This is a genomic window from Rhodospirillales bacterium (assembly GCA_016872535.1).
Lineage (GTDB): Bacteria > Pseudomonadota > Alphaproteobacteria > Rhodospirillales > 2-12-FULL-67-15 > 2-12-FULL-67-15.
Map to the genome: position 1 here is coordinate 1 of VGZQ01000017.1, position 44,194 is coordinate 44,194.

General features: G+C 67.8%; 45 protein-coding genes and 1 riboswitch. Of the genes, 22 read left to right on the forward strand and 23 right to left on the reverse strand.

Annotated elements, in window-relative coordinates:
* The coding region (locus FJ311_05045) for a cytochrome b/b6 (protein ID MBM3950801.1) at positions 1 to 914 on the reverse strand (914 nt) is incomplete at its 3' end.
* A 13-nt stretch (positions 915 to 927) separates the two neighbouring features.
* A complete protein-coding gene (gene petA / locus FJ311_05050) occupies positions 928 to 1,506 on the reverse strand; it encodes a ubiquinol-cytochrome c reductase iron-sulfur subunit (protein MBM3950802.1) in 579 nt (192 codons plus the stop codon).
* A gap of 185 nt (positions 1,507 to 1,691) precedes the next feature.
* On the opposite strand from petA, the gene FJ311_05055 reads away from it, so the two are divergent.
* From FJ311_05055 to FJ311_05065, 3 genes are read left to right on the forward strand one after another with little or no spacing between them, the layout of a single operon-like run.
* Positions 1,692 to 2,174, forward strand: coding sequence for a tRNA (cytidine(34)-2'-O)-methyltransferase (locus FJ311_05055; protein ID MBM3950803.1), 483 nt, complete (start codon positions 1,692 to 1,694; stop codon positions 2,172 to 2,174).
* Positions 2,171 to 3,040 (forward strand): oxygen-dependent coproporphyrinogen oxidase, encoded by an 870-nt coding sequence (hemF, locus tag FJ311_05060; GenBank protein ID MBM3950804.1) that lies wholly within the window; start codon positions 2,171 to 2,173, stop codon positions 3,038 to 3,040. Before FJ311_05055 ends, hemF begins: the two co-directional genes overlap by 4 nt.
* A 41-nt stretch (positions 3,041 to 3,081) precedes the next feature.
* The gene (locus FJ311_05065; GenBank protein ID MBM3950805.1) at positions 3,082 to 3,531 is read left to right on the forward strand and encodes an OsmC family protein; all 450 of its coding nucleotides are present in this window, start codon (positions 3,082 to 3,084) and stop codon (positions 3,529 to 3,531) included.
* A gap of 18 nt (positions 3,532 to 3,549) precedes the next feature.
* Here the strand turns inward: FJ311_05065 and FJ311_05070 are convergent, their stop codons facing one another.
* From FJ311_05070 to FJ311_05085, 4 genes are all read right to left on the reverse strand, one after another.
* Entirely contained in the window at positions 3,550 to 4,833 is a 1,284-nt protein-coding gene (locus FJ311_05070) for a CCA tRNA nucleotidyltransferase (GenBank protein MBM3950806.1), read from the reverse strand.
* 115 nt (positions 4,834 to 4,948) lie between these two features.
* Positions 4,949 to 5,242: a hypothetical protein gene (locus FJ311_05075; GenBank protein ID MBM3950807.1), complete on the reverse strand. Its 294-nt coding sequence runs from the start codon at positions 5,240 to 5,242 to the stop codon at positions 4,949 to 4,951.
* Positions 5,239 to 5,946 (reverse strand): CoA pyrophosphatase, encoded by a 708-nt coding sequence (locus FJ311_05080; GenBank protein ID MBM3950808.1) that lies wholly within the window; start codon positions 5,944 to 5,946, stop codon positions 5,239 to 5,241. Before FJ311_05080 ends, FJ311_05075 begins: the two co-directional genes overlap by 4 nt.
* Positions 5,927 to 6,517: a DUF1285 domain-containing protein gene (locus FJ311_05085; protein ID MBM3950809.1), complete on the reverse strand. Its 591-nt coding sequence runs from the start codon at positions 6,515 to 6,517 to the stop codon at positions 5,927 to 5,929. The genes FJ311_05080 and FJ311_05085 overlap by 20 nt, the downstream gene beginning before the upstream one ends.
* Here FJ311_05085 and FJ311_05090 point away from each other — a divergent pair.
* The 4 genes from FJ311_05090 to FJ311_05105 are packed head-to-tail and all read left to right on the forward strand — an operon-like array spanning position 6,507 to position 13,292.
* Positions 6,507 to 7,538 (forward strand): MoxR family ATPase, encoded by a 1,032-nt coding sequence (locus tag FJ311_05090; protein MBM3950810.1) that lies wholly within the window; start codon positions 6,507 to 6,509, stop codon positions 7,536 to 7,538. The two genes, FJ311_05085 and FJ311_05090, sit on opposite strands and share 11 nt — an antisense overlap.
* Before the next feature lie 8 nt (positions 7,539 to 7,546).
* Positions 7,547 to 8,428: a DUF58 domain-containing protein gene (locus tag FJ311_05095; GenBank protein MBM3950811.1), complete on the forward strand. Its 882-nt coding sequence runs from the start codon at positions 7,547 to 7,549 to the stop codon at positions 8,426 to 8,428.
* Positions 8,429 to 8,445: 17 nt separating this feature from the next.
* On the forward strand, positions 8,446 to 11,172 hold the full coding sequence (locus FJ311_05100) for a DUF4159 domain-containing protein (protein MBM3950812.1): 2,727 nt from the start codon (positions 8,446 to 8,448) through the stop codon (positions 11,170 to 11,172).
* Positions 11,169 to 13,292: a hypothetical protein gene (locus tag FJ311_05105; GenBank protein ID MBM3950813.1), complete on the forward strand. Its 2,124-nt coding sequence runs from the start codon at positions 11,169 to 11,171 to the stop codon at positions 13,290 to 13,292. Before FJ311_05100 ends, FJ311_05105 begins: the two co-directional genes overlap by 4 nt.
* A gap of 6 nt (positions 13,293 to 13,298) precedes the next feature.
* On the opposite strand, the gene FJ311_05110 is transcribed toward FJ311_05105, so the two are convergent.
* Positions 13,299 to 13,784 (reverse strand): cytochrome c, encoded by a 486-nt coding sequence (locus FJ311_05110; GenBank protein ID MBM3950814.1) that lies wholly within the window; start codon positions 13,782 to 13,784, stop codon positions 13,299 to 13,301.
* Here FJ311_05110 and FJ311_05115 point away from each other — a divergent pair.
* The 3 genes from FJ311_05115 to FJ311_05125 are packed head-to-tail and all read left to right on the forward strand — an operon-like array spanning position 13,715 to position 15,946.
* Positions 13,715 to 14,581 (forward strand): DUF1194 domain-containing protein, encoded by an 867-nt coding sequence (locus FJ311_05115; protein MBM3950815.1) that lies wholly within the window; start codon positions 13,715 to 13,717, stop codon positions 14,579 to 14,581. The two genes, FJ311_05110 and FJ311_05115, sit on opposite strands and share 70 nt — an antisense overlap.
* A gap of 4 nt (positions 14,582 to 14,585) precedes the next feature.
* On the forward strand, positions 14,586 to 15,326 hold the full coding sequence (locus FJ311_05120; protein MBM3950816.1) for a DUF1194 domain-containing protein: 741 nt from the start codon (positions 14,586 to 14,588) through the stop codon (positions 15,324 to 15,326).
* Entirely contained in the window at positions 15,323 to 15,946 is a 624-nt protein-coding gene (locus FJ311_05125) for a glutathione S-transferase family protein (GenBank protein ID MBM3950817.1), read from the forward strand. Before FJ311_05120 ends, FJ311_05125 begins: the two co-directional genes overlap by 4 nt.
* A gap of 6 nt (positions 15,947 to 15,952) precedes the next feature.
* On the opposite strand, the gene FJ311_05130 is transcribed toward FJ311_05125, so the two are convergent.
* Positions 15,953 to 16,147 carry a hypothetical protein gene (locus tag FJ311_05130; GenBank protein ID MBM3950818.1) on the reverse strand — a complete coding sequence of 65 codons (195 nt, stop codon included), beginning with the start codon at positions 16,145 to 16,147 and terminating at the stop codon, positions 15,953 to 15,955.
* Positions 16,148 to 16,396: 249 nt separating this feature from the next.
* On the opposite strand from FJ311_05130, the gene FJ311_05135 reads away from it, so the two are divergent.
* Positions 16,397 to 17,140, forward strand: a complete 744-nt coding sequence (locus FJ311_05135) for a Crp/Fnr family transcriptional regulator (protein MBM3950819.1) — start codon at positions 16,397 to 16,399, stop codon at positions 17,138 to 17,140.
* A 62-nt stretch (positions 17,141 to 17,202) separates the two neighbouring features.
* On the forward strand, positions 17,203 to 17,610 hold the full coding sequence (locus tag FJ311_05140) for a hypothetical protein (protein ID MBM3950820.1): 408 nt from the start codon (positions 17,203 to 17,205) through the stop codon (positions 17,608 to 17,610).
* A gap of 6 nt (positions 17,611 to 17,616) precedes the next feature.
* Here the strand turns inward: FJ311_05140 and gcvP are convergent, their stop codons facing one another.
* The 6 genes from gcvP to FJ311_05170 all read right to left on the reverse strand — a co-directional run bounded on the left by gcvP (position 17,617) and on the right by FJ311_05170 (position 25,053).
* A complete protein-coding gene (gene gcvP / locus FJ311_05145; protein MBM3950821.1) occupies positions 17,617 to 20,517 on the reverse strand; it encodes an aminomethyl-transferring glycine dehydrogenase in 2,901 nt (966 codons plus the stop codon).
* Between the two features lies 1 nt (position 20,518).
* Positions 20,519 to 20,893, reverse strand: coding sequence for a glycine cleavage system protein GcvH (gene gcvH, locus FJ311_05150; protein MBM3950822.1), 375 nt, complete (start codon positions 20,891 to 20,893; stop codon positions 20,519 to 20,521).
* On the reverse strand, positions 20,890 to 22,032 hold the full coding sequence (gene gcvT, locus FJ311_05155) for a glycine cleavage system aminomethyltransferase GcvT (protein MBM3950823.1): 1,143 nt from the start codon (positions 22,030 to 22,032) through the stop codon (positions 20,890 to 20,892). The genes gcvH and gcvT overlap by 4 nt, the downstream gene beginning before the upstream one ends.
* Before the next feature lie 199 nt (positions 22,033 to 22,231).
* A riboswitch (glycine riboswitch) is annotated at positions 22,232 to 22,339 on the reverse strand.
* Between the two features lie 68 nt (positions 22,340 to 22,407).
* Positions 22,408 to 22,983 carry a hypothetical protein gene (locus FJ311_05160; protein MBM3950824.1) on the reverse strand — a complete coding sequence of 192 codons (576 nt, stop codon included), beginning with the start codon at positions 22,981 to 22,983 and terminating at the stop codon, positions 22,408 to 22,410.
* A complete protein-coding gene (locus FJ311_05165) occupies positions 22,980 to 23,228 on the reverse strand; it encodes a CDGSH iron-sulfur domain-containing protein (protein MBM3950825.1) in 249 nt (82 codons plus the stop codon). The genes FJ311_05160 and FJ311_05165 overlap by 4 nt, the downstream gene beginning before the upstream one ends.
* 91 nt (positions 23,229 to 23,319) lie before the next feature.
* The gene (locus FJ311_05170) at positions 23,320 to 25,053 is read right to left on the reverse strand and encodes a hypothetical protein (protein ID MBM3950826.1); all 1,734 of its coding nucleotides are present in this window, start codon (positions 25,051 to 25,053) and stop codon (positions 23,320 to 23,322) included.
* A gap of 134 nt (positions 25,054 to 25,187) precedes the next feature.
* Here FJ311_05170 and FJ311_05175 point away from each other — a divergent pair, with 134 nt between their 5' ends.
* Positions 25,188 to 26,150 carry a homoserine kinase gene (locus tag FJ311_05175; protein ID MBM3950827.1) on the forward strand — a complete coding sequence of 321 codons (963 nt, stop codon included), beginning with the start codon at positions 25,188 to 25,190 and terminating at the stop codon, positions 26,148 to 26,150.
* Positions 26,147 to 26,638 carry a ribonuclease HI gene (rnhA, locus tag FJ311_05180; protein ID MBM3950828.1) on the forward strand — a complete coding sequence of 164 codons (492 nt, stop codon included), beginning with the start codon at positions 26,147 to 26,149 and terminating at the stop codon, positions 26,636 to 26,638. Before FJ311_05175 ends, rnhA begins: the two co-directional genes overlap by 4 nt.
* A gap of 9 nt (positions 26,639 to 26,647) precedes the next feature.
* On the opposite strand, the gene FJ311_05185 is transcribed toward rnhA, so the two are convergent.
* Positions 26,648 to 27,130, reverse strand: coding sequence for a peroxiredoxin (locus FJ311_05185; GenBank protein MBM3950829.1), 483 nt, complete (start codon positions 27,128 to 27,130; stop codon positions 26,648 to 26,650).
* Positions 27,131 to 27,186: 56 nt separating this feature from the next.
* Positions 27,187 to 29,346 carry a hypothetical protein gene (locus tag FJ311_05190; protein MBM3950830.1) on the reverse strand — a complete coding sequence of 720 codons (2,160 nt, stop codon included), beginning with the start codon at positions 29,344 to 29,346 and terminating at the stop codon, positions 27,187 to 27,189.
* 160 nt (positions 29,347 to 29,506) lie between these two features.
* Here FJ311_05190 and FJ311_05195 point away from each other — a divergent pair, with 160 nt between their 5' ends.
* A complete protein-coding gene (locus tag FJ311_05195; GenBank protein MBM3950831.1) occupies positions 29,507 to 30,091 on the forward strand; it encodes a YqgE/AlgH family protein in 585 nt (194 codons plus the stop codon).
* A 9-nt stretch (positions 30,092 to 30,100) separates the two neighbouring features.
* Here the strand turns inward: FJ311_05195 and FJ311_05200 are convergent, their stop codons facing one another.
* Genes FJ311_05200 through FJ311_05210 form a run of 3 tightly spaced genes read right to left on the reverse strand, consistent with a single transcriptional unit; the run spans position 30,101 to position 34,320 of the window.
* Complete coding sequence (locus FJ311_05200; protein ID MBM3950832.1) at positions 30,101 to 31,369, reverse strand: insulinase family protein; 1,269 nt, start codon at positions 31,367 to 31,369, stop codon at positions 30,101 to 30,103.
* A complete protein-coding gene (locus FJ311_05205; GenBank protein MBM3950833.1) occupies positions 31,366 to 32,787 on the reverse strand; it encodes a threonine synthase in 1,422 nt (473 codons plus the stop codon). Before FJ311_05205 ends, FJ311_05200 begins: the two co-directional genes overlap by 4 nt.
* 36 nt (positions 32,788 to 32,823) lie before the next feature.
* Entirely contained in the window at positions 32,824 to 34,320 is a 1,497-nt protein-coding gene (locus tag FJ311_05210) for a carboxypeptidase M32 (GenBank protein MBM3950834.1), read from the reverse strand.
* Between the two features lie 332 nt (positions 34,321 to 34,652).
* On the opposite strand from FJ311_05210, the gene FJ311_05215 reads away from it, so the two are divergent.
* Positions 34,653 to 35,798 (forward strand): porin, encoded by a 1,146-nt coding sequence (locus FJ311_05215; GenBank protein MBM3950835.1) that lies wholly within the window; start codon positions 34,653 to 34,655, stop codon positions 35,796 to 35,798.
* On the opposite strand, the gene FJ311_05220 is transcribed toward FJ311_05215, so the two are convergent.
* From FJ311_05220 to FJ311_05235, 4 genes are read right to left on the reverse strand one after another with little or no spacing between them, the layout of a single operon-like run.
* Positions 35,799 to 36,737: a protoheme IX farnesyltransferase gene (locus FJ311_05220; protein ID MBM3950836.1), complete on the reverse strand. Its 939-nt coding sequence runs from the start codon at positions 36,735 to 36,737 to the stop codon at positions 35,799 to 35,801.
* A 40-nt stretch (positions 36,738 to 36,777) separates the two neighbouring features.
* Entirely contained in the window at positions 36,778 to 38,145 is a 1,368-nt protein-coding gene (locus tag FJ311_05225; protein MBM3950837.1) for a hypothetical protein, read from the reverse strand.
* Entirely contained in the window at positions 38,108 to 38,548 is a 441-nt protein-coding gene (locus FJ311_05230) for a DUF420 domain-containing protein (protein ID MBM3950838.1), read from the reverse strand. Before FJ311_05230 ends, FJ311_05225 begins: the two co-directional genes overlap by 38 nt.
* Before the next feature lie 20 nt (positions 38,549 to 38,568).
* Positions 38,569 to 38,799: a hypothetical protein gene (locus FJ311_05235; GenBank protein ID MBM3950839.1), complete on the reverse strand. Its 231-nt coding sequence runs from the start codon at positions 38,797 to 38,799 to the stop codon at positions 38,569 to 38,571.
* 62 nt (positions 38,800 to 38,861) lie between these two features.
* On the opposite strand from FJ311_05235, the gene coxB reads away from it, so the two are divergent.
* From coxB to FJ311_05265, 6 genes are all read left to right on the forward strand, one after another.
* A complete protein-coding gene (coxB, locus tag FJ311_05240) occupies positions 38,862 to 39,686 on the forward strand; it encodes a cytochrome c oxidase subunit II (GenBank protein MBM3950840.1) in 825 nt (274 codons plus the stop codon).
* Positions 39,687 to 39,727: 41 nt separating this feature from the next.
* On the forward strand, positions 39,728 to 41,335 hold the full coding sequence (gene ctaD, locus FJ311_05245; protein MBM3950841.1) for a cytochrome c oxidase subunit I: 1,608 nt from the start codon (positions 39,728 to 39,730) through the stop codon (positions 41,333 to 41,335).
* A 25-nt stretch (positions 41,336 to 41,360) separates the two neighbouring features.
* Positions 41,361 to 41,909, forward strand: a complete 549-nt coding sequence (locus tag FJ311_05250; GenBank protein MBM3950842.1) for a cytochrome c oxidase assembly protein — start codon at positions 41,361 to 41,363, stop codon at positions 41,907 to 41,909.
* A gap of 30 nt (positions 41,910 to 41,939) precedes the next feature.
* Positions 41,940 to 42,761 carry a cytochrome c oxidase subunit 3 gene (locus tag FJ311_05255; protein MBM3950843.1) on the forward strand — a complete coding sequence of 274 codons (822 nt, stop codon included), beginning with the start codon at positions 41,940 to 41,942 and terminating at the stop codon, positions 42,759 to 42,761.
* Between the two features lie 13 nt (positions 42,762 to 42,774).
* Complete coding sequence (locus tag FJ311_05260; protein MBM3950844.1) at positions 42,775 to 43,551, forward strand: DUF2189 domain-containing protein; 777 nt, start codon at positions 42,775 to 42,777, stop codon at positions 43,549 to 43,551.
* Between the two features lie 66 nt (positions 43,552 to 43,617).
* A partial coding sequence (locus FJ311_05265; protein ID MBM3950845.1) for a class I poly(R)-hydroxyalkanoic acid synthase occupies positions 43,618 to 44,194 on the forward strand: 577 nt, incomplete at its 3' end.

Here is a 44,194-nt window from a genome sequence, read left to right on the forward strand (position 1 = left end):
TCGAAGGTGATCGCGCGCAGGATCGCGTAGAACGGCAGCAGGTACCATTCGGGCACGATGTGCGGCGGCGTCACCAGCGGGTTGGCGACGATGTAGTTGTCGGGTTCGCCGAAGAAGTTGGGCGCGAAGAAGACGAAGCCCATGTACCCGATCATGAACACGCCGACCCCGAAGAAGTCCTTGATCGTGTAGTAGGGGTGGAACGGGATGGTGTCGCCGGGGTGCTTGATGTCGACGCCGATCGGGTTGTTGGACTTGACCGTATGCAACGCCCACAGGTGCAGGACGACGAGCCCGAGAATCACCATCGGCAGCAGGTAGTGGAGCGAGAAGAAGCGGTTGAGCGTCGGATTGTCGACCGAGAACCCGCCCCACAGCCAGGCGACGATATTGTCGCCGACCAGCGGGATCGCCGAGAACAAGTTGGTGATGACGGTCGCGCCCCAGAAGCTCATCTGGCCCCAGACCAGCACGTAGCCCATGAACGCGGTCGCCATCATGACGAGGATGATGACCACGCCGATGATCCACAGCAGTTCGCGCGGCGCCTTGTAGGAGCCGTAATAGAGCCCGCGGAACAGGTGGATGTAGACGACGATGAAGAACGCGGAGCCGCCGTTCATGTGGACGTAGCGGATCAGCCAGCCGTAATTGACGTCGCGCATGATGCGCTCGATGCTGTCGAAGGCCATGCTGGTGTGCGGCGTGTAGTGCATGGCGAGCACGACGCCGGTCGCGATCATGATCACCAGCACGAACAGGGCGAGGGAGCCGTAGTTCCACCAGTAATTCAGGTTGCGCGGCGCCGGATAAGCGACCGCGCTTTCGTGCATCAGGGTGAACAGCGGCAGCCGTTCGTCGATCCAGCGGACGACCGGGTTCTTCCAGACCGGCGCGGTTCCTGTCGTCGTCATGGGGCGCTTCTCCTCAGCCGATCTTCACGGTGGTGTCGGTGACGAACGCGTAGGGCGGGATTCCCAGGTTCTTGGGCGCCGGGCCCTTGCGGATGCGTCCCGAGGTGTCGTAGTGCGAGCCGTGGCAGGGGCAGAACCAGCCGCCGAATTCGCCCTTGGGTTCGCCCGCCTTCTGGCCGAGCGGAATGCAGCCGAGATGGGTGCACACGCCGACCATGATCAGCCATTCCGGCTTTTTGGCGCGGGCGGCGTCCTTTTCCGGGTGGATCAGGCCGGCGGCGTCTTCCTCGCGCGCTTTCCGGATTTCCTCGTCGCGGCGGTGGCGGATGAACACGGGCTTGCCGCGCCACGTGACGGTGATCGCCTGGCCGACCTGGATCGGCGTAAGGTCGACCTCGGTCGAAGCCAACGCCAGCACGTCGGCGGCGGGGTTCATGCTGTCGATCAGCGGCCAGACCGCGAGAGCGGTGCCGACCGCGCCGACCGCGCCGGTGGCCACGATCAGGAAATCGCGGCGACTTTTGGCGTCATCCGCCTCGCTCGCGCCGTGCGGGCCGGGGGCGCCGGGAGCCGTCGTGGCGGTGCTGGACATGGAATTCCTCTTGGGGTTTTGTGGGCGGGTTTCGTGGGCGACGTCGCGGGCGCCCAATCTAAGGGGAGGCCCTCGACGAGGCAAGGGTTCGGGCGTTCCGCGCGACCCTTTCCAAGCGGCCGCAAACCCTTGGCGGCGGGCGAGTTTTTCCGCTCCGGCGGGCGCCGATGGAGACCGAAAGTGCGATGAGCGACGATTCGATTCGGGCGGACGGCGTGCGGCTCGCTCTCTATCAGCCGGACATCGCCGGCAACGCGGGCAACATGCTGCGCACCGCTGCCGGGCTCGGCGTGCCGGTCGATCTGATCGGCCCGCTCGGTTTCGTCCTCGACGACAAACGCCTCAGGCGCGCCGGCATGGATTACCTGCGTCACGCCGACGTCGCCCGCCATTCGTCGTGGCAGGCGTTTTGCGAACATCTCGGCCCGCGACGGCTTCTGCTGCTCACCACCCAGGGCGCGACCGCGTACACGGATTTCGCGTTCCGCCCCGGGGATACCCTCGTGGTCGGGCGGGAAAGCGAGGGCGCGCCGGAGGAGGTGCACGCCCGCGCCTTCGCCCGCCTCCGCATCCCGCTGAAATCCGGCATGCGCTCCTTGAACGTGGCCGCGGCGGCAGCCATGGTCCTGGGCGAGGCGCTGCGGCAGACACGGGGGTTTCCGCCATGAGCGGCGACGTCTACGGCACCAACGATCAGAAGGCCGCCGCGCGCGCGTGGTTCGAGGCCTTGCGCGATCGCCTGTGCGCGGAGTTGGAAAAGATCGAAGACGAAGTGCGCGGCCCGGCCAAGGACTTCGGCCCGCCCGGGCATTTCGTGCGCACCCCGTGGCTGCGCAAAGGCATCGAGGGGGACGGCGGAACGATGGCGGTGCTGCGCGGGCGCGTGTTCGAAAAGGCGGGCGTCAACGTCTCGACCGTCGCGGGCGAATTCTCGGAGGAATTCCGCGCCCGCATTCCCGGCGCGACCCAGGATCCCCGCTTCTGGGCGTCGGGGGTTTCGGTGGTGATCCATCCGCGCTCGCCCAAGGTGCCGATCGCGCACATGAACACGCGCTTTATCGTCACCACCAAGGGCTGGTTCGGCGGCGGCGCCGATCTGACGCCCGTGTTTCCGCTGGCCGGGGACACCGCCGATTTCCATGCCGCGCTCAAGGCCGCCTGCGACCGGTTCGATCCCGCGTGGTATGCGCGCTTCAAGAAATGGTGCGACGAATATTTCTATCTTCCCCACCGGGGCGAGGCGCGCGGGGTCGGCGGCATCTTCTACGACGAACTCGCGGGCGGCGACTTCGCGCGCGACTTCGCCTTCACGCAGGCCGTCGGCGAGGCGTTCCTCGACGTCTATCCCCGCCTCGCGCGCCGGCACCTGGACGAGTCGTGGACCGAAGCCGATCGTCAGGTGCAACTGATCAAGCGCGGGCGCTACGTCGAGTTCAACTTGCTCTACGACCGGGGCACGCTGTTCGGCCTCAAGACCGGCGGCAATACGGAAGCGATCCTGATGTCCTTGCCGCCGCTCACGGCGTGGCCGTGAGGGGCGGAAAACCATCCGACCGAACGAAGGAGGCTCGATCCATGAGCGAGGGCGCCGAAATTTCCGTCACCATCACCCAGCAACGCGATTACCGGTTTTTGATCGATTTCGGGGAGACGATCCCGCAACTGCTCGCCGACGAGCCCGCGCCCATCGGTTCGGGGCAGGGACCCTCGCCGGACCAACTGTTGCTCGCGGCCGTCGCTAATTGCATGTCGGCCAGCCTTTTTTTCGCCCTGAAAAAGTTCAAGCAGGATGCCGGCGGCATTCGCACCACGGCCAGCGCGCGCGTCGGACGCAACGCCGAAAACCGCCTGCGCATTCAAGAAATCGCGTTGACCATCCGCTTGGGCAAGCCCGGCGACACGATCGAGCGCCTGGACCGCATCCTCGCGCAGTTCGAGGACTTCTGCACCGTGTCGCAAAGCGTGCGCCGGGGAATCCCCCTCGCCGTCGCGGTGGAGGACGGACGAGGCGCGCGGCTGAAATAGGGATCGACGGGCGTGGCCCTAAAGCCGCTCCTTCAACTTCGCTAGGCATTCCTCGTGCCCGGCCCGGAAGTCGCCCTCGATCCACCAACGCTCCACGTCGGCCAGGGCTTCGCCGACCCGCTCGCCCGCCGGAATCCCGAGCGCGATCGCGTCACGGCCCTTCAACGGAAATTCGCGCGGCGTCCAGGCAACGGCGTCCTTGACCAGCGTCGTCCACGCGTCGTTGCGTCCCTTGGGCGGATGTGGCGTGTCGGCGAGTTCTTCGGCCCACGCCAGCAGCGCGCGATCGCGCGCGGCCGCGCCGCCGAGCCGGTGAAACGCCTGTCGCCGCGCGCGCGCGTCCATGGTCGGCGCGAGGGCGGCTTCGGGCGCGGCCAGCGCCGCCAACCGGTCGCGCTCGGCATTCGACAGGCGCAGCCGTTCGGCGATCGTCCGCGTGCCTTCACCGTCGACGCGCACCAGGGCGGCGAGCCGACGCAGCGCGTCGGGTTCGAGCCCCTCGATCTTGACCGCGGTGGTTTCGAGCCACGCCAACACGCGCAACCGGCTGACGTCGCCCGCTTCCGGCAGCACGCGCTCGAGCACCCCTTCGCCCCGCATCAGCGAAATCGTCGAGGCCGGATCGGGCGCGAGCAGGATGCGGAACAGTTCCGAGCGCACCCGCTCGCCCGAAAGCTGATCCACCAGCGGGGCCAGCGCGCGGCAGGCGTCGAGGGCTTCGGGATCCGGTGGCGGGCGGCCGAAGGTCGCTTGAAAACGGAAGAAGCGGAGCAGGCGCAGCGCGTCCTCGCGGATGCGTTCGGTCGCGCGGCCGACGAACCGGATACGTCCGGCAGCGAGATCGGCCATGCCGTCGAACGGGTCGTACACGTCGCCCGCGGGCGAGCACGAAAGCGCGTTGATGGTGAAGTCTCGCCGCGCCGCGTCCGCCACCCAGTCGTCGGTGAAGGCGACCTTGGCGCGCCGACCGTCGGTTTCGACGTCGATTCTAAGCGTCGTGATTTCGAAGTGGCGCGAACCGGTCACGGCGGTCACGGTGCCGTGGGCGATGCCGGTCGGGACGGCGCGAATGCCGGCGGCTTCCAGCAGGGCGATCACCTTCTCGGGTGGATCGTGGGTGGCGATGTCGATGTCCGTCACCGGACGGTGGGCGAGGGCGTCGCGCACGCACCCGCCGACGAAGCGCACCTCGGCTTGATCGCGCGTCAGCGCCGCGATCACGGCGCGGGTTTCGGGCAAATCCATCCACGGCTGGGGCGCGAGCTTGCCGACGGGTGCCAACGGTTCGGTTCGGTTCGGCATCGGCCGACTATAGCCGAGGCCGACGGCGAGAGGGTTACCGCTTCGCCGGCGCGCGGGCGAATCGTCATGCGAATGCATGCCTATCGGCGTGACGCGCGCTCATAAAAGCGCGCCCCTACCGGGGCGGGGCGCGCTCGAAATGGCCGGGGATGACCTTGCCGTCGGGACCGAGCGCGGGCGGGCGGTAAACCCCGCCCGGCTTCTCGCCGCCGGTAAGCGCGGTCAGGACCAGCGCGCCGACGAACAGCACCAGCCCCGCCGCCGCGAGCCAGTACCACGGACCTTGGCGCCAGTCGGGCGCGGCGGTGCCCTCTTTCGCCGCGCGCCGGGCGGCGAACCAGACCCAGCCAAAATAGACGAGGAACGGCGCGATCAGCGGCAGGATGTACTCGAACAGGATGCGGATCATGGCGCGGCCGGGTCGCGCGGGCGAATCCCCGCGCGCGATCTTTGATCCGCCCCTTCCGGGGCGGGGCGGCGCAGGAATTCGTAGAGGTTCATCAGCATCCCCGCCGTCGCGCCCCAGATGTAGCGCTCTTGCCAGCGCATGGCGTAGAAGCGGCGCACCGTGCCTTCGACGGTGCGGCTGTCGAGCAGATGGTTGGCGGGGTCGAGCAGGAAACCGAGCGGCACCTCGAACACGTCGGCGACTTCCTCGGCGTCGGGGGCGACCGCGAAGGGCGGCGTCACCACGCCCACCACCGGGGTCACGTCGAAGCCGGTGCGGGTGACATACCGGTCGAGCCGCCCGATCACGCGAATGTGACGGCGGGCGAGGCCGACTTCCTCCTCGGTTTCGCGCAACGCCGCGTCCTCGGGTCGGTCGTCGCCGGGTTCCATGTGGCCGCCGGGAAAGCTGATTTGTCCGGCGTGGTGGACAAGATGCGCGGTCCTAAGGGTGAACAGCACCGTCGGCTCCGGCTCGCGCGCGACGATCGGCACCAGCACGGCCGCCGGGCGCAGATTCGCTTTCACGGCCATGCCCGGATTGAGGCTGTGATCGCCCTTCAGCGCCATCGCCGGCGAATGCGCGTTCGGCGCGCCGCCGCCCAAGGTGGAAAAGCGGCGCAGCAACGAGTCCAGGGTCGTCAAATTATTGCGAGAGCTCGTCATCGCGGCCCTGTTCAAAATGATCCTGATTCTCGCGGAAATCGGACGGTTCCAGGGGGAAAAACATGCCCGCGCTCCAAGTTCCCATCGTCGCCCCTTTCGCGCCCGGCCCTTTAACGGCGAGGTCGGCCAATCCATAATACACCGGCCGCGCGAGCAAGGCGTCCAATCCCGGCCGAACGACGACATAAGGTTTGAGCCCGCCGTCTCGGGAAGCGCGCGCGATGCGCAAGGGATGATCGGGGCCTATGACGACCCATTCGTCCACGTTGGTCCTGAGCCTCAGGATTTGCTCCGTTCCGCCGCCCTCCTGCGCCAGTTCCACTCCCAGGAACGGCGCGTCGTCGACCCGGATGCGCGCTTTTTCCACAGGGGTCTTCAGCCAGAACGAGCCGTCGGCGTCGCGCGTCAGCACGGAGGCGAACAGTTTCACCAGTTCTTTGCGGCCGATGGGGCTGCCGTGGTAATACCATGTTCCGTCCGCGGCGATCCTGAGGTCGATGTCACCGCAGACCGCCGGCGACGGCGCGCCCCGATCAGTCAAGGGAAAGGCGTTCGTGCCCATGAATCCCATCTCCACCGTCCCATTAGATAAGGCGAAGGCCGCTTCGGGCAATTCCCTCGACGTGGCGGCCGAGGTCGAACGCGCCGGCCAAATGATCCGCGACGCGCGCGCCGCCGTCGGCCGGGTGATTTTCGGCCAGGATCGGGTGGTCGAACAGGTGCTGGTCACGCTGCTCGCCGGCGGGCACGCGCTCCTGATCGGCGTGCCGGGCCTCGGCAAGACCAAGCTGGTGGAAACCCTCGGGCTGATCCTCGGGCTCGACGCCAAGCGGGTCCAGTTCACCCCCGACCTGATGCCGGCCGATATCCTCGGCTCCGAGGTTTTGGAAGAATCCGAATCCGGCCGGCGCTCGTTCCGGTTCATTCCCGGTCCGGTGTTCGGCCAGCTGCTGATGGCCGACGAAATCAACCGCGCGAGCCCGCGCACCCAGTCGGCGCTGCTGCAGGCGATGCAGGAAGGCCGCGTATCGGTCGCCGGCCATTACCACGCGCTGCCGGTGCCGTTTCACGTGCTCGCCACCCAGAACCCGCTCGAACAGGAAGGCACCTATCCGCTGCCCGAGGCGCAACTCGACCGCTTCCTGCTTCAGGTCGACGTCGAATATCCCGACCGCGCCGCCGAACGCGACATCATGCTGGAAACGACCGGCGCCGAGAGCCGTCGCCCCGAACGCGCCATGTCCGCGGACGACCTGATCGCCGCGCAAAAGCTGGTGCGCCGGATTCCGGTGGGCGAAAGCGTGACCGAGGCGATCCTGACCCTGGTGCGCGCCGGGCGGCCCGATTCCTCCGACATTGCCGAAGTGCGCGAGTTCGTCGCCTGGGGCCCGGGCCCGCGCGCGAGCCAAGCCTTGATGTTGGGCGTGCGGGCGCGCGCCTTGATGGACGGGCGCTTCGCGCCGTCGGTCGACGACGTGCTCGCGCTCGCGCCGCCGATCCTGCGCCACCGGATGGCGCTGTCGTTCGCCGCCCGCGCCGAAGGCGTGACGATCGAGAAGATCATCGGGCGGCTGCTGCAGACCGTCGCCTGAGCAGTCCCATGAAGGCGACCGGCGCCGAACTTCATCATCGGGCCGAAACCCTGGCGGCGCCGCTGCCGCCCTTGATGGTCGCGGCCAAGCGCGTCGCCTCGACGGTTGCGCAAGGGGTGCACGGCCGCCGCCGGGTCGGCCAGGGCGAAACCTTCTGGCAGTTCCGCCGCTACCAGCAGGACGATTCGATCACGCGCATCGATTGGCGGCGGTCGGCGAAGTCGAGCCATCTCTACGTGCGCGAAACCGAGTGGGAGGCGGCGCAAAGCGTGTGGTTGTGGCGCGACGCTTCGGCGTCGATGGATTACGCGTCCATGCCCGCGTTCGGGTCCAAGCGGTTGCGCGCCGAATTGCTGCTGCTCGCGCTCGGCGTACTCCTGGTGCGCGGCGGCGAGCGGATCGCGGTGCTCGGCTCGAACCTGCGCCCATCCTCGGGCCGGATCGTGCTGACGCGCATCGCCCACATGCTGGAGGAGGGCGAGCCCGCGACGCCGAGCCTGCCCGTGCCGGAGGCGCTGCCGCGCCACGCCCGCGTCGTGTTGATCGGCGATTTCCTGTCGCCGCTGGCGGAGATCAAGGCCACGCTCGCCGCGTTCGACGCGCTCGGCGTGCGCGGTCACATGGTTCAGGTGCTCGATCCGGCCGAGGAAACGCTGCCGTTCGCCGGGCGGGTGCGTTTCGTCGGGCCGGAAGCGGAAGGGGTCGCGCTGATCGGCCGGGCCGAAACCGCGGCCGGCGACTATGCGCGCGCGATGGCGGCGCATCAGGCGGAAATCGGACGGTACACCCGCTCTGCGGGGTGGAGCTTCGTCCGCCACCGCACCGATCGCCCGCCGGAAACCGCCGTGCTCGCCCTTTATCTCGGGCTCGCCGAGCCCGCATTGGAATAACGAGCGTCGGCCCGGACATGTTCGCATTGGGCCCGCTCAGCTTTGCCGCGCCGTGGGCGCTGCTCGGCGCGCTCGCGCTACCGGCGCTCTGGTTCCTGCTCCGCCTGATTCCGCCGAGCCCGCGCGAGGTAGTGTTTCCGCCGGTCCGCATCCTGATGGCGCTCGCGCGGCGCGACGAAACCTCGGCCACCACGCCGCCGTGGCTGATCGCGCTCCGGTTTGCGCTCGCCGCCGCCGTCATTCTCGGGCTCGCGCACCCGATCCTCAATGCCGAGCCGGGGTTGAAGGGCACCGGGCCCTTGGCGCTGGTGATCGACGACGGCTGGGGCGCGGCCAAGGGCTGGAACGAACGTATCGCCGCCGCGCAACGGCTCGTCGACCGCGCCGGGCGCGAGGGGCGCGCGGTGATCGTGCTCGGTACCGCGGCGAAGCCCGAGCCGCCGGCGGTGACCCCGCTCGCCGCCGCCGCGGCGCGCAAGTTGGTCGAATCCCTGCGACCGAAACCGTGGCTCGCCGAGCGGCGCGCGGTCGGCGACGCGCTCGCCCAATGGGGCGAGGCCAACCGCTCGCCGCCGTTTCCGCTGGCGTGGCTGAGCGACGGGCTCGAAGCGGCCGAAGGCGAGGCGCGCGCCTTCGCCGAGCAGCTCGGCCGCTCCGGCCCGGTCCTGTTCGCCGAACCGCCGGGCGAGCGGCTGCCGCTGCTGCTGCGCCCGCCGAGGAGCGAAGGCGATGCCCTCGTCCTTTCCGCCGAACGGCCGAGCGCCGGCGCGCGCCGCGAAATTTCCGTGATCGCCCACGGCGACGACGGCCGTCCACTCGCGCGCGAACGGCTCGCGCTCCCCCAGGGCCGCACCAACGGCGAGGCGCGCATGGCGTTGCCCTCGGAATTGCGCAACCGGCTTGCCCGCCTCGAGATCGAAAACGAAACCGGGGCGGGCGCGGTCGCGCTCGCGGACGAACGCTGGCGCCGCCGCCCGGTCGGCCTCGCGTCCGTCGGCACCGGGCGGGAGGATCAGCCGTTGCTCGGCGATCTCTATTACCTGGAGCGGGCGCTGGAGCCGTGGGCGGAGGCCAGGCGCGGCGCTCTCGCCGACCTGCTCGCGCGGCCGCTCGCCGTGCTGGTGCTTGCCGACCCGGCGCCGTTGCCCGCGGCCGAGGCGGGCGCGGTGGTGCGCTGGATCGAAGCGGGCGGCGTCGCCGTGCGCTTCGCGGGGCCCAGGCTCGCGGTCGCGACGCAGGCGGTTGGCGCCGAATCGGCCGATCCGCTGTTGCCGGTGCGGTTGCGCGCGGGTGATCGAGTTGTCGGCGGCGCTTTGACCTGGGAACGCCCGGTGGAATTGGCGCCGTTCGACGACAAGAGCCCGTTCTTCGGGTTGGCGGTGTCGGCCGACGTGCGCGTGCGCCGCCAAGTGCTGGCCGAGCCCGCGCTCGACCTCGCCGAACGGACCTGGGCGCGTCTCGCCGACGGTACGCCCCTGGTCACCGCCGCGCGCAAGGGCAAGGGGTGGCTGGTGCTGGTCCACGTCACCGCCAACGCGCAGTGGTCGGATTTACCGCTGTCGGGCCTGTTCGTCGGCATGCTGCAACGGGTGGTGGCGCTGAGCCAGGGCGTGGCGTCGCACTTGCCCGGCCCGCCGCTCGCGCCCGAAGCGACCCTCGACGGCTTCGGCCGTCTCGGCGCGCCGCCGGCGGACGCCCAGGCGATCCCGTCCGAAGCCTTCGCCAGGACGCGCGTCGGCCCGCGCCATCCGCCCGGATTCTACGGCGAGCGGGGCGGGGTGCGCGCGCTCAACCTCGCCGATTCGGTTCCGGCGCTGAAGACGTTTCCGCGCCCGGCCAACGTCGAGGCGATGGCCTACGGCGCGAGCGTCGAAACCGACCTGCGTCCCTGGCTGCTCGGGCTCGCGTTCCTGCTGCTGCTCGCCGATCTGGCGGCGAGCCTCGCCTTGCGTGGCCATCTCGCGTTGCCCCGCCGCGCGGCATTCGCGCTGCTGGCGACGGCGCTGGCGGCTTTCCCCGCCGCCGCGCAACCCCAGCGGCCGGACGCGGAGGCTTCCGCGATCGCCGCGAGCGCCGATCCGACGATCGCTTATGTCCTCACCGGCAATCGCGAGATCGACGAAACCAGCCGCGCCGGTCTCGAGGGCCTCGGCGTCATTCTTCGCCGGCGCACGGCGGCGGAAATGGGGCCGCCGGTCGGCATCGATCCGGCACGGGACGAACTCAGCTTCTATCCGTTGATCTATTGGCCGCTCGGCGGCGGGCAGCGCCCGCTCGACGCGGGCGCGGCCGAGCGTCTCAACGAATACATGCGCCGGGGCGGCACCATCCTGTTCGATTCGCGCGGCGGCGAAGGCGAAAGCCTGCTCGGCATGCGCGCGCTGGCGCGCCAACTCGACTTGCCGGCGCTGGAGCCGGTCGGACCGGATCACGTGCTCACGCGTACGTTCTATCTGCTGCGGGAGTTTCCGGGGCGCCATGTCGGCGGGCGGTTGTGGGTCGAACGCGCGGGCGAGCGCGTCAACGACGGCGTCTCCTCGGTCATCGCCGGCAGCGGCGATTGGGCCGCGGCCTGGGCGGTGGATGACCGGCATCGCCCCCTCTACCCGGTGGTTCCGGGGGGCGAGCGCCAGCGCGAATACGCCTACCGCTTCGGCGTCAACGTGGTGATGTACGTGCTGACCGGCAACTACAAGTCGGACCAGGTTCACGTGCCCGCGATCATGCAGAGGCTCCGGCGATGACCAGCGTCGTCTTCGCGCCGCTCGTGCCGTTGGCCTTGGCGCTGCCGGCCGTCGCCTTGGCGATTCTGCTGCTCGGGTTCGCGTTCTGGCGCCGGGCGCCGGGGGTGGTTTTCCGCGCCGTGGCCTTCGCTTTGCTCGCGCTCGCGATGTTGGATCCCCGGCTCGCCGAGGAAACGCGCGAACCGCGCCCCGACATCGCCGTGATCGCGCTCGATCGCAGCGCCAGCCAATCGGTGGACGGCAGGCCCGAACGCACCGACGCCGGGCTAGCCCAATTGCGCGCGGCGCTGGCCAGGCTCGGCAACGTCGAGGTGCGCGAGATCGAGGTCAAGGACGACGGCCGCGGTCCCGGCCCGGGCGGCGAGGCCGAAGGCACGCGGCTTTACGCGGCGCTCGAGCGCGCGCTGGCTCAGGCGCCGCGCGGCCGGCTCGGGGCCGCGTTCCTGCTGACCGACGGCCAAGCGCACGACGCGCCCGATGCGGATACGGCGAAAGCCTCCGGTCCCGCCGCGCCGGTCCACGTTTTGCTCACCGGTCGGCCGGGCGAGCGCGACCGGCGCATGGTGGTCGAGCAGGCGCCCGGTTTCGCCATCGTCGGCAAGGAAGCGAGCATCGTCTATCGCATCGACGACGCGGAGGCCGGCGCGAGCCCGGTGACCGGGCGCCGGCTGGCGCGGGTGCGCATCGTCCGCGACGGCCGCGAGGCCGAAAACGCGCTGGTGCCGGTGGGCGCGCCGCAGACCCACACCTATGTCGTCGAGCACGCCGGGCCGACGCTGGTCGAGATCGAGGTTGAGGCGGTCGCGGGCGAGTTGACGCCCGTCAACAACCGCGCGCTGGTGGCCGTCAACGGCGTGCGCGATCGGCTCAAGGTGCTGCTGGTTTCCGGCCAGCCGCACGCGGGCGAGCGCACGTGGCGCAATCTCTTGAAATCCGACCCGGCGGTGGAGTTGATCCACTTCACGATCCTGCGCCCGCCGGAAAAGGACGATTTCACGCCGATCGTCGAATTGGCACTGATTCCGTTTCCGGTCCAGGAGCTGTTCGAGGCCCGGCTCAAGGAATTCGACCTGATCGTGTTCGACCGCTATCTCGAGCGCGACATCATCCCGCCGTCGCATTTCCGCAACATAGAGCGCTACGTGCGCGACGGCGGCGCGCTGCTGTTGGCGGCGGGGCCCGAGTTCGCTGGCGCGCGCAGCCTCGCCCGCACGGCGGTCAGCGCGATCCTGCCCGCGCGTCCGACCGGACGGGTGACGGAAGGCCCCTTTCGCCCGGCGCTGACCGACACCGGTCGGCGCCATCCGGTGACCGCCGATTTGACGCCCCCCGCCCAAACATCGGGCGCGGCGCGGGCGACCGAACCGACTCCCTGGGGCCGCTGGTTCCGGCTGATCGAATCGGTGCCGACCTCCGGGCACGCGCTGCTCGACGCGGGCGACGGCCGCCCGCTCCTGATGGTCGACCGGGTCGACAAGGGCCGGGTCGCGCTGTTCGCTTCCGACCACATCTGGCTGTGGGCGCGCGGTTACGACCGGGGCGGGCCGCACGCCGAAATTCTCCGCCGGCTGGTGCACTGGCTGATGAAGGAGCCGGACCTGGAGGAAGAGCGCCTGACCGCCGAAGGCAAGGACGCGGAGATCATCGTTACCCGTCGCAGCCTCGCCGACGATCCGGCGACCGTCACCGTCACCGCGCCTTCGGGCCGGGCGACGACGGTCGAATTGAAATCCGATCCGGCGACGCCGGGACGGGCGAGCACCCGCGTGGCCGCCGCCGAACGGGGGCTTTATCGCGCGAGCGACGGAACGCGGACGGCGGTCGCCGTGGTCGGCGCGCTCAGTTCGCTCGAATTCGCGGATTTGCGCGCCAACGCCGACAAGCTCGCGCCGCTCGCGGCGGCGACCGGCGGCGGGGTCTTCTGGCTGGCGAACGGATTGCCGGAAGCGCGTGGCGTCAAGCCCGGACGCGACGCGGCCGGGCGCGGCTGGATGGGGCTTCGCCGCAACGACGCGTTCGCCGTCACCGGCGCGCGCCAAGTTCCGCTGCTGCCGGCGCTCCTGGTGCTGGCGGCGGCGTTCGCCGCGCTCGGGCTCGCCTGGTGGCGGGAAGGGCGTTGAAGGGTTTCAACGCGGCTTCAGGGCGCGAATGTAGGCGATCAGGTCCTCGATCTCGGCGCGACTGTGGTTGAAGTCGGGCATCGGCGGATGGGGTGCGGCGAGCCAGCCGCGCAGCCGCGCGTCGGTATAGGCCGGGTCGGCGGCCATCTGCGCGAACGGCGGGCCCGCGTCCGATCCGGCGCGCGCTTCCGCGCCGGGAACATGGCACGAGACGCACCAGCGCTTGGCGAGATCGGCGCCGCGCTCCGAATCGGCGGCCCTCGTTGCCGCGAGCGGCAGGATCAGCGCCAGCGTCCAAACGAGCCACTTCGCGGGCGACTTCGACACGTGCGGCGCTCCCCCGGCTTTTGTGCTACATATCCGCTTATCACGTAGTCGGAACCGGCGCGATCCGCAACGAGGCCGCACCGGGATCGGACGGGATGGGGCATATGGTCCGAATCGGGCGCTTGGCGGCGCGCGCTTGGGCGCATGCGGCGGTTGGCGCAGCATTGTTGGGCGCGGGCCTGGCGGCCGCCGTTGCGGCCGAACCGGAAAGCGTGGATTTGGAATTGGTGCTGGCCGTCGACGTCTCCGGCAGCATCGACCAGGAGGAAGCCGCGCTGCAAAGGCGCGGTTATGTCGCCGCCCTGCAGGACGAACGGGTGGTCAACGCCATCAAAACCGGCTTTCACGGGCGAATCGGCGTTACCTATTTCGAATGGGCCGGCATCCACCATCGGCGCACGGTCGCCGATTGGACCACGATCGGCGACACGGCCTCGGCCCGGGCGTTCGCTGACTGGATCGCGGCGCAGAGCATCAGCGCCGGGGCCTGGACTTCGATTTCCGGGGCGATCGACTACGCGCTGCAGCGCTTCGCCGACAGCCCCTACAAAAGCCGCCGGCGCGTGCTCGACATTTCCGGCGACGGGCCCAACAACAACGGCCCCTACGTGATCGAATGGCGCGACCGGGCGCTGGCGCAGGGCATCACCATCAACGGCCTTCCAATCATCAACGAGCGGCCGAGCCGCTGGGGCTTGCCGCCGTTCATCGACCTCGATCTTTATTTCGAGGATTGCGTCATCGGCGGGCGCGGCGCGTTCATCGTGGTGGCGGAAAGCTTCGACGACTTCGCCTCCGCCATCCGCCGCAAACTGATCATGGAGATCGCCGACATGCCGCCGTCGCGCGACGGGCGCATTATTCCGGCGCGCACGCATACGCGCGAGCGCAACCGGGCCGGCCCGCGCCCGCCCTGCGACGCGGGCGAACGCGAACGTTTCCAGCGCCGCCTCGACCCTTGAGCCGATGACCAGCCGCGGCGGATTGCACTGGCTTCCGGCGGTCGCGCTTGCGATCGGGGCGGCGTTCGTTCCGTCGGCACCGGCGCGGGCGGCCGACATTCCGGTCGATCTCGAACTGGTGCTCGCCGCGGACGGCTCCGGCTCGATCGACGACGAGGAGCTGAGGTTCCAGCGCCAAGGCTACGCCGAGGCGCTGGCGCATCCGCGCGTGCTGGCGGCGATCCAGTCCGGCTTTCACAAGGCGATCGCGGTCGCTTACATCGAATGGGGCGCGCCGCAGTCGCAGCACGTGATCGCCGATTGGACGGTGATCCGCGACGAGGCCTCGGCCCGCGCCTTTGGCAAGACCCTGGTCGAATCGCCGCGCGCCGCCTGGGGCTACAACTCGATCTCGAACGCGATCGATTTTTCCGCCCGCCTGATCGACGCCAACGCTTACAAGGGAACCCGCCGGGTGATCGACGTTTCGGGCGACGGGCCGCAGATCGGCGGCCGCCCGCTGGAAGAGGTGCGGCGCGAGACGGTGGCGCGCGGCATCACCATCAACGCGCTGGTGATCGAAACCGCGGGCGGAGCGTTGCGCGGCCCGGGTGGCGTCACCTTGGCCGAGCATTACGAGCGCGACGTGATCGGCGGCGCCGGCGCCTTCATCGCGGTCGCGCGCGAGCGCGCGCGTTTCCCCGAAACCGTGCTCCGAAAACTCGTCTTGGAAATTGCCGATCTCAACGCAACGGAGAACCCATGATCCTCATCGGCCGCTACCGCTCGCCCTTCGTCCGCCGCGTCGCGGCAAGCATGAAAATCTACGGACTCCCCTACGAGCGCCGGGTGCTCTCGACCATTACCGACGGCGAGGCGATCCGCGCGGTCAACCCGATCGGCCGGGTGCCGGCGCTGGTTCTCGATTCGGGCGAAACCTTGATCGACAGCGCGGCGATCCTCGATTATCTCGACGAACGCGCCGGGCCCGCGCGTGCGCTGGTGCCGCCCCAGGGCGCGGAACGGCGCGAGGTGCTGAAGGGGGTGGCGCTCGCCATCGGCGCGGTCGAGAAGGCGGTCGCGCTCGCCTACGAACTGCAGCGCCGGCCCGAACACCTGATTTTTCCCGAGTGGGCGGAGAAATTGAAAGGTCAAACGCGCGCCGGACTTTCTACGCTCGATCGGATTCTCGGCACGGGTCGGGAATGGATCGCGCTTGGCCGACTCACCCAAGCCGACGTGTCGGCGGTGGCGACCTGGGACTTTCTCGGCAATATGCTGGCGGGCCATTTCGCCGCTGCCGACTTTCCGAACCTCGCGGCGCTGTCGGTGCGCGCCAACCGCATGTCTGCCTTCGCCGAAACGCACCCGAGCCTGGACAGCTGATGATCCTCAATGCACCGAACCGGACGGGGTGTTGAGCGCCTTCTTCGCCGCGCGTTCGATGGCCCGCCACATGGCGTGGCCCTCGGCGTCGCCGGCGGCGCGCAACTCTTCGGCGCGCAGCTCCGCCTGCCGGGGAGCGTCCTTGCCGTAGCGGGCGAGCAATTTACGCACCGCCTGTTGGATAGTGTCGTCGTCGGTCATCGTGCGATGCCGCGGTAAGCGAGCGGTCCGATCTCCCATCGCCGGACTCGGGCTTTTCTTACACGCGCCCAAACCCGTCGATCCCGGCGCGGACACTAGCGCCCTGAAATAATTCGGCCTTGATTCTTGTCAATATTTTATGGGTTTTCCGGAGCGCGAGGTTGTATTGCCCGGCCGGCAAACCTAAACTTTACCCAAGGCCCCCCGTAAAATCGGGAGAGCGGGGCGCCCAAGCGAGGCGGAGTACGCATGGCCACGCGTGACGGCGATATATCTCCACGTACCGGCGGCCGAATGGGCAACTGCTTCGCCTGTCAGGCTCACGCCCGCAGCGAATGGTGCGTGCTGTCCGACGCCGACCTCAGGCTGATCGACGACGCCAAGATCGACCGCGATTACGCCCCCGGCGACGTGCTTTACCACCAGGGCGATGCGTGCAAGGGCGTCTATTGCATCAGGTCGGGATTGGTGGGCTTGCGCAAGGTCGGCGCCGACGGCAATTCGGTGCTGGTGCGCTTGGCGCAGCCTGGGGATACCATCGGCTATCGCGCCTTTCTTGCCGGCGAGGAACACGCGCTCGGCGCCGAAGTATTGAAACCGAGCGTGATCTGTTTCGTCGAGCAGGTCGTGGCGCGCAGACTGATCGAATCTAAGCCCGAACTGGGCCTCCGGTTTCTCAAGACCATGTCCGAAAGTCTGAACGCGGCCGAGGACAAATTCCTGCAATCGACCTCGTTCGATATCCGCGCCCGCCTCGCCCATCTTCTGCTGGTGCTCAAGGACCGCTTCGCCGCCGAGGAAAAGGACGGCGCGCTCAAATTGGAATTGCCGCTGTCGCGCCAGGACATGGCGGCGATGATCGGGGTGCGCCCCGAAACCATGTCGCGCGCCATCCGCAAGTTCGAGGACGACGGCGTCGCCTATTTTTCCGGGCGAACCGTCAAGGTGCCCGACATATCGGTCCTGTTCGACGAAATCGACGCCGTCGCCTGAGTTTTGCCAGGCCCCGAAAAGTCCGTTAGACTGAGTTGGTTATTGGTGCCAGGGGCCGGCCGATGCCGTACGTCCAGCTCGACGAAAACAACCATATCGTTTCCGTGTTCGCGGAGCCGGTGGAGGGCGCAGTCGAGGTTGCTCCCGACGACCCGGCGCTGAAGGAATTCATCTTCCGCTCCCACCCCGAGCTGGAACAGCGCGAAAAGCTGGAAAAGTCCGACCTCGCGCTCGCCCGCGTGATGGAGGACCTGATCGACGTCCTGATCGAAAAGGGCGTGATCATGTTCACCGATTTTCCCGAGGCAGCGCAGAAGAAGCTGCTCGAGCGGCGCGGCTTCCGCAAGGAATTCAGCTATGTCCAGAACCTGTTCGGCAACGAGCAGGGCGGTCTCGGCGACGGCGCGATCACCGGCGCGATCGACGGCGCCGATTCCGACAAGGGCGGCCCGAGCGGCGGATTCCTGTAAGGCCGTTCACTCCGCTGCGTCTTGGTAGGCCTCGATCGGCGGGCAGACGCACACCACGTGCCGGTCGCCGTAGACGTTGTCGACGCGCGCCACCGGCGGCCAGTACTTGCCGGCCTTGAGTTCGGCGAGCGGGAACGCGGCGATCTCGCGGCTGTAGGGGTGCGCCCACGCCTCGGCCGCGATCATGTCGGCGGTGTGCGGCGCGTGGTGCAGCGGATTGTCGGCGCGCGGCCAGTCGCCGCGTTCGACGCGGGCGATTTCCTCGCGGATCGCGATCATCGCCCGCACGAAGCGATCGAGTTCCGCCTTCGGCTCCGACTCGGTCGGCTCGACCATCAACGTACCCGGCACCGGGAACGACATGGTCGGCGCGTGGAAACCGTAGTCCATCAGGCGCTTGGCGATATCCTCGGCGCCGACGCCGCTGGTCTCCTTCAACGGCCGGGTATCGAGGATGCACTCGTGCGCGACCAGGCCGTTGCGCCCGGTATAGAGAACCGGGTAATGGCCGGCGAGGCGCTTGGCGACATAGTTGGCGGCGAGCAGCGCGGCCTCGGTCGCGCGCTTGAGGCCGTCGCTCCCCATCATGGCGATGTAGCTCCAGCTGATGGAGAGAACCCCGGCCGAGCCCCACGGCGCCGCCGCGATCGGGCCGATGCCGGTGGCCGGGCCGGCCTCCGGCACCAGCGGATGGTTGGGCAGATACGGCGCCAAATGCGCGGCGACGCCGATCGGCCCGACGCCCGGCCCGCCGCCGCCGTGCGGAATGGCGAAGGTCTTGTGCAGGTTGATGTGCATGACATCGGCGCCGAGATCAGCCGGACGGCAGTACCCGACCAGCGCGTTGAGGTTGGCGCCGTCCATGTAAACCTGCCCGCCCGCGTCGTGGACGATGCGGCAGATGTCGCGGATGCCGGCTTCGAAGACGCCGTGGGTCGAGGGATAGGTGACCATCAGCGCGGCAAGGCGGTCGCGGTGCCTGGCCGCCTGGGCCGCGAGGTCGCCGAGGTCGATATTGCCGGCCGCGTCGCACGCGACCACGACGACGGCGAGGCCCGCCATGGTCGCGCTCGCCGGATTGGTGCCGTGCGCGCTCGCCGGAATCAGGCAGATGTCGCGCGTGTCTTGCCCGCGCGCCGCGTGGTGCTTGCGGATCGCGAGCAGGCCCGCGTACTCGCCCTGCGATCCGGCGTTGGGTTGCAGCGAAACGGCGGCGAAGCCGGTCAACGCGCACAGCCGTTTCTCCAGATCGCGGATCATCGCCAACGTGCCCTCGGCCTGGTCGAGCGGGGCGAACGGATGCAGTCCCGCGAACTCGCGCCAGCCGATCGGCAGCATCTCGGCCGCCGCGTTCAGCTTCATGGTGCACGAGCCGAGCGGAATCATGGCGCGGTTAAGGGCGATGTCGCGATCCTCGAGATGCTTCAAGTAGCGCATCATCGCCGTTTCCGAATGGTGGGCATTGAACACCGGATGGGCGAGAAACGGTGTCGCCCGGCGAAGCGCGGCCGGGATCGCGTCCGCCGTCGCCGCGTCGAGATCGCTTGGCGCGAACGCGGGTTTCTTTCCGCCCGCGAACGCGGCCCAGACGCGCGCCACGTCGTCCTCGGTCGTGGTCTCGTCGGTCGATATGCCGATGCGTCCGTCCTTGAAATCGCGGAGGTTGATCCCCAGCTCGCGCGCCTTGGCGATCACGGTACCCGCGTTCGCGACGCGGGCGACGACGGTGTCGAAAAAGCCCTCGTGCTCGACCTTGACCCCGAGCTTCCCGAGTCCCGCGGCCAGGATCGCCGCCAGGCGGTGGGCGCGGAGCGCGATGCGCGCGATTCCCTTGGGCCCGTGATAGATCGCGTAGAACGCGGCGATGTTGGCGAGCAGGACCTGCGCCGTGCAGATGTTGCTGGTCGCTTTTTCCCGCCGGATGTGCTGCTCGCGGGTTTGCAGCGCGAGACGTAACGCCGGTTTGCCGCGCGCGTCGATCGAAACGCCGATCAGGCGGCCGGGAATTTGCCGGCGATGCTCCTCGCGCACGGCCATGAAGGCGGCGTGCGGCCCGCCGAATCCCATCGGCACGCCGAAGCGCTGGAAGCTGCCGACCGCCACGTCCGCCCCCCATTCCCCGGGCGGCACGAGAAGCGCGAGCGCGAGCGGATCGCACGCAACCGCGAGCAGGGCGTTGGCGGCGTGGATTTTGTCGGCGAGGCCGCGCCAATCGCGCACGGCGCCGGTGGTGTCGGGGTACTGGAGCAGGACGCCGAACACCCGCGCCGGGTCGAGATCGCGCGCCGGATCGCCGATTTCGACCGAAAGGCCGAGCGGCTCGGCGCGCGTCCGCACCACGGCCAACGCCTGCGGATGGCAGGCGGCATCGGCGAACAAGACCTTGCTCGCGCTCCGCGCGACGCGCTTCATCAGCGTCATGGCTTCGGCCGCGGCGGTCGCCTCGTCGAGCAGCGAGGCATTGGCGACCGGCAGGCCGGTCAAATCGACAGTCATCTGCTGGAAAGCGAGCAGCGCTTCCATCCGGCCTTGCGAGATTTCCGCCTGATAAGGGGTATAGGCGGTGTACCAGCCGGGATTTTCGATCACGTTGCGCACGATCACCGCGGGCGTCACCGTGCCGGAATAGCCGAGCCCGATCATCGATTTGAGCAGGCGGTTGCGCGCCGCGAACCCGCGCAGGGCGCCGAGCGCGTCGGCCTCGCTCAAGGGCGCGAACGGCGGCACGCCGCCGGTGCGGATTGTTTCCGGCATGGCGGTCTCGGCGAGTTGGGCCAGCGAATCGTAGCCGAGTTCCGCCAGCATGGCGCGGATATCGTCCGCGTTCGGGCCGATATGGCGGCAAGCGAAATCGTTGGTGTCGCCGAGATCGGCGAGGCGGGGCGAGGGCGTTCGGGGCGCGGGCATGTTAGTGGAGCCCCGCGACGTAGGCGTCGTAGGCCGCCTTGTCCATGGCATCGTCCAGGTCCTTCGCGTCGGCGAGTCTGATCTTGTAGAACCAGCCGCCGCTTTCGGCGGCGCTGTTGACGGCGGCCGGGTTGTCGGCGAGCGCGCCGTTGATCTCGACGACTTCGCCGCCGGCCGGAGCGTAGACCTCGCTCGCCGCCTTGACCGATTCCACCACCCCCGCTTGCGCGCCCTTGGCGACCTTGGCGCCGACCTGGGGCAGTTCGACGAACACGATGTCGCCGAGCTGTTTCTGGGCGTAATCGGTGATGCCGACGACGCCGATGCCGTTCTCGACTCTGATCCATTCGTGATCCTTGGTGAAGCGGACGGTCATGGGCGGTTCTCCTTGCGCGGGCGGGTGACGTGATAGCGGTGCGGAACGAAGGGTAGTGAGACAACGCGCGCCGGCAGCGGCTTGCCGCGCACGATGGCGTCGAGGCCAGTTCCGGGGCGGGCGGCATCGGCGGCGACATAGCCCATCGCCACCGGGCCGCCCACGGTCGGGCCGAAGCCGCCGCTGGTGATGGCGCCGGCGCTCGAACCGTCGGGGCGGACAAGCGCGGTCCCGGCCCGGGCCGGCGCTCGGCCTTCGGGGCGGATGCCGACGCGGAGGCGCCGGGGGCCCTCGGCGATCTGGCGGACGATGACGTCGGCGCCGGGAAAGTTCTTTTCCGCGCGCCGGCGAGCGCCGACGGTCCAGGCGAGACCGGCCTCGATCGGGGTCGTGGTTTCGTCGAGGTCCTGGCCGTAAAGGCAGAGCCCGGCTTCGAGCCGGAGCGAATCGCGCGCGCCGAGCCCGACCGGCTTGACGCGGGGGTCGTCGAGCAGGCGGCGGGCGAGCGCCTCGGCCCGATCGGCCGGCACCGAAATCTCGAATCCGTCCTCGCCGGTGTAGCCCGAGCGCGTGACAAACCCGGCGACGCCCGCCACCGTCATCTCCGCGCCGGACATGAAGGAAAGCGCGCCCGCCTCCGGCGCGAACTGGGCGAGAACCTCCGCCGCGCGCGGGCCTTGCAACGCAATCAGCGCGCGATCGGTGACGATCTCGATCCGCGCGCGGCCCGCGAGACGTTCGGCGAGGTACGGGAACACGACGTCCTTGCGCGAGGCGTTGACGACCAGCGCGATACCATCGGCGGCGCGGGTCGCCATCAGGTCGTCGATGATTCCGCCCGCATCGTTGGTCAGCATGGTGTAGCGCATGCGCCCGGGCGCCAGACCGGCGATATCGCCCGGCACCAGGGTTTCGAGCAGGGCGGCCGCGTCCTTGCCGACGAGGCGGGCTTGGCCCATGTGCGAGACATCGAACACGGCGGCGCCTTCGCGCGCGTGATTGTGTTCGGTCAGAATGCCGTCGGCGTAATGGAGCGGCATGAGGTAGCCCGCGAACGGGACCATCTTCGCGTTCAGCGCGCGATGGAGACGTTCCAGCGGCGTCGGCTTGGCGGGTTCGGTCGCGGCGTCGGTGGACAAGGGGTTGCCCTCGAATCGCGCGAAGGGCCGGGGTCATCCGGGGGGCGGATTCGCGCCATCCGCGCCGGATTCCCCCTCTGTCATTGGACCTGAAAGATTCCCGGCCGGGCGCGCCGTGGGCGCGGAAATCGGGGCCGGTTACATCTTCGGTGAGAACCGTCGACCCGAAGGCGCGCCGGTTCCGCTTTCCAGAGTCTCACGTACTGCCGCGGTCCTGAAGCCTGAGAGGTTCCGGGGTGGTTGCTCCTTCGGCGCCGACGGCACCCGCCTGCGGGCGGGGACCGGCGAACTCTCCCGCGGCAGCGTGGCGAGAGAACTTCGGATGAAAGTGTAGACCCGCGGGTAGGAAATGCAACCCACCCCCTCGGGGAGGGGTCAACGGGCGCGTTCCCTGGCGATTCGCGCTTGGCGATTGTAGTCGAGTTGGTCCTCGGTCAGCTGGAATCCGACCAGGATCGTGAAATCCTTTCCGCTCTGCCCGGCGGCGATCGGCACTTTCATTTCCACCGTGTCGTCGGTGAGCGTCATGCGCGTGACGTTGCCCGGAAAGCGGGCGGCGAGATCGAACACGTTTTTCGCCAGCGGTTCGCGGTCGGCGTCGATCAGAGTCACGAAATAGCGATAGGGTGCGACGCGGTCGGTGTTGGCCGGTCCGCGCTCGGCGTCGATCGCGAGGTAAACCCGGACCTGCATGACGCCGGTGCGGTCCTTGTTCATTTGATACTCGCAGTCGGCGAACACCCGGCTCAGACGCCCGCTGTAGGATACGTCGAGGATGTCGCGTCCCGGCCCGTCGCGGAACTGGGTCAGCTGTTCGGCGTCGGCGAGAATCATGGCGCGCGCGCAGGGACCGGGCGGCGGTTCCTTCTTGGTAAAAACGCCGCACGCCGACAGCAGCGCCGCGCAACCGGCCAGGACGACGGTCCGTGCGGTCGCGCGGGAGGGTTTCACAGCTTGTTGTGGGAGCCGTCGCAGCGAGGACGGTTTTTGGTCGCCTTGCAGCCGCAGAAATGGACGGTTTCGGTCTTGTCGGCGGCGAACTGGATCGGCCGGAAAACGGTGCCGGCGTGGGAGCCGTCGCAGAACGGCTGATTCTTGCTGCGGCCGCAGGCGCACCAGAAATATTTCTTGCCGGCCTCGACCGGAACGGCATAGGGCTTTTTCTGAGGAACGACGGGCTGGTCGGACTGGCTCATGGCGCGCAAGGATCCCGAGTGGCGGTTTGCGGGGCTCGCCGGACTGTAGCCAAGCGCCGGGACGCGAACAAGCGGCGATTGCCGGCCGCGCTCAGCGCTCGATCTGCATCAGGATCGCGGTCAATCGGGCGAACGCGCGCGCGCGCCCCCAGGCGTTGTCGATGCCGGCGGCGATGTCGAGGCCGCGCCGGAAGGCGGCCCGGGCCAAGTCCGTTTCGCCGCGCCGGGCGCGCGCGAGGGCGATCTCGCCCAGCATCCACGATTGGTCGAGGCGGCTTTTGATGTCCCGGGTGGCGCGGTCGGCGCGTTCCTTGATCGCATCGGCCTGGGCGGTGTCGCCATGACGATCGGCGCTAGCGGCGAAAGTCCATAGCGCCTGCGCGCGCAGGGAATCGTCGGCGATCTGTTCGGCCAACGCGACCGCCTCGGCCCGCGTGGCGCGCCGGACGGCCGCATTCGTCGCGCCATCCGCGACTTCGCCGTGAGCGAGGGCAAGGCGGCTGAGGGCGAAGGACTTGGCGAACGGAAAGGCGATGCGGTCGGTTTCAGCGACGGCGATGGCCAGCGTGGCCGCGGCCGCCCGTCGGTCGCCGGCGCGGTTCTGGGCCACGGCGACCGGCGCGAGCGCGCCGGCGCGATGGTGGGCTTCGCCGATGGTGGCGGCCAGCGCGTGCGCGGTGGCGACATCGCCGGCGCGCGCCGCCTGAACAACGGCGGCGACCAGAACTGAGGTGTGTTCGGATTTTTCCGGAATGTCCTTGAGCAGGCGGAGCGCGTCGTTGGTGCGACCCAGATCGGCAAATCCGCCCGCCACGTAGCGGAGGGCGTTGCCGGCCGAAGCGTCCGGAAGGGCTCGGGCGGCGGTTTCGGCCTCGGCGATCAGAGGGTCGGCGGCCGCCTGTTCGCCAGCGCGGGCGAGCGCGACCGCCGCGCGCACGAGCAGATTCACTTTGCTCACGGGTGCTTCTAGCGACCGGGCTTCGGTTTCCAGGCGACGCGCGGCGTCGCGGGCCTCGGCGGTCTTCTCCGTTCGGGCAAATATATCGGCGATCGCGGCCAGCGCCTCGGCCCGCTTTTTCGGATCGGGGATCGCCTCGGCGGCGGCGGTCGCCTCGGGGCCGAATCCGCCCTGGGCCTTCGCTTCGGCGATGTCGCGCAAGGCGACCATGATCAGGCGCGGATCGCGAATGCGCCGGGCGGTGTCGCGGGCACCGTCGGCGAATCCGCCGCGCGCCTGCACCGCCAGGATTTCGCCGAGCGACCAGTCGCGCATTTCCTTGTCGGCGACACCCTTCGAGCTTTCCACCGCTTCGGCCAGGAGACAGCGCGGCGTCGGCTTTTCCAGGCACGGCGCCACGTCGCGGGTCGGATCGCTCTTTTCGGCGATCTCGTCGACGATGAGGTCGCGGGTGGCGGGATTGGCGAGCAGCGCTTCGCGCGCGGCGCGGATGTTGTCCTCGCGCGCCTTTTCGAGCTTGCCGAGCAGTTCGTTGACCCGATCGCCGGTGTCGAGACGTTCGGCCAGCGCATCGCTCGCCTGGCCGGTTTCGGGCACGCCGATCGTCCGCTGGTACTTGCGGATCGCGGCTTCGGTTTCGGGGTTCATGCGGCCGTCGGTACGGCCTTCGTAGAGCCCGATGGCGGCGAGCGCGCGCTGGATGCGTAAGATCAGGTCGGACGGCTTGACGGCGGAGCCGTTGTCGGGCGCGCCGAGGATTGTCGTCGGCGGCTCCGGCCGGGCGGCCTCCACCGGTTGCGCGAGGGCGCCGGCGAGCAGCGCGACGGCGACGGTCGGGAGGATGGAGGGGCGGGCGGGGAACGGCATGGGGCGGACGACCGGCTAACCGGAGATTCGGCCATTGTTATATATGGCCATTATATATGGTTCCGGCGGTATACATGCTCTTAACCCGCCCGGCGCTAGGCTCGCGGGTTCGCTGAGTCCGAGGACGCGGGGCCATGGCCGTCTACACCGAGGTTTCCGACAGGGATTTGACGGCCTTTGTCGCCGAATACGATATCGGCGAGGTCAAATCGTGCAAGGGCATCGCCGAGGGGGTGGAAAACACCAACTACCTGCTCGCGACCCAAGCCGGGACCTACATTCTCACTCTTTACGAAAAGCGGGTCGAGCCCAAGGACCTGCCGTTCTTTCTCGGTTTGATGGAACACTTGGCGGCCAAGGGCGTGCCGTGCCCGGTGCCGGTGAAGGGGCGTGACGGCAAGGCGCTCCGCCGGCTCGCCAAGCGTCCCGCCGCCGTCGTCACGTTCCTCGAAGGCATGTGGCCGCGTAAAGTCGAGGCCGCGCACTGCGCCGAACTGGGCGGCGCGCTTGCCCGTCTGCACGTCGCCGGCCAGGACTTCCGGCTTCGCCGCGCCAACGCGCTCGGCATCGGCGCGTGGCGGGGCCTGTTGGACAAGTGTTTGCCCCACGCCGACGAGGTCCGCACCGGGCTCGCGCGCGCGTTGCAAGCCGAACTCGACCATCTCGAGGCGCGCTGGCCGCGCGATCTGCCGCAAGGCGTAATCCACGCCGACCTCTTTCCCGACAACGTGTTTTTCCATCACGGCCGGGTGTCGGGGTTGATCGATTTCTATTTTGCCTGTTGGGATGCCTTCGCCTACGACGTCGCCATCTGCCTCAACGCCTGGTGCTTCGAACGCGGCAACAGCTTCAACGTCACCAAGGCACGCCGGCTGCTCGCCAGCTACCGCAAGGAACGCGCGTTCTCGGACGCGGAAATCGAGGCGCTGCCGCTGCTCGCGCGCGGCAGCGCGCTCCGCTTCCTGCTCACCCGGCTGCACGATTGGGTCTATACGCCCAAGGACGCGCTGGTCACGCGCAAGAACCCGATCGAATACTGGGACAAGCTCCGCTTTCACCAGGGCGTGAAGAGCGCGGGCGAATACGGCCTCAAATGAGTGCCAAGCCGGACGACATTATTGACATTTTCACGGACGGCGCGTGCAGCGGCAATCCCGGGCCGGGCGGCTGGGGCGCGTTGTTGCGCTGGCGCGACCGCGAAAAGGAATTGTTCGGCGGGGAAACCTCGACCACCAACAACCGCATGGAACTGACCGCCGCGATCGCGGCGCTCGAGTCCTTGAAGCGCGGCGCCCGGGTGCGGCTTCATACCGACAGTCTCTATCTCAAGGACGGCATCACCCGCTGGATCGCGCGCTGGCGCGCGAACGGCTGGCGCACCGCCGACAGGAAGCCGGTCAAGAACGAGGACCTGTGGAAAAAACTTTTGGCCGCGCTCGAACGCCATGACGTGGACTGGCATTGGATCAGGGGACACGCCGGCCACGCCGAGAACGAGCGCGCCGACGCGCTCGCGCGCAAGGGCGTCGCAGCGGCGAAGGCCGAATTGAACGGCGCGGACGGAACCAACGCCAACGGCGGCTGAGATCGAGGCTCAGAGCCGCTTCAGAGTTTCCTCGGCGCTGGTCTTCTCGAAGGTGCCGGGCGGGTCGATGGCGATGTCCTTGACCACGCCCTTGTCGACGATCATGGCAAAGCGCTGACTGCGGAGCCCCAGCCCGCGCGCGGAGAGGTCGAGTTCCAACCCGGCAGCCTTGGTGAAGTCGGCGCTGCCGTCGGCGACCATCATCACCTTGGTGCCGACCTTCTGGTCCTTGCCCCAAGCGCCCATGACGAAGGCGTCGTTGACCGCCATGCAGACGATCTGATCGATCCCCTTCTTCTTGAGGGCGACGGCCTTCTTGACGAAGCCGGGCAGGTGCTTGGCCGAGCAAGTCGGCGTGAACGCGCCGGGCAGGCCGAACACCGCGACCTTCTTGCCGCGGAACAGTTCGTCGCTGGAAACGGGCTTCGGCCCTTCCTTGGTCATGGTGTAAAGGGTGACCGACGGAACCTTGTCGCCGACTTTGATGGTCATGGTGTCTCTCCCGGGCTGATTGTTGGCGCGAGTATGGCGGGGCGGGACGGGAACGTTCAAGAGCCCGGCGCCGCCACCCGGGCGGGGCCGCCACGCTGGGCCTTGTCGAGGGCGCCAAGAACCTCGGCGCTCGTCAACAGCTCCGGTAGGGGTATTCCCTCGGGCGCGCCCGGACCGTAGACGACATTGAAGGGAATGCCGTAGCGGCCGAAGCGCGCGAGATAGGCGGCGATGCGTTCGTCGGGGCGGGTCCAGTCGGCGACCATGGCGACGACCGGCTCGCGGCCGAGGCGTTTGGCCACCTCGCCCTGGTTGAGCACCAGGGTCTTGTTGGCCTTGCAGGTGATGCACCAATCGGCAGTCACGTCGACGAACACGGTCTTGCCTTCGGCGACGTACTGGGCGATGCGCGCTTCGTCGAACGACCGCCACGGTCCGCCGCCGGCGGGCCCGGATACTCCCGGCGCGCGGGCCAGCCATACCGGCAGGGCGACGGTGGCCACGGCGGCGAGGGCGAGGGCCGCGAGCGCGGGCCGACCGGCGAGGTGGCGGCGGCGACGCAAAGCGAGCGCCAGCAGCAGGGCCGCGCCGCCGAGGGCGGCGGCCAGCGCGGCGCCTTCGCCAACCTGTGCCATGAGTACGCTCGCGAGCCAGATCGCGGTGCCGATCAGGGCGAAACCGAAGACCTGCTTCAGGCGGATCATCCACGCGCCGGGGCGCGGAAGGCGCGTGGCGAGCGCGGGGAACAGGGCGACCGCGAGATAAGGAAGCGCGAGCCCGAGGCCGAGCGCCGTGAACACCGCCAGAATCTCGCCCGCGCCGCGCGCCAGCGCGAAGCCGATCGCGGTGCCGAGAAACGGCGCGGTGCACGGTGTCGCCAGCAGGGTGGCGAGCGCGCCGGCGAGGAAATGCCCGCCGAGGCCGTGGGTGTGGGTCGGCGTCGCGCCGAGATCGGCGACCGCCTCGGGCAAGTGCACCTCGAACAGGCCCCACAGATTGGCGGCGAACAAGGTTGTCACCACGATCATGGCGGCGAGGAACCACGGCTGCTGGAACTGGATGCCCCAGCCGATCGCCGCGCCCGCCGCTTTCAGCGCGATCAGCGCGCCCGCCAACACCAGGAACGCGGCGAGGATACCGCCCGCCGAGGCGACGAACGAAAACCGCACGTCGCGCGCGGCCGCGCCGCCGTGGCCGACGAGGCCGAGCAATTTGAGCGACAGCACCGGCAACACGCACGGCATCAGGTTGAGGATCAAGCCGCCGAGGAGCGCCAAGCCGAGCACGGCGACGAGCGACAGGCCTACCACCGGCGCGCCGCCGGGCGGCGCACCAGTCGCGGCGACGGCGACGAGGGTGTGTTCGACCGCGCGCGGGCCGTCGGTGAGCGTTACCGAAATCGGCTTGCCGATGAGGGCGCCCGCCTCGGCGCCGTCGACCGGCAGGGTCAGGGCGACGCGGGTGCGGCCGTCGGCGAAGACGGCGGTGGGCGGATGAAAATTGGCGGTGTCGATTCCGCCGACGTCGAGAAACGCGTCGGGCGCGGCGAAGGGTTCGCGCGAAGTGGCGGTAACGGTCACGCTCGCGGCGTTCTTGCCGCTTCCGGCTCGCGCTTCGACGCGTTCGATCGTCAGGCCCTGCACCGCGCCGTCGCCGGGCACGCGCGCGGCGAAGCGGTTGATCAGGTGCGCTTCGGCGCTCGGCGCCGCCGGGCCCGCCGGCAACGCCAACGCGAGCTTCGCGGTGTGCGGCACGCAAATCTGGTCGCAGGTGAGAAAATCGACGGTGGCGGAAAGGGTAAGCGCTTCGCCCGGCGTCGCGGGCCGGAGGGCGAGCGGCAACACCACCTCGTCCTTGTAACCGATGGTCTCGACGTCAAGCAGCTTGAAGCGCTCCGGCGTCGGCCACTCGATCCGCGCGTCCTTGACGTTGGTCGAGCCGTCCCATTTGAGCTTGGGCGGAAAGCCGGCGTCGCCGGGCGCGCGCCAATAAATTTTCCAGCCCTTCTCCATCTTGAAGTGGAGGCCGAGCGGCACGCGATCGCCCGTGCCGGTCGCGGTCACGGCGGAGACGAGACGGACCTTGGTGTAGACGGTGTCCGACCATGGCGACGCGGGTTCGGCGTCGGCGGCGGTCGGCGTCGCCACGGCGAGGCCGAGAACGAGTCCGACCTTCGCCCAAACAACGGAAGCGGTTCGACAAGCGCGCGCGGTCATGGGGTGCGGCGTTTACTATAACGCTTCGCCGGGGCGCGCAAAACGACGCGCATGGACCTCACGCACTCTTTATCGCGGCGATTTATCGAGGTTCCGCGCCGCAACCGGACGGGTTATACTATATTTCGGTATGCGAATCGTTCGCGACGGAGCCGATTTCATGTCGACGGACAAAATTGCCGTGAACGGCGGCCCCTATCTCACCGGCCAACTGCTGGTGGCGATGCCGGGACTCGCCGATCCGCGCTTCGCCAGGACCGTCATCTACATGTGCGCCCACAACGCCGAAGGCGCGATGGGACTGGTCCTCAACAAGACCATCGAATCGCTGACTTTTCCCGACCTGCTGTCCCAGCTCGGCATCGAAAGCGCGGCCGGCGGCATTCCGATCCGCGTTCACTTCGGCGGGCCGGTGGAATCGGGGCGCGGCTTCGTGCTCCATTCGGCCGATTACGTGCAGGACGCGACCATGCTGGTCGACAACCGGGTGGCGCTGACCGCGACCATCGACATCCTGAAGGCGATCGCGCAAGGGGCGGGGCCGAAGCAGCGCCTGCTCGCGCTCGGCTATTCCGGTTGGGGTGCGGGCCAGTTGGACGCCGAGATCAAGGCCAACGGCTGGCTCAGCGTGCCGGCGGACGAGGAATTGGTGTTCGGCCCCGACCTCGACGGCAAGTGGCTGAAGGCGATGAAGAAGATCGGCATCGATCCCCGCATGCTCGCCGACACCGCCGGGCACGGATAATTTCCGACTTTAGTGGGGCTTCAGCCGCTCCGCGATGCGCGGATATTCGCGCACGCCCGCGATCGGGCCGAGCAGCGCCACGGTCGGCGCGGACGCCGTCAACCTTCGCGCCACGCGCTGGATGGTTTCCTTGTCCGCCGCCTCGATCTTGGCGACGATTTCCTCGGGACTTATCGGCCGGCCGAACAGCATGATCTGGCGCGCCGCCTGTTCGCAGCGCGCGGTGGTGCTTTCGAGCGTCATCAGAATGCTGGCCTTGAGTTGCGCCCGGGCGCGCGCGATCTCGCCCTCGCCGAGATCGTCGGCGACGCGCCGCGTCTCGCGCGCGATCAGGTCGATCGCCTGGTCGGCGTCCTCGGCGCTGGTGCCGGCGTAGACGCCGAACAGCCCGCCGTCGGCGTAGCACGACAGGAACGAATAGATGTCATAGGCGAGCCCGCGCCGCTCACGCACCTCCTGGAACAAGCGCGAGGACATGCCGCCGCCGAACAAGGTCGAGAACACGCTGGCGGCGAAAAAATCGTCGTCGAGCGCGCCGATGCCGTCGAAGCCGAGCAGGATGTGCGCCTGCTCGAAATCGCGCGTGCGGCGGAATTCGCCGCCTTGGTAACGGGCTGGCTCGGTCCTGGCCGGGACGGTGCCGGGCAATTCGCCGAACGTCTTGTCGACCAGCGCCACCAGCCAGTCGTGATCAACGCGGCCGGCGGCAGCGATCACCGTTTGGGCGGGGCCGTAATGGTCGTGCATGTAGCCGAGGATGGTGTCGCGCGGGAGCGCGCGGATCATGTGAGGCGCGCCCAAGATGGAACGGCCAAGCGCCTGGCCGGGATACGCGGTTTCCTGGAAATTGTCGAAGATCACGTCGTCGGGGGTGTCGTTGGCTTGCCCGATTTCCTGGAGGATGACGGAGCGTTCGCGCTCGAGTTCGTCCGCATCGATGGTCGAATGCTGGACGATGTCGGCGATCATGTCGACGGCGAGCGCCAGGTCCTCGCGCAGCACCTTAGCGTGGAACGCGGTATATTCGCGCGTGGTGTGGGCGTTCATGTGGCCGCCGACCGACTCGATTTCCTCGGCGATGGCGCGCGCGGTGCGCCGGCGCGTGCCCTTGAACGCCATGTGCTCGAGGAAATGGGAGACGCCGCTCACATTTTCGTCCTCGTGCCGGGTGCCGACACCGACCCACGCGCCAAAGGTGACGGTTTCGACCGTGCGCATGGCGTCGGTCACGACCCGAAGACCATTGGCGAGCCGGGTGACGCGGACATCCTGGGTCATGGGCGTTTCCGGGACGTTTCGTCGTTGATTGGGGCGCGCGCGGCGACGAAGGCCTTGAGGCGGGCAAGATCATTGGGCAGCGTCGCGCAGCGTTCGCGGCGGTCGTAAAGATCGGCGAGCCGGGCGGGCAGCGCCGGGCGCACCCCGCAGGCGGCCTCGACCGCGTCGGGAAACTTGGCCGGATGCGCGGTCGCCAGCGCGACCAGGGCGCCGTCGTCCGGCCGGTGCAGGGCCGCGCCCGCCGCCAGGCCGATCGCCGAATGAGGATCGAGAATTTCGCCGCATGACCGATGGACGTCGCGGATGACGCGCGCGGTGCCCTTGTCGTCGAGACGGAAGCCGGCAAATTGGCGGGTAATACGGCCCCACCGCTCGCGCCCGAAATCGGCGCGTCCCGTTCGGGCGAATGCGGTCATCGCGTCGGCGAGCGGCGCGGATTTCCGATTCCACGCCTCGAACAGCAGGCGCTCGAAGTTGCTGGAAACCTGGATGTCCATGCTCGGGCTCGTGGTCGGCACCACCTTGGCGGTCGCCATCACGCCGGTCGCGAGATAGCGGGTCAGGATGTCGTTGCGGTTCGATCCGACGAACAGGCGCGCGATCGGCAAGCCCATGCGGCCCGCGACGTAGCCGGCATAGACGTTGCCGAAGTTTCCGGTCGGCACCGCGAACGAGATTTTGCGCTCGGGCGCGCCGAGGGCGGCGCCGGCGGCGAAGTAATAGGCGACTTGCGCCATGATCCGCGCCCAGTTGATGGAATTGACCGCGGCCAGGCGATGGCGGTCGCGGAACGCGTGGTCGTTGAACATCGCCTTCACCAGGGCCTGGCAGTCGTCGAAGGTGCCCTCGATGGCGATGTTGTGGACGTTGGCGTCGGCGACGGTGGTCATCTGGCGGCGCTGCACGTCGGAGACGCGGCCCCTGGGATGGAGGATGAAAATCCGCATGCGCGCGCGGCCGCGGCAGGCCTCGATCGCGGCGGCGCCGGTATCACCCGAGGTGGCGCCGACGATCGCCATCCGCTCGCCGCGCTCGGCCAACACCCTATCGAACAGCCGCCCGACCAGTTGCAGGGCGTAATCCTTGAAGGCGAGTGTCGGCCCGTGGAACAGCTCCATCAGCCAGCGGTCGGCGCCGATCTGCTTCAAGGGCGCGACCGCGGCGTGATCGAACCCGGCGTAGGTGTCGGCGACCAGCTGCGCGAACGCGGCCTTCGGAATGGCGCCCGCGACGAACGGATGCATGACGCGCCGGGCGATGTCGGCATAAGAACGGCCTTGCAGGTCGCGGATATCGCCGGGCGACAGGCGCGGGAATTTTTCCGGCACGTAAAGGCCACCGTCGCGGGCCAAGCCGGCGAGGAGCACGTCGGCGAAGCCGATCCGGGGGCCAGGGCCGCGGGTCGAGACGTATTTCATGGCGGAGCGCACCCTATACCCCGCCGGGACGCAGGGCTAGTGTTCGCGCAAATAGCGCGCCCGCAGGTGGGCGAGGAAATCGTCGGGTTCCAGCGCCCGCCCGGTGGCGTCGGCCACGATCGTCGCGGTCGTGGCCGAGGACGCCCGGGCGTGGATGCGCTCGCGGAGCCAGCCGATCAGAGGAGCGAAGCGGCCGTTGGCGATATCGTTCGGCAGATCGGGCAGCGCGCGGCGGACGGCGGCGAAGAGTTGCGCGGCGATCAGCGCGCCCAAGGTGTAGGACGGGAAATAGCCGAACGCGCCGTCGAACCAATGGATGTCCTGGAGGCAGCCTTCCCGGTCGGACGACGGCGTCAGGCCGAAGTGACGGACCATCGCCTCGGTCCAGGCCGCGGGCAAGTCGCGCGGGCGGAGGTCGCCCGCGAGCATGGCTTGTTCGATCCGGTGGCGGAAGATCACGTGCAGCGGGTAAGTCGCCTCATCGGCGTCGACACGGATGTAGCCGGGCCGGACGCGGGTCACGAGCGCGTGCAGGTTGGCGGGCGCTCCCGCCGCGCCGACGGCCAGAAATTCGCGCAGCAACGGCGCCAGAAAGTCGAAGAATTCGCGCGACCGGCAAACCTGCATTTCGATCAACAGGGACTGGCTTTCGTGCAGCGCCATGCCGCGCGCCTCGCCGATCGGCTGGCCGCGCCATTGGGCGGGCAGACCCATTTCGTAGAGGGCATGGCCGGTTTCGTGCAGCGTGCTCATCAAGCCGGAGACGAAGTCGTCTTCGTCGTAGCGGGTGGTGAGGCGGATATCGTCCGGCACGCCGCCGCAGAACGGATGCGCGCTGACGTCGAGCCGGCCGTGGGCGAAGTCGAATCCGAATGCCGCCATCAGCTTGAGCGCGAGCTGGCGCTGACTTTGCGCCGGAAACGTGCCTTCAGGCCGGACCGGCTGGCGCCGCGTCGCTTGGCGCTCGACCGCCTTGGCGACGATCGGCGGCAATTCCTGTTCGAGCCGCGCGAACACGCGGTCGATGTCGGCGGCGCGCGCGCCGGGCTCGTGTTCGTCGAGCAGCGCGTCGTAGGGCGCGAGGCCGAGCTTCGCGCCTTTGGCCGCCGCCGCCTCGCGCACCAGCCCGACCACGGTCTCGAACGACGGCAGAACGGCGGCGAAGTTGCCCGCCCCGCGCGCGTCGCGCCAGATCGCCTCGCACGCGGCGCAGGCGCGCGCGAGCGCCGTGACCAGATCCTCGGGGAGCGCGTTGGCGTGCGCCCATTGGCGGCGCATTTCGGCGACATTGGCGCGTCGCCACGCATCGAGGTTCGGGTCCGATTCAGCGGCCGCGAGAAGGTCATCGGTGCCGGCGCGGACCAGGGTCTCATGGCGGAGCGCCTGCAACTCCGCGAGCTGTTCGGCGCGCGCGGCCGCGCTGCCTGCCGGCATCATGACGGCACGGTCCCAGTTGAGCACGCTCGCCGCTTCGCCGATCAGGGCGGCACGGCGGAACTGGCGCTCGAGTTGGCCATAGGCGCTTTCAGGCATTCGCCGATAGTGGCCGGGCTCAACCTGGGACGCAAAGAGTGTCAGGGAAAAAGGCTGATTTTTCATGTACTCCGCCACTGACTGTGGTCAAAATAGCACAATAAATAATCATTTTTATAATAACTGTATTTTTGATTGAAAAATAGGCAGATATTTGTCTTGATACGTCGCGTGTAATTCTTTTGCCACAGTATTTGGCAACGGTGGGAAGTTGAACTCCCATATGGTGAATAATTTTTTTCGGGGCGATAGTTGTCCTCAGCCAAGCTTTTATTATCGGCCATAAGGGCCTGTCCGCGCGCGAAAAACAAATCCAAGGAAGGGTGTCGAAAATGATCGATCGCGAATCGCTATGCCGTACCAAGTTTTGGCTCATGGCCGGTCTGGCCGCATCGGCCGGCGCAATCGCGACACCGGCCGACGCGCAAGTTTCGCGCGAAACCGGCCGCGACAAGGTCAAGCTCACCCTCAGCGGGCACGTCAACCGGGCCCTGATGTTCGCCGATGACGGCAAATCCTCGCGCACGTTGATCGTCGACAACGCCGCCGCGACCACGCGCTTCAACATGTCCGCGGAAGCGGAAGTGAGCGACGATTTCGCCCTGGGCGCGCAGATCGAGACGGAAATTCCGTCCAACAGCGCAAGTATCGTCACGATTCACCAGGGCAACGGCGACAACAACCAGAATCAAACCCGGTTCGTCGAACGCAAGATGGAGGTGTTCGCGGCCCATAAGCGCCTGGGCAAGATCTGGCTCGGCCAAGGCAGCACCGCGACCGACGAAATCGTCGAATCTGATCTTTCCGGCACCACCGTTTCCGGCAACTACGCCGACGCGGGCGTGATCGGCTCGGCGCTGGTGTTCTACAACACGCGTACCCGCTCCTATACGGACGGCCCGACGGTCGGCGATGTCGTCGTATCGCTCAACGGCGGCATGGACGACCGTATCCGTTACGACACCCCGACCTACGGCGGATTCTTCGCCTCCGCTTCGTTCGTGTCGGGCGGGCAAGGCGACGCGGCGCTACGCTACGGCGGCAAGATCGGCCCGTTCGAGATCGCCGCGGCGCTCGGCTATTCCAACGTCAGCGGCATCAACACCACGGTCGAGGACCGCGTCGTCGGCTCGGCGGCGGTGCTGCACGAAAGCGGATTCAATGTCGCATTTTCAGCCGGTCGGCAGCAGCACAAGGCTGCCAACCGCGACGACGGGACCAGCTATTACGGCAAGGTCGGCTACATCGCCAAGCTGTTCGGAATCGGGCCCACCGCCTTCGCCGTCGACTATGGCGTCTACAACGATTACGGCCAGAACGGCGACGAGGCCAAGCAATATTCGGCCGCCGTCGTCCAACACTTCGAGGACATCGGCAGCCAGATCTATGTAATGGGCAAGGCTTTCGAACTCGACCGTACCGGCGCGAGCTACGACGACATCCGCCTGTTGCTGGTGGGCGGCCGCGTTCAGTTCTGATCAGAGAAATCGCGCGATCACCCGGTCGGCGAGCAGCGCGACGAAGATCAGGAACAGATACAGGATCGAATAGAGGAACATCGGCCGCGCCGGGCCGACGCCGGGATCGCGCGCGAGCCGGATCGCGTGGCCGGCAAAAAGAGCGCCCAGCGCCAGCGCGGCGATCCCGTACGGCCAGCCCGACATGCCGATCGCGACCGGCGCCAGCGTCGCCGGCAACAGCAACGCCGTATAGGCGAGCATCAGCCGCTTGGTATGTCGGGGGCCGGCGACCACCGGCATCATCGGCACGCCGGCGGCGGCGTAATCGGCGTTGCGATAAAGCGCGAGTGCCCACGAATGCGGCGGCGTCCACAGGAAGATGATGGCGAACAAGACGATCGCGCCGAGCCCAACGTCGCCGGTCACCGCCGCCCAGCCGATCATCGGCGGCAGTGCGCCCGAAGCCCCGCCGATGACGATGTTCTGCGGTGTTCGCCGCTTCAGCCACACGGTGTAGATCAACACGTAATAAAGTATGGTGAGCGCAAGCAGGCCGGCGGCGACGGCGTTAACCAGCAGGGCCATGGCGCCGACCGACGCGATCCCGAGCAAAATCCCGACCACCAACGCTTCGACGGGGCGCATCCGGCCGGCGGGGATCGGACGTCCCATGGTTCGGCGCATGACCCGGTCGATGTCCTGGTCGTACCACATATTGATCGCGCCCGAGGCCCCGGCTCCGGCGGCGATGCACAAAATGGCGATCGCCGCGGTCGCGAGCGCGATCGTGCCGGGCGCGAGAATCAGGCCAACGCAAGCCGTGAACACCACCAGCGACATCACGCGTGGCTTCAGGATCACGCCGTAGTCGGCGATACGGAAGCGGTGCTGGGTTTCTTCGGGCACGGCGCCGGGCACGGATTGGCCTTCGGCCCCGGTGGTGCGGGTCGCGGACATGGGCAGGCGACGGTCCTCGAAAGTGGCGGGTGACGCCATTTTACACGCTCCTCTCGCGGCGCAACAACGCTCCGGCCAGGGTAACAATAAAGAGAATCCCGCCCATGACCGCGATCAAGGCCCCGAAACCGTTGAGGTAAAGCCCGAGCTTGGCCCCGAGCTCGACCAGCCCCTGGGCTTCGCCGGCGGCCTTGCGCGGCGCGCCGTAGCCGCCGGCCCAGAAGAGGCCCAGGCTGGCAAGCGCTTGGCCCGCGCCGTAAAGCCAGATCTGAACGGCAAGAACGCGGCTTCCCCTCGGAGGCCGGCCGGCGCGCGGCAGCGCGATTCTTAAGAAAACGCCCATCAGCGCCAAATTGATGCCGCCGATGACCCCATGATAGTGCGCGGGCGTGCGGGTATCGGCACCGTCGACGAACAGGCCGAGCAGACCGCCGACGCCGAACACCGCGACCGAAAGCGCGAGCGCGAGAAAGGCCGGATCGCGGCGAATATCCGGCCGGGTGCGCGCGGCCGGAATCAGTCGGCGGGCGATCGCCCCGGCCGCAAGCAGCGGCGCCGGCGCCAGCGCGTATTGCAACAACGCGAACGCTTCCCATCGGACCGAAGAATTGACATCGAGCGCGAGATCGAGGCCGAGGCCCGCGCCCGCGCCAAGAACGAGCAGGCCGGCGGCCAGGCGAAAGGCGGGGCTGTCCCCGCTCCCGCCTAGGACATCGTCGGCGAGCGCGATCCAGGCCGCGATCAGGATGGCGACGTTGAGAAATTGCAAAATGTGCCCGCCGCCCCAGAATAAGGCCTCGTTGAAATCGAACGACGGCGCGGCTGGCGCGAGCGCGACGGCGGACAGGACGAAAGCGACGAGGGCGAGGACGTAGACCGCGCTACCCGCGCCGAGTACCAGCGCATGCGGCGTGCGCGCCAGAGCGCCTCGCGCCAGATCGACGAGGAAACGGCCGACCGGCAACAGCATCGCGCCTGCGAGCAGCGCGAGCCCAAGATAATAGAGCGGATCGGTAATGGCCGGGACGTAGTTGTTGAGGGTCGGCTCGCCGCGATCGGTCAGTGACGGCACCAGCAGCAGAACGAACGAAGCGGCCGCGCCGCCGAGCGCAATTCGGTCGATGGTCGAGGCGGTCGCCGGTCGCGAGGCCAGTGCCAACATCAACCCGAATGCGGCCAGGAACCATACCACGAAGGAGAAAACGACGTGCGCCACCAAGCCACGCTCGAAGAACGCCACCGGCCAGGGAAACAGGGTCTGGCTGCCGGGAATGCGCGAGAGCGCGAGCAGCACGGCCATCGCGCCGGCAAGCGCGAGCGCGAGCGCGGCCAAGCCCATCCACGCGCGCAGCACCTCGCGATTCGGCATTTCAACCATGGTGCGGAAACAGGTGCACGGCCATGACATAGACCACCACGCCGGAGACGCCGACGTACATCCAAACCGGCCAAGTGACGCGGGCGATGCGGCGGTGCGCGTCGAACGAACCCCGAAGCGCGCGCCAGACCGCGAGCGGCACCATCGGCACCAGGGCGATGGCACCGATTACGTGCAGCGCGAGAATGGAAAAATACACCGGCCGCACCCATCCTTCGCCGCCGAATCGCGCGAATCCGGAGTTGAGCTTGTAGATCACGTAAACAATCAGAAACGCCGCCGATGCGGCGAGCGCCGACACCATCATGCGGCGATGTCGAACGCGATCGCCTCGACGGATAAAAACATACCCCACGGCTAGGAATAGCGCCGAAAGCGCGTTGAGGGCGGCGATGGCATGGGATAAATCCTGGATCGTCCAATTCTGGATCATGACCGACCTGATCCGGGGGCTTAGGACATTTTCCAGATGATCGATGCGTACATGAACAGCGCGAGGGCAAGCAGCGCCAACGCCAGCATCCATTTTCTGCGGTTCATGGTGCGATAACTCGGGCCAATTTTCGCGCGCCGGCAGAGCCCGGCGCCCCCGGAAAAAGCCCCTTTTAATGGCACTCTGGCCGTGTTAGCAAATGCTATGTCGCGGGGGTTGGCGGCGCACGTCGCGCCATCGGCGAAGATCACGCTGTAAAGGCGGGCTCGCGGCGGGGGTTTCCAAAACTGTTTTCCACTATGCGGATAAGGCCATGTTCACACGCTTTGCTCGGTTAATTCCCAGCGCGGCAGCGATCCTGCTCACCGCGGCGGTCCCGGCTTCGGCCTCCCAGCCGCGCCCGTGGCAGATGACCTTCCAGCCGGCGGCCACGCCGGTGATGGAGCAGATCCAGTCGTTCAACGACCTTCTGTTCTGGATCATCGTCGCCATCACGTTGTTCGTTTTGGCGCTGCTCTGCTACTGCGCCATCAAGTTCAACGAGAAATCGAATCCGACGCCTTCGAAGACGACACACAACACCGCGCTCGAAGTGATTTGGACCGTGGTCCCGATCCTGATCCTGGTGGTGATCGCGGTGCCGTCGTTCCGCCTGCTCTATTTCATGGACCGGACCGACAAGCCAGAAATGACCCTCAAGGTCGTTTCGCACCAGTGGTACTGGTCTTATCACTACCCCGACCACGGCAACCTCAACTTCACCAGCAACATGGTTCCGGCCGAGGATTTGAAGCCTGGCCAGCCGCGCTTGCTCACCGTCGATAACGAAGTGGTGTTGCCGGTCGACACCAACGTTCGCGTCTTGGCGACGTCAGAAGACGTGATTCACAATTGGGCGGTTCCGGCGTTCGGGGTCAAGATCGACACCGTGCCCGGCCGTACCAACGAAACCTGGGTGCGCATCACCAAGGAAGGCACCTATTACGGCCAATGCTCGGAATTGTGCGGCATCAATCACGGCTTCATGCCGGTCCAGGTGCGCGCCGTTTCCAAGGCGGCTTTCGCGCAATGGACCGAAGAGGCGAAGAAGAAATTCGCCGCCACGCCCGAAACCGTTCACGTCGCCGCCACCCGCTGAGAGGCTCGCGCGTTATTTCGAGGATCTGAGAGGACACCGCCATGGCTTACGCCGCTCACGACGCCCACGCTTCCCACGACCACCACCCCACGGGATGGAAGCGCTGGCTCTATTCCACCAACCACAAGGACATCGGCACCATGTATTTGGTGCTGGCCGGGATCGGCGGCTTGGTCGGCGGGATAATGTCGTGGTTGATCCGCCTCGAACTGTCACAGCCGGGGCTCCAATACATCACCGATCCGCACTTCTATAACGTGCTGGTCTCGGCCCACGGCTTGATCATGGTGTTCTTCTTCGTCATGCCGGCCCTGATCGGCGGCTTCGGCAACTGGATCGTGCCGATGATGATCGGCGCGCCGGACATGGCATTCCCGCGCATGAACAACATCAGCTTCTGGCTGACCGCGGGCGGGCTGATCCTGATTCTTGCCGCCGGCTTCACCGCCGGCGGGCCGGGGACCGGTTGGACGGTGTATCCGCCGCTCGCCAGCAACGAATACCACCCCGGCCCGGCGGTCGACTTGGCTATTCTCAGTCTGCACATCGCCGGCGCGGGATCGATTCTTGGCGCGATCAACTTCATTGTCACCATCATGAACATGCGCGCCCCCGGCATGACGCTGCACCGCATGCCGCTGTTCGTGTGGGCGACGCTGGTGACTGCCGTATTGCTGGTGCTGGCGCTGCCGGTGTTGGCGGGCGGTCTCACTATGCTGCTGACCGACCGCAATTTCGGCACCACCTTCTTCAAGCCGGGCGGCGGCGGCGATCCGATTTTGTGGCAGCACCTGTTCTGGTTCTTCGGCCACCCGGAAGTCTACATCATGATCATTCCGGCGTTCGGCATCGTCAGCCAGATCGTCTCGACCTTCTCGAAGAAACCGGTGTTCGGCTATCTCGGCATGGCCTACGCCATGGCGGCGATCGGCGTGATCGGCTTCGTCGTCTGGGCGCACCACATGTATTCGGTCGGCCTCGACGTCAACACGCGGGCCTATTTCATCGCCGCGACCATGGTGATCGCGGTGCCGACCGGCGTGAAGATTTTTAGCTGGATTGCCACCATGTGGGGCGGCTCGCTCCGCTTCGACACGCCGATGTTGTGGGCGGTCGGGTTCATCTTCCTGTTTGTGGTCGGCGGCGTGACCGGCATTCAGCTCGCCAACGCCGGCCCGGACATGGCCTGGCACGACACCTATTACGTGGTGGCGCATTTCCACTATGTGCTATCGCTCGGCGCCGTGTTCGGGATTTTCGGCGGTTTCTATTACTGGATCGGCAAAATGTGCGGCCGTCAGTACCCCGAGCCGGCCGGCCGTCTGCACTTCTGGCTGACGTTCGTCGGCGTCAACCTGCTGTTCTTCCCGCAGCACTTCCTCGGCATGGCCGGCATGCCCCGGCGCATCCCCGACTATCCGGACGCCTACGCCGGCTGGAACATGGTCTCGAGCGCGGGCGCGGTGATCACCATCCTCGGCACCGTCTGGTTCCTATGGGTAGTGTTCCGCACCTTCACCTCGGGCGAAAAAACGGCCGCCAATCCGTGGGGGCAGGGCGCGACCACGCTGGAATGGACGGTGCCCTCGCCGGCGCCGTTCCATACCTTCGAGGAAACGCCGCGCATCGCGCCCGAGGCCGCGCACTGAACCGCCCGCGCTCCGAAATCGATCCATGGCCGCCGCAGCCGATCGCCGCAATCTTCGCCTTGCCGTCGCCCTCTTCGGGGGCGTCGCGGGCATGATCGGCTTGGCCTATGCCTCTGTGCCGCTTTACCGGCTGTTCTGCCAGGTCACCGGATTCGGCGGCACCACCCAGGTGGCGAAGGCGGCCCCGGGTACGGCGGCGGGACGCACGATCACGGTACGATTCGACGCCAACGTGGCGCGCGATCTGCCGTGGCGGTTCGAGCCGGTTCAGGGGTCGGCCACGGTCGCGATCGGCGAAAACGCACTCGCCTTCTACCGCGTGCGGAATCTTTCCGACAAACCCGTCACCGGAACGGCGACCTTCAACGTCACCCCGCACAAGGCCGGGCCCTATTTCGCCAAGGTCGAATGCTTCTGCTTCACCGAGCAGACGCTGGCCCCAGGCGAAACCATGGACATGCCGGTGTCGTTCTTCGTTGACCCCGAAATCCTCAAGCGGGCCGAAGCCGACGACGTAAGCGAAATCACGCTGTCCTACACCTTCTTCCGCGCGATTCCCTCGAATCGCAGTTAACCTTCCGAACGCGCAGCAACGGAGAGAGACATGTCGAGCCCGTCCACTACCCATAAGCATCCCTGGCACATGGTCGATCCGAGCCCGTGGCCGGTGGTGGGCGCCGCGGCCGCGCTACTCACGGCGTTCGGGTTGATCTGGTACATGCACGAAGGGCCGATCTGGCTGTTCCTCGTCGGCGTGGCCGGCTTGTTGGTCACGTTCTGGGGCTGGTGGCGCGACGTGATCGCCGAAGGCACCCATCAGGGGCATCACACCGATCCGGTGTCCACCGGTTTGCGCCTCGGCATGATCCTGTTCATCGCCTCGGAAGTGATGTTCTTCTTCGCTTTCTTCTGGGCGTTCTTCCACTCCTCGATGCCGATCCTGAGCAAGGTCGCGGCGACCATCTGGCCGCCCGCGGGCGTACAGCCGCTCAATCCCTGGACTCTGCCCTTCCTCAACACCTTGATCCTGCTGACCTCGGGCGCCACGGTGACGTACGCCCACCACGCGCTGCTCAAAGGCAATCAGAAAGGCACCGTCGTCGGCCTTGCTCTTACCATCGCGCTCGGCATCATCTTTACAGGGACCCAAGCCTACGAATACGGCGTCGCCGCGTTCAAGTTCAAGGACGGCATCTATTCGTCGACCTTCTATCTCGCCACCGGATTCCACGGCGCCCACGTCATCATCGGCACCTGCTTTCTGATCGTGTGCCTGTTCCGCGCGGCGAAGGGTCACTTCAAGCCAGAAAAGCATGTCGGCTTCGAAGCTGCCGCCTGGTACTGGCACTTCGTCGACGTGGTCTGGCTGTTCTTGTTCGCATGGGTCTACTGGTGGGGCACCGCCGGCTACAAGGGTCCGTTCTGAACCGGGAGACCCTATGACGCAGACGGCGGGCGCGAGCGATCTTCCGGCGACCATCCGCCTCGTCTCCGTCGATGCCTCGGGGCGCTGGCTGGCCGCCGGCTGGATGGACGTCCGCCGCGCGCCGGGGGTCAGTCTCGGATATGGTGCCGTGTTCGCGGTCGTGAGCCTGGCGCTCACGGGCGGTCTTCTCTTCCTCGGTCTCGGCTCGCTGATCCTGCCGCTCGCGGGCGGGTTCGTGCTGATGGCGCCGCTGCTGGCGATCGGATTCTACGACATCAGCCGCCGGCTCGAATCCGGCGAACGGCCCTCGGCCGGCGCGGTCGCGCGCGCAAGCTCGGCCGGGTTCGCCCAGGTCGGCGCGATGGGCGCGGTTCTGATGTTGGTATTCCTGGTTTGGACGTTGCTGGCGCTGGTGCTGTTCGTCCTGTTCTACGGGCAAAGCCCGCCGCCGCTCGACCGGTTCGTCGAGGAGATCTTGTTTTCGGTGCGGGGAGGGCTCTTCCTCGCCCTCGGCACGGCGGTGGGGGCGGTGATCGCCACGCTCGCGTTCACCATCAGCGCATTCTCGTTTCCGATGCTTCTCGACCGGCCGGTCGACGTCGTCACCGCGATCCTGGTCAGCGCCCGGGCGGTGCGGGCCAACTGGCGGGTGATGTTCGGTTGGGCGGCGCTGATCGTGCTGCTGACCGGGGTCGGATTCGTGACCCTGTTTCTCGGCTTGGCGGTGGTGATGCCGCTGCTTGGCCATGCGTCCTGGCACGCCTATCGGGACGTGATCGAGCCGCGTTAACCCTAATCGATCCCGGTTTGGCGGTCGCCCGTCGTTTGGCGTATCCTGTCTTCGGGACGGGACCGTATGAACGAGAACGCGCGCACAGTGGAAAAAAAGGCCGCGCCGGAATCCCGGGCGGACGGCGCAACCGCGCCGGCTCCCACCTTGGCCGAGCGGATCGCCGCCGTGACGCGCGCGGCGCTCGCGCGGGCCGAGGAGGACGCGGAATTCCAAATTCCCCACCCGGCGGTGGTCGGCAAGACGTTCATTACGCTCGCCGACGCGCTCGCCCAGGATCCGGTCCGGGTAGCCTCGGCGCAGGCCGACTTGTGGCGGTCCTACGCGCGGCTGTGGCGCGCTTACGCCGCCCGCCTCGCCGACGGTCCGGCCGCGGCGGTGGTCGAGCCGGCGCCCGACGACCGCCGCTTCAAGGATGAAGCCTGGAGCGAAGACCCGAGCCTCGATTTCCTGAAGCAGGCGTATCTGTTGGGCGCGCGCTGGCTGCAAGGGTTGCCCGCGCTCGCGCGCGACCTCGATCCCGCCCAGCGCCGCAAGGCGGAGTTCTACCTGCGCCTGATCGCGGACGCGCTCGCGCCGACCAATTTTCCCTCCACGAACCCGAAGGTGCAACGCGCGATCGCGGCCGAAAAGGGCGCGAATC

What these genes read in the sequence shown, in the direction of transcription:
- FJ311_05100 (MBM3950812.1), top strand. Translation starts at nt 8,446, where the DNA reads ATGTTCGCATTGGGCCCGCTCAGCTTTGCCGCGCCGTGGGCGCTGCTC.
- FJ311_05105 (MBM3950813.1), top strand. Translation starts at nt 11,169, where the DNA reads ATGACCAGCGTCGTCTTCGCGCCGCTCGTGCCGTTGGCCTTGGCGCTG.
- FJ311_05110 (MBM3950814.1), bottom strand. Translation starts at nt 13,784, where the DNA reads ATGCTGCGCCAACCGCCGCATGCGCCCAAGCGCGCGCCGCCAAGCGCC.
- FJ311_05080 (MBM3950808.1), bottom strand. Translation starts at nt 5,946, where the DNA reads ATGACGAGCTCTCGCAATAATTTGACGACCCTGGACTCGTTGCTGCGC.
- FJ311_05185 (MBM3950829.1), bottom strand. Translation starts at nt 27,130, where the DNA reads ATGACCATCAAAGTCGGCGACAAGGTTCCGTCGGTCACCCTTTACACC.
- FJ311_05200 (MBM3950832.1), bottom strand. Translation starts at nt 31,369, where the DNA reads ATGACCCAGGATGTCCGCGTCACCCGGCTCGCCAATGGTCTTCGGGTC.
- FJ311_05215 (MBM3950835.1), top strand. Translation starts at nt 34,653, where the DNA reads ATGATCGATCGCGAATCGCTATGCCGTACCAAGTTTTGGCTCATGGCC.
- FJ311_05205 (MBM3950833.1), bottom strand. Translation starts at nt 32,787, where the DNA reads ATGAAATACGTCTCGACCCGCGGCCCTGGCCCCCGGATCGGCTTCGCC.
- FJ311_05120 (MBM3950816.1), top strand. Translation starts at nt 14,586, where the DNA reads ATGACCAGCCGCGGCGGATTGCACTGGCTTCCGGCGGTCGCGCTTGCG.
- FJ311_05125 (MBM3950817.1), top strand. Translation starts at nt 15,323, where the DNA reads ATGATCCTCATCGGCCGCTACCGCTCGCCCTTCGTCCGCCGCGTCGCG.
- FJ311_05170 (MBM3950826.1), bottom strand. Translation starts at nt 25,053, where the DNA reads ATGCCGTTCCCCGCCCGCCCCTCCATCCTCCCGACCGTCGCCGTCGCG.
- FJ311_05255 (MBM3950843.1), top strand. Translation starts at nt 41,940, where the DNA reads ATGTCGAGCCCGTCCACTACCCATAAGCATCCCTGGCACATGGTCGAT.
- FJ311_05210 (MBM3950834.1), bottom strand. Translation starts at nt 34,320, where the DNA reads ATGCCTGAAAGCGCCTATGGCCAACTCGAGCGCCAGTTCCGCCGTGCC.
- petA (MBM3950802.1), bottom strand. Translation starts at nt 1,506, where the DNA reads ATGTCCAGCACCGCCACGACGGCTCCCGGCGCCCCCGGCCCGCACGGC.
- gcvP (MBM3950821.1), bottom strand. Translation starts at nt 20,517, where the DNA reads ATGCCCGCGCCCCGAACGCCCTCGCCCCGCCTCGCCGATCTCGGCGAC.
- FJ311_05140 (MBM3950820.1), top strand. Translation starts at nt 17,203, where the DNA reads ATGCCGTACGTCCAGCTCGACGAAAACAACCATATCGTTTCCGTGTTC.
- hemF (MBM3950804.1), top strand. Translation starts at nt 2,171, where the DNA reads ATGAGCGGCGACGTCTACGGCACCAACGATCAGAAGGCCGCCGCGCGC.
- FJ311_05220 (MBM3950836.1), bottom strand. Translation starts at nt 36,737, where the DNA reads ATGTCCGCGACCCGCACCACCGGGGCCGAAGGCCAATCCGTGCCCGGC.
- FJ311_05190 (MBM3950830.1), bottom strand. Translation starts at nt 29,346, where the DNA reads ATGACCGCGCGCGCTTGTCGAACCGCTTCCGTTGTTTGGGCGAAGGTC.
- FJ311_05250 (MBM3950842.1), top strand. Translation starts at nt 41,361, where the DNA reads ATGGCCGCCGCAGCCGATCGCCGCAATCTTCGCCTTGCCGTCGCCCTC.
- ctaD (MBM3950841.1), top strand. Translation starts at nt 39,728, where the DNA reads ATGGCTTACGCCGCTCACGACGCCCACGCTTCCCACGACCACCACCCC.
- FJ311_05230 (MBM3950838.1), bottom strand. Translation starts at nt 38,548, where the DNA reads ATGATCCAGAATTGGACGATCCAGGATTTATCCCATGCCATCGCCGCC.
- FJ311_05195 (MBM3950831.1), top strand. Translation starts at nt 29,507, where the DNA reads ATGTCGACGGACAAAATTGCCGTGAACGGCGGCCCCTATCTCACCGGC.
- FJ311_05165 (MBM3950825.1), bottom strand. Translation starts at nt 23,228, where the DNA reads ATGAGCCAGTCCGACCAGCCCGTCGTTCCTCAGAAAAAGCCCTATGCC.
- FJ311_05175 (MBM3950827.1), top strand. Translation starts at nt 25,188, where the DNA reads ATGGCCGTCTACACCGAGGTTTCCGACAGGGATTTGACGGCCTTTGTC.
- FJ311_05135 (MBM3950819.1), top strand. Translation starts at nt 16,397, where the DNA reads ATGGCCACGCGTGACGGCGATATATCTCCACGTACCGGCGGCCGAATG.
- FJ311_05095 (MBM3950811.1), top strand. Translation starts at nt 7,547, where the DNA reads ATGAAGGCGACCGGCGCCGAACTTCATCATCGGGCCGAAACCCTGGCG.
- FJ311_05260 (MBM3950844.1), top strand. Translation starts at nt 42,775, where the DNA reads ATGACGCAGACGGCGGGCGCGAGCGATCTTCCGGCGACCATCCGCCTC.
- FJ311_05070 (MBM3950806.1), bottom strand. Translation starts at nt 4,833, where the DNA reads ATGCCGAACCGAACCGAACCGTTGGCACCCGTCGGCAAGCTCGCGCCC.
- FJ311_05130 (MBM3950818.1), bottom strand. Translation starts at nt 16,147, where the DNA reads ATGACCGACGACGACACTATCCAACAGGCGGTGCGTAAATTGCTCGCC.
- gcvH (MBM3950822.1), bottom strand. Translation starts at nt 20,893, where the DNA reads ATGACCGTCCGCTTCACCAAGGATCACGAATGGATCAGAGTCGAGAAC.
- FJ311_05225 (MBM3950837.1), bottom strand. Translation starts at nt 38,145, where the DNA reads ATGTCATGGCCGTGCACCTGTTTCCGCACCATGGTTGAAATGCCGAAT.
- FJ311_05115 (MBM3950815.1), top strand. Translation starts at nt 13,715, where the DNA reads ATGGGGCATATGGTCCGAATCGGGCGCTTGGCGGCGCGCGCTTGGGCG.
- coxB (MBM3950840.1), top strand. Translation starts at nt 38,862, where the DNA reads ATGTTCACACGCTTTGCTCGGTTAATTCCCAGCGCGGCAGCGATCCTG.
- FJ311_05055 (MBM3950803.1), top strand. Translation starts at nt 1,692, where the DNA reads ATGAGCGACGATTCGATTCGGGCGGACGGCGTGCGGCTCGCTCTCTAT.
- rnhA (MBM3950828.1), top strand. Translation starts at nt 26,147, where the DNA reads ATGAGTGCCAAGCCGGACGACATTATTGACATTTTCACGGACGGCGCG.
- FJ311_05085 (MBM3950809.1), bottom strand. Translation starts at nt 6,517, where the DNA reads ATGGGATTCATGGGCACGAACGCCTTTCCCTTGACTGATCGGGGCGCG.
- FJ311_05075 (MBM3950807.1), bottom strand. Translation starts at nt 5,242, where the DNA reads ATGATCCGCATCCTGTTCGAGTACATCCTGCCGCTGATCGCGCCGTTC.
- FJ311_05065 (MBM3950805.1), top strand. Translation starts at nt 3,082, where the DNA reads ATGAGCGAGGGCGCCGAAATTTCCGTCACCATCACCCAGCAACGCGAT.
- FJ311_05090 (MBM3950810.1), top strand. Translation starts at nt 6,507, where the DNA reads ATGAATCCCATCTCCACCGTCCCATTAGATAAGGCGAAGGCCGCTTCG.